48 protein-coding genes (2 of these 48 running past the window's edge) are annotated in these 57,038 nt (G+C 67.2%); 31 read left to right on the top strand and 17 right to left on the bottom strand.

Annotation, left to right across the window (positions count from 1 at the left end):
* The 3 genes from DBZ32_RS05565 to DBZ32_RS05555 form a co-directional block, all read right to left on the bottom strand.
* On the bottom strand, positions 1-258 hold the beginning of the coding sequence (locus tag DBZ32_RS05565; protein WP_119166077.1) for an efflux RND transporter periplasmic adaptor subunit. The gene continues 909 nt to the left of window position 1, outside the view; only the first 258 of its 1,167 coding nucleotides appear in the window; it begins with the start codon at positions 256-258; its stop codon lies beyond the left edge, outside the window.
* Positions 259-312: 54 nt separating this feature from the next.
* Positions 313-774: a MarR family winged helix-turn-helix transcriptional regulator gene (locus DBZ32_RS05560; RefSeq protein WP_162906581.1), complete on the bottom strand. Its 462-nt coding sequence runs from the start codon at positions 772-774 to the stop codon at positions 313-315.
* 72 nt (positions 775-846) lie between these two features.
* On the bottom strand, positions 847-2,265 hold the full coding sequence (locus tag DBZ32_RS05555; protein ID WP_119166075.1) for a helix-turn-helix domain-containing protein: 1,419 nt from the start codon (positions 2,263-2,265) through the stop codon (positions 847-849).
* 206 nt (positions 2,266-2,471) lie between these two features.
* Between DBZ32_RS05555 and DBZ32_RS05550 the strand changes: the two genes are divergently transcribed.
* The 14 genes from DBZ32_RS05550 (at position 2,472) to fghA (ending at position 19,255) form a co-directional block, all read left to right on the top strand.
* Positions 2,472-3,698: an aminotransferase class V-fold PLP-dependent enzyme gene (locus DBZ32_RS05550; protein ID WP_119166074.1), complete on the top strand. Its 1,227-nt coding sequence runs from the start codon at positions 2,472-2,474 to the stop codon at positions 3,696-3,698.
* A 283-nt stretch (positions 3,699-3,981) separates the two neighbouring features.
* Positions 3,982-4,965 (top strand): Bug family tripartite tricarboxylate transporter substrate binding protein, encoded by a 984-nt coding sequence (locus DBZ32_RS05545; protein ID WP_119166073.1) that lies wholly within the window; start codon positions 3,982-3,984, stop codon positions 4,963-4,965.
* Positions 4,966-5,151: 186 nt separating this feature from the next.
* Positions 5,152-5,649, top strand: coding sequence for a tripartite tricarboxylate transporter TctB family protein (locus DBZ32_RS05540; RefSeq protein WP_119166072.1), 498 nt, complete (start codon positions 5,152-5,154; stop codon positions 5,647-5,649).
* A gap of 97 nt (positions 5,650-5,746) precedes the next feature.
* Positions 5,747-7,279: a tripartite tricarboxylate transporter permease gene (locus DBZ32_RS05535; RefSeq protein ID WP_119166071.1), complete on the top strand. Its 1,533-nt coding sequence runs from the start codon at positions 5,747-5,749 to the stop codon at positions 7,277-7,279.
* 67 nt (positions 7,280-7,346) lie between these two features.
* Complete coding sequence (locus DBZ32_RS05530; protein ID WP_235830054.1) at positions 7,347-8,861, top strand: acyl--CoA ligase; 1,515 nt, start codon at positions 7,347-7,349, stop codon at positions 8,859-8,861.
* Positions 8,858-9,850, top strand: coding sequence for a 2-dehydropantoate 2-reductase (locus DBZ32_RS05525; RefSeq protein ID WP_119166069.1), 993 nt, complete (start codon positions 8,858-8,860; stop codon positions 9,848-9,850). The genes DBZ32_RS05530 and DBZ32_RS05525 overlap by 4 nt, the downstream gene beginning before the upstream one ends.
* A 129-nt stretch (positions 9,851-9,979) precedes the next feature.
* Positions 9,980-10,762: a dienelactone hydrolase family protein gene (locus tag DBZ32_RS05520; protein WP_119166068.1), complete on the top strand. Its 783-nt coding sequence runs from the start codon at positions 9,980-9,982 to the stop codon at positions 10,760-10,762.
* Positions 10,763-10,902: 140 nt separating this feature from the next.
* The gene (locus tag DBZ32_RS05515) at positions 10,903-12,366 is read left to right on the top strand and encodes a proton-conducting transporter transmembrane domain-containing protein (protein WP_119166067.1); all 1,464 of its coding nucleotides are present in this window, start codon (positions 10,903-10,905) and stop codon (positions 12,364-12,366) included.
* Positions 12,359-14,761 (top strand): DUF2309 domain-containing protein, encoded by a 2,403-nt coding sequence (locus DBZ32_RS05510; RefSeq protein WP_119166066.1) that lies wholly within the window; start codon positions 12,359-12,361, stop codon positions 14,759-14,761. The genes DBZ32_RS05515 and DBZ32_RS05510 overlap by 8 nt, the downstream gene beginning before the upstream one ends.
* A gap of 40 nt (positions 14,762-14,801) precedes the next feature.
* The gene (locus DBZ32_RS05505; RefSeq protein ID WP_119166065.1) at positions 14,802-15,164 is read left to right on the top strand and encodes a DUF190 domain-containing protein; all 363 of its coding nucleotides are present in this window, start codon (positions 14,802-14,804) and stop codon (positions 15,162-15,164) included.
* A 225-nt stretch (positions 15,165-15,389) separates the two neighbouring features.
* Complete coding sequence (locus DBZ32_RS05500) at positions 15,390-16,352, top strand: NAD(P)/FAD-dependent oxidoreductase (RefSeq protein ID WP_119166064.1); 963 nt, start codon at positions 15,390-15,392, stop codon at positions 16,350-16,352.
* On the top strand, positions 16,349-17,107 hold the full coding sequence (locus tag DBZ32_RS05495) for an SDR family NAD(P)-dependent oxidoreductase (RefSeq protein WP_119166063.1): 759 nt from the start codon (positions 16,349-16,351) through the stop codon (positions 17,105-17,107). The genes DBZ32_RS05500 and DBZ32_RS05495 overlap by 4 nt, the downstream gene beginning before the upstream one ends.
* Before the next feature lie 107 nt (positions 17,108-17,214).
* A complete protein-coding gene (locus DBZ32_RS05490) occupies positions 17,215-18,327 on the top strand; it encodes an S-(hydroxymethyl)glutathione dehydrogenase/class III alcohol dehydrogenase (RefSeq protein ID WP_119166062.1) in 1,113 nt (370 codons plus the stop codon).
* A 70-nt stretch (positions 18,328-18,397) separates the two neighbouring features.
* Positions 18,398-19,255, top strand: coding sequence for an S-formylglutathione hydrolase (gene fghA / locus DBZ32_RS05485; RefSeq protein WP_119166061.1), 858 nt, complete (start codon positions 18,398-18,400; stop codon positions 19,253-19,255).
* Here fghA and DBZ32_RS05480 read toward each other — a convergent pair.
* Positions 19,252-20,430 carry an aromatic ring-hydroxylating oxygenase subunit alpha gene (locus DBZ32_RS05480; protein WP_162906580.1) on the bottom strand — a complete coding sequence of 393 codons (1,179 nt, stop codon included), beginning with the start codon at positions 20,428-20,430 and terminating at the stop codon, positions 19,252-19,254. The two genes, fghA and DBZ32_RS05480, sit on opposite strands and share 4 nt — an antisense overlap.
* Positions 20,431-20,697: 267 nt before the next feature.
* On the opposite strand from DBZ32_RS05480, the gene DBZ32_RS05475 reads away from it, so the two are divergent.
* The 4 genes from DBZ32_RS05475 to rimO all read left to right on the top strand — a co-directional run bounded on the left by DBZ32_RS05475 (position 20,698) and on the right by rimO (position 30,179).
* Positions 20,698-22,554, top strand: a complete 1,857-nt coding sequence (locus DBZ32_RS05475) for an autotransporter assembly complex protein TamA (protein ID WP_119166059.1) — start codon at positions 20,698-20,700, stop codon at positions 22,552-22,554.
* Position 22,555: 1 nt separating this feature from the next.
* Positions 22,556-26,947: a translocation/assembly module TamB domain-containing protein gene (locus DBZ32_RS05470; protein ID WP_119166058.1), complete on the top strand. Its 4,392-nt coding sequence runs from the start codon at positions 22,556-22,558 to the stop codon at positions 26,945-26,947.
* Between the two features lie 167 nt (positions 26,948-27,114).
* The gene (cysS, locus tag DBZ32_RS05465; protein ID WP_119166057.1) at positions 27,115-28,641 is read left to right on the top strand and encodes a cysteine--tRNA ligase; all 1,527 of its coding nucleotides are present in this window, start codon (positions 27,115-27,117) and stop codon (positions 28,639-28,641) included.
* 137 nt (positions 28,642-28,778) lie between these two features.
* Positions 28,779-30,179 (top strand): 30S ribosomal protein S12 methylthiotransferase RimO, encoded by a 1,401-nt coding sequence (gene rimO, locus DBZ32_RS05460; RefSeq protein ID WP_119166056.1) that lies wholly within the window; start codon positions 28,779-28,781, stop codon positions 30,177-30,179.
* 221 nt (positions 30,180-30,400) lie between these two features.
* On the opposite strand, the gene rpsL is transcribed toward rimO, so the two are convergent.
* Positions 30,401-30,772: a 30S ribosomal protein S12 gene (gene rpsL, locus DBZ32_RS05455; protein WP_119166055.1), complete on the bottom strand. Its 372-nt coding sequence runs from the start codon at positions 30,770-30,772 to the stop codon at positions 30,401-30,403.
* Between the two features lie 102 nt (positions 30,773-30,874).
* Between rpsL and DBZ32_RS05450 the strand changes: the two genes are divergently transcribed.
* Positions 30,875-31,993: a DUF371 domain-containing protein gene (locus tag DBZ32_RS05450; RefSeq protein WP_162906579.1), complete on the top strand. Its 1,119-nt coding sequence runs from the start codon at positions 30,875-30,877 to the stop codon at positions 31,991-31,993.
* Between the two features lie 15 nt (positions 31,994-32,008).
* On the opposite strand, the gene DBZ32_RS05445 is transcribed toward DBZ32_RS05450, so the two are convergent.
* Entirely contained in the window at positions 32,009-32,659 is a 651-nt protein-coding gene (locus DBZ32_RS05445) for a class I SAM-dependent methyltransferase (protein WP_119166053.1), read from the bottom strand.
* A gap of 94 nt (positions 32,660-32,753) precedes the next feature.
* On the opposite strand from DBZ32_RS05445, the gene DBZ32_RS05440 reads away from it, so the two are divergent.
* Entirely contained in the window at positions 32,754-34,007 is a 1,254-nt protein-coding gene (locus DBZ32_RS05440; protein WP_119166052.1) for a Zn-dependent hydrolase, read from the top strand.
* 152 nt (positions 34,008-34,159) lie between these two features.
* Complete coding sequence (locus tag DBZ32_RS05435; protein WP_119166051.1) at positions 34,160-35,062, top strand: polyprenyl synthetase family protein; 903 nt, start codon at positions 34,160-34,162, stop codon at positions 35,060-35,062.
* A gap of 65 nt (positions 35,063-35,127) precedes the next feature.
* Here the strand turns inward: DBZ32_RS05435 and DBZ32_RS05430 are convergent, their stop codons facing one another.
* Positions 35,128-35,769: an ABC transporter substrate-binding protein gene (locus DBZ32_RS05430; protein ID WP_162906578.1), complete on the bottom strand. Its 642-nt coding sequence runs from the start codon at positions 35,767-35,769 to the stop codon at positions 35,128-35,130.
* Positions 35,770-35,895: 126 nt separating this feature from the next.
* On the opposite strand from DBZ32_RS05430, the gene DBZ32_RS05425 reads away from it, so the two are divergent.
* The 3 genes from DBZ32_RS05425 to hpnH all read left to right on the top strand — a co-directional run bounded on the left by DBZ32_RS05425 (position 35,896) and on the right by hpnH (position 41,095).
* Positions 35,896-38,520: an MMPL family transporter gene (locus DBZ32_RS05425; protein WP_119166049.1), complete on the top strand. Its 2,625-nt coding sequence runs from the start codon at positions 35,896-35,898 to the stop codon at positions 38,518-38,520.
* Positions 38,517-39,506 carry a hopanoid-associated sugar epimerase gene (hpnA, locus tag DBZ32_RS05420; protein WP_119166048.1) on the top strand — a complete coding sequence of 330 codons (990 nt, stop codon included), beginning with the start codon at positions 38,517-38,519 and terminating at the stop codon, positions 39,504-39,506. Before DBZ32_RS05425 ends, hpnA begins: the two co-directional genes overlap by 4 nt.
* Positions 39,507-39,925: 419 nt before the next feature.
* Positions 39,926-41,095, top strand: coding sequence for an adenosyl-hopene transferase HpnH (hpnH, locus tag DBZ32_RS05415; protein ID WP_119166372.1), 1,170 nt, complete (start codon positions 39,926-39,928; stop codon positions 41,093-41,095).
* On the opposite strand, the gene DBZ32_RS05410 is transcribed toward hpnH, so the two are convergent.
* The 6 genes from DBZ32_RS05410 to hpnC form a co-directional block, all read right to left on the bottom strand.
* The gene (locus DBZ32_RS05410) at positions 41,057-41,755 is read right to left on the bottom strand and encodes a phosphorylase family protein (protein WP_119166047.1); all 699 of its coding nucleotides are present in this window, start codon (positions 41,753-41,755) and stop codon (positions 41,057-41,059) included. The two genes, hpnH and DBZ32_RS05410, sit on opposite strands and share 39 nt — an antisense overlap.
* Positions 41,752-43,689 carry a squalene--hopene cyclase gene (gene shc, locus DBZ32_RS05405; RefSeq protein ID WP_208539105.1) on the bottom strand — a complete coding sequence of 646 codons (1,938 nt, stop codon included), beginning with the start codon at positions 43,687-43,689 and terminating at the stop codon, positions 41,752-41,754. Before shc ends, DBZ32_RS05410 begins: the two co-directional genes overlap by 4 nt.
* Positions 43,690-43,916: 227 nt before the next feature.
* Positions 43,917-44,825: a presqualene diphosphate synthase HpnD gene (hpnD, locus tag DBZ32_RS05400; RefSeq protein ID WP_119166046.1), complete on the bottom strand. Its 909-nt coding sequence runs from the start codon at positions 44,823-44,825 to the stop codon at positions 43,917-43,919.
* Positions 44,826-44,877: 52 nt separating this feature from the next.
* Positions 44,878-46,116, bottom strand: coding sequence for a glycosyltransferase (locus DBZ32_RS05395; RefSeq protein WP_119166045.1), 1,239 nt, complete (start codon positions 46,114-46,116; stop codon positions 44,878-44,880).
* Positions 46,110-47,396 (bottom strand): hydroxysqualene dehydroxylase HpnE, encoded by a 1,287-nt coding sequence (gene hpnE, locus DBZ32_RS05390; protein WP_119166044.1) that lies wholly within the window; start codon positions 47,394-47,396, stop codon positions 46,110-46,112. Before hpnE ends, DBZ32_RS05395 begins: the two co-directional genes overlap by 7 nt.
* A complete protein-coding gene (gene hpnC, locus DBZ32_RS05385; RefSeq protein ID WP_235830053.1) occupies positions 47,393-48,325 on the bottom strand; it encodes a squalene synthase HpnC in 933 nt (310 codons plus the stop codon). Before hpnC ends, hpnE begins: the two co-directional genes overlap by 4 nt.
* Positions 48,326-48,516: 191 nt before the next feature.
* Between hpnC and DBZ32_RS05380 the strand changes: the two genes are divergently transcribed.
* From DBZ32_RS05380 to DBZ32_RS05370, 3 genes are read left to right on the top strand one after another with little or no spacing between them, the layout of a single operon-like run.
* The gene (locus DBZ32_RS05380) at positions 48,517-49,485 is read left to right on the top strand and encodes a class I SAM-dependent methyltransferase (RefSeq protein ID WP_235830052.1); all 969 of its coding nucleotides are present in this window, start codon (positions 48,517-48,519) and stop codon (positions 49,483-49,485) included.
* Positions 49,482-50,300, top strand: a complete 819-nt coding sequence (locus DBZ32_RS05375; RefSeq protein ID WP_119166043.1) for a TrmH family RNA methyltransferase — start codon at positions 49,482-49,484, stop codon at positions 50,298-50,300. The genes DBZ32_RS05380 and DBZ32_RS05375 overlap by 4 nt, the downstream gene beginning before the upstream one ends.
* On the top strand, positions 50,297-50,737 hold the full coding sequence (locus DBZ32_RS05370) for an NUDIX hydrolase (RefSeq protein WP_119166042.1): 441 nt from the start codon (positions 50,297-50,299) through the stop codon (positions 50,735-50,737). Before DBZ32_RS05375 ends, DBZ32_RS05370 begins: the two co-directional genes overlap by 4 nt.
* A gap of 6 nt (positions 50,738-50,743) precedes the next feature.
* On the opposite strand, the gene doeA is transcribed toward DBZ32_RS05370, so the two are convergent.
* Positions 50,744-51,931 (bottom strand): ectoine hydrolase DoeA, encoded by a 1,188-nt coding sequence (doeA, locus tag DBZ32_RS05365; protein WP_119166041.1) that lies wholly within the window; start codon positions 51,929-51,931, stop codon positions 50,744-50,746.
* 138 nt (positions 51,932-52,069) lie between these two features.
* Here doeA and DBZ32_RS05360 point away from each other — a divergent pair, with 138 nt between their 5' ends.
* From DBZ32_RS05360 to DBZ32_RS22805, 4 genes are all read left to right on the top strand, one after another.
* Positions 52,070-53,326, top strand: a complete 1,257-nt coding sequence (locus tag DBZ32_RS05360) for a glycerate kinase type-2 family protein (RefSeq protein ID WP_119166040.1) — start codon at positions 52,070-52,072, stop codon at positions 53,324-53,326.
* A gap of 25 nt (positions 53,327-53,351) precedes the next feature.
* The gene (pyk, locus tag DBZ32_RS05355) at positions 53,352-54,770 is read left to right on the top strand and encodes a pyruvate kinase (protein ID WP_119166039.1); all 1,419 of its coding nucleotides are present in this window, start codon (positions 53,352-53,354) and stop codon (positions 54,768-54,770) included.
* Between the two features lie 125 nt (positions 54,771-54,895).
* Positions 54,896-55,069: an AraC family transcriptional regulator gene (locus DBZ32_RS05350; RefSeq protein WP_119166038.1), complete on the top strand. Its 174-nt coding sequence runs from the start codon at positions 54,896-54,898 to the stop codon at positions 55,067-55,069.
* Positions 55,070-55,243 carry a helix-turn-helix domain-containing protein gene (locus tag DBZ32_RS22805; protein ID WP_119166037.1) on the top strand — a complete coding sequence of 58 codons (174 nt, stop codon included), beginning with the start codon at positions 55,070-55,072 and terminating at the stop codon, positions 55,241-55,243.
* A gap of 69 nt (positions 55,244-55,312) precedes the next feature.
* On the opposite strand, the gene DBZ32_RS05340 is transcribed toward DBZ32_RS22805, so the two are convergent.
* The 3 genes from DBZ32_RS05340 to DBZ32_RS05330 all read right to left on the bottom strand — a co-directional run.
* Complete coding sequence (locus DBZ32_RS05340) at positions 55,313-55,846, bottom strand: hypothetical protein (RefSeq protein ID WP_119166036.1); 534 nt, start codon at positions 55,844-55,846, stop codon at positions 55,313-55,315.
* 72 nt (positions 55,847-55,918) lie between these two features.
* On the bottom strand, positions 55,919-56,650 hold the full coding sequence (gene gph / locus DBZ32_RS05335) for a phosphoglycolate phosphatase (RefSeq protein ID WP_119166035.1): 732 nt from the start codon (positions 56,648-56,650) through the stop codon (positions 55,919-55,921).
* 27 nt (positions 56,651-56,677) lie between these two features.
* Positions 56,678-57,038, bottom strand: the end of a protein-coding gene (locus tag DBZ32_RS05330) for an MFS transporter (RefSeq protein ID WP_119166034.1). The gene runs 1,205 nt beyond the window's last position; only the last 361 of its 1,566 coding nucleotides appear in the window; its start codon lies off the right edge, out of view; its stop codon occupies positions 56,678-56,680.

Genomic DNA, 57,038 nt, shown 5'->3' with positions numbered 1-57,038 from the left:
GAAGGCGAGGCTCGACCGGCGAGCGGGCTCCAGGCGTCCCGCAAAGCGCTCGTTGATCCGGTAGCTGTCCTGCCGGAGGACGGTCTGGACCTGCACCGGCAGCGGTACCAACGCCTCAGGTTCGTCTTCCGCCGCGGCACGTAGATGGAAGGTCGCGACGCCACCGGCGATGACCGCAAAAATCGCGGCCGCGACCGTCAGCCGCCCGACCAAGCCGACCAAGCCGCTCCGGCGTTGCACTTCGTTCGTTTGCGTCATTCCGATCGGTCCTCGCGGGCAACTGAATTCTCTACGCAGCGCGACTGGGGCGGATCACGTCTGCGTCTCGGAAAGTTTCGAAAGACGGTCTGCAAGCTCTGGCCAGGCCTGCGGCCCGAACTGTCGGGCGGCCTTCGCCTGTGCCCGCTGCCACAGAGGAAAGGCGCCGGCATAGGTTTTACGGCCCGCTTCCGTGATCTTGGCGCTGCGCCGGCGGCGCGGGCCCTCGGGCGAGAGCGTGATGTGCCCATCGCGCGCGAGCGGCCGCAGGGCGCGGGACAGGGATGTCCGCTCCATGCCCAGTCGCTCCGCCAGGTCGCTGAAGGCTATCTCCTCGTGCAACACGAGGGCGCTCAGGATCGAGAACTGTCCCGGACTGAGGCCGGCTTGCGAAAGCTCCGTCTCGAACAGTCTCGTGGTCTGCCGCGCCGCATGGCGCAGGGCGAAGCAGGCGCAGGTCTCTCGCGCCAGGTCGGCGGCCGCCTGCAGGTCGCGTTCGTCGATGTCAGGGCTCATGACGTGCATATGCACTTCATTGGATAATCGTCAAGCCTGGAGCGGCGGAATCTTCGCTCCGGCGACTTACAGCTAGCTTTCGAAGCGCGTCTGACCTCGGCGGCGTTCGTCGATGGGCAGGTCGAGATGCAGCGGCTGGTGCGCGCGCTGGGCGCAGTTTTGCCGGGGGCAGAGCCGGCAGTTGATGCCGATGGGCGTGAAGAGATCGGGGTCGTCGAGGTCGAAGCTGCTCGAGTAGATCAGCTGTCCCGCGTGCTCGATGGCGCAGCCCAGAGTTACGGCCAACCGCTGGTCCTGCGTGGTGTAGCCGAGGCTGGGACGGTCGACCGTGCGGTTGATGGTAAAGTAGCGGCTGCCGTCCGGCATCTCGACGAATTGCGGCAGGATGCGCCCGGGGGTCCGAAAGCTGAAGTGGATGTCCCAACGCGGGCAGGCGCCGCCGTACTCGGCCAAGTGAAAAGTGGTGGCGTTGAAGCGTTTGGTGACGTTGCCGGCTTTGTCGATGCGCAGGAAGAAGAAGGGTACGCCGAGCGCGCCTTCGCGCTGGAGCGTCGTCACCCGGTGGCAAGCCTGCTCGAAGGAGACGCCGAAGCGCAGGGCGACGCGATCCAGGTCGTAGCGGCAGTCCTGCGCCTCGCTCAGCACCTGCGCGTAGGGCATCAGAACGGCGGCGGCGAAGTAATTGGCCAATTCGACACGGCAGCGCGCTTGAGCCCGCGCGCCGACGATCGCGGCCGCTTCGATGATGGCATCGATTGTCGCGCGGTACTTCAGCAGGCCGGCCACGTGAGTGAGCTGGAAAACTCTGTTCTGATGATCGAGTCCCTCGGACAAGAGGATCTCGCCCAGCGTTTCGTCGTAGTAGCGCAGGGTCCGGGGCAGGGCGCCGACCGGGACGCTGCTGACCTGGATGCCCAGGTCGCGCTTCAGCCTTAGTTTCAGATAGCTGTACATCTCGTCGGCATCGATCGGCTCCCCGTGCCGGAAGTCGGCCGCCGCCTGCTCGAGCGGATCGAAGTGGTTGCGATGCTTGCGGAAAAGGTCGTGAACGACGGTCTCTGGGCTGGCCGCCGCAATCCGTTCGGCATCGCTGGCGCCGCCGCCGCCGAGCGACAGCAGCCGGTCCCCCAGGTTCCGATAGCTCTTGTGCAGATCCAGGAATCTCTCGGCGAATTTCGGCGAGTGGTCGAGCGCGGCCCGCAGTTCCTGCAGGTCCGGCACGTCGCCTCCGAACAGGGGGTCCTGCAAGGCGTTGCGCAGGTCCGCGAGCGCGGTGGCGGTATCGTCCTGCACCAGGTCGCGCCAGTCGACGCCATAGGCCTCGGACAGCCGCAACAGCACCTGCACCGAAAGGCTGCGCTGATTGTTCTCCAGCAAGTTCACATAGGCCGGACTGAGGCCCAGTTGTCGGGCCATCTCGGCTTGCGACTGCTTGCGGTCGCGGCGGAGCTGGCGCAGGCGCGGTCCGACGAAGGTCTTGCGTTGCGGCATGGCTGACCTCTGGATCCGGCGTCCTTGGATTGAATTTACAAATTCACTAAACAGAGCTTTGTTAATAACACAGCTATCACGATTACTCGAATATTCTTCGCGGTCAGAGGGTTCTCCGCCAGTTTTCTTCTAGACCGGAGGTCGCGCGAGGCTGGCAGCTCGAACCTCCCCAAAAGAAGCAGATCCAAGGGGAGAGGACCCGCCCGATGACCGACACCGTCGCGACCGCTGTCGTCAAATCCGGCATGACGCATCTTTTCATTCCCGGCCCGACGAACGTTCCCGAGCCCGTGCGCCGTGCCATGAACGTGCCAATGCAGGACATGCGCGCCGCCGATTTCGGCGCTTTGACCCTGCCGCTCTTTGCGGATCTGGCGAAGGTTTTCAAAACCTCCCGCGGCCGCGTCTTCATGTTTCCCTCGTCCGGGACCGGAGCCTGGGAGGCCGGCATCACCAACACGCTGAGCCCCGGCGACCGGGTTCTGATGTCGCGCTTCGGGCAGTTCTCCCATCTCTGGGTCGACATGGCCGAGCGCCTGGGCCTGGAGGTCGAGTGTATCGATCTGCCGTGGGGGGCGGGTGTGCCTGTCGACACCTATGCGGAGCGGCTGACGGCCGACCGCGAGGGCCGGATCAAGGCTGTCTTCGTGACCCACAACGAGACCGCCACCGGCGTCACCTCGGACCTGGCCGGCGTGCGCGCGGCGCTCGACGCTTGCGGGCATGAGGCCTTGCTCTTCGCTGACGGTGTCAGCTCGATCGCCTCGATCGACTTCCGGATGGACGACTGGGGCGTCGATCTGGCCATTGCCGGCTCGCAGAAAGGCTTTCTGATGCCGGCCGGTCTGAGTTTCGTCGGTGTCAGCGAGAAGGCGTTGCGCGCCAGGAAAACGGCCGGTCTGAGCCGCTGTTATTTCGATTTCGACGATATGGCGCGGATGAACGCGGACGGCTTCTTCCCCTACACGCCACCGACCCAGATGTTCCATGGCCTGCGCGCGGCGCTGGACCTGCTGTTCGCCGAAGGCCTGGACAACGTCTTCGCGCGGCACAGGCGCCTGGCCGAGGGCGTGCGCCGCGGCGTTTTTGCCTGGGGACTCGATCTCTGCGCGCGGAAACCGGATCTCTACTCCGACACCGTCAGCGCGATCCGGGTGCCGGAAGCGATCGACGCGCGGGAGGTGATCCGGATCGGCTACGAGCGCTACCGCACCTCCTTCGGATCGGGACTATCGCAATTGGCCGGCAAGGTCTTCCGCATCGGGCATCTGGGGGATCTCAACGAGGTCAGCTGTCTCGCGGCGCTGGCCAGCGCCGAGATGGCCCTCTGCGACGCGGGCGCCGAAATCGAACCGGGCGCCGGCGTTGCCGCGGCTCAGAGTTGGTATCGCCAGTCGATCCTGCCGCAGGCACAGGCGGTGGCAGCCGAGTAGTCGTCACGACTGCCAAGCTTTCCCCAGGCCATCCCCCAGGCCACCGAAGTGACCGCCCGTACTCCGAAAGGTCACAGCTTCGCCGGTGCTTGAAGATCTCGCAGGGAGGGAATTTGCGCTACAGTAAGTATCAATTCAGGGTTTATTCGACGTCGGTCAAAAACCACGGCGAGAGTGATTTCGGAGGCCGTAGTATCGCTCGAAAAAAATCCTGTAAAAGACTGAAAATAAAATGAGATGACAGATTGTCTGTCATCCGCAGTCGAACTGGGAGACTTAATCGATGCACGGGAAACCTTTTGTAGCTTTTGCCGCTCTGGCAAGCCTGACACTGGCGTCGACCCTCGGCACGGATGCCGCCAAGGCGGACGACTGGGAGCCGAACAAGCCGTTCGAAATGGTGATCATGGCGGGACAGGGCGGTGGCGCCGACCGCTTGGCCCGGCTGTTTCAATCGATCATTCAGAAGAACGACCTCTCGCCGATGCCGGTGCTGCCGATCAACAAGGGCGGCGGCTCCGGGGCCGAGGCGCTGCGCTACCTGCAGGACAATGCCGGCGACCCTCACAAGGTGATGGCGACGCTGAACAGCTACTACACCACGCCCCTGCGGACCGATATCGGCGTGGATATCGCCGAGTTCACGCCGCTGGCGCGCATGGCGGTCGACACCTTCGTGCTCTGGGTCAGTGCCGACAGCGACATCGAGACGCTCGAGGATTACGTCGCGGCGGTGAAGGCCGCGGGCGGTGCCTGGAAGATGGGCGGAACCGGAACGGGGCAGGAGGACTCCCTGGTCACGGCGATGCTGGAGAAGGAGTTCGGGGTCGAGATGACCTATGTGCCCTTCGCGGGCGGCGGCACGGTCGCCAAGAATCTGGTCGGTGGGCATGTCGATTCCACGGTCAACAATCCCTCCGAACAGATGGCCTTCTGGAAGGCGGGCAAGAGTCGGCCGATCGCGACCTTTACGGAAGACCGCATTCAGGTCTTCTCCGACGTGCCGACCATGCGTGAACTTGGCCATGACCTCGTCTACACCATGCAGCGCAGCTTCGTCGGTCCGCCGGACATGCCGGCCGCGGCGCAGGATTTCTACGTTCGGCTCCTGATCGACCTCAGCAAGACCGAGGAATGGCAGAGCTACGCCGCCGAGCAGGCGCTGGTGACCGACCTGCTGACCGGGGAAGAGCTGCAGGCCTATCTGCTGACGGAACGCGACCTGCACGAAAAGCTGCTGTCGGAGATGGACGAGAGCGGGTCCTAGTCGCTTCGCCGTGAGGTGCTTTCGCTCAAGGACGGCCGAGAGGACTGTCGGAAACGGCAAGCCGGAACGCTGGCCCGTCCGGTGCCGCTCGGCTGCCTCTTTGTCCTCCTCGCCTCTTTGTCCTTCGATAAGAACCGGCCCGGAAGACTCGATCGACAGGCGACCTGATCCAGAGGAGTCGAGGCGATGCGCGTTGCCGAATTGATGGTCGCGGCCCTGCTGATGGGCCTGTCCGGCTACTTCATGCTCCATGCCACCGCTCTGCCGATCGGTTGGGAGCCGGGCGCCGGACCCGGTGGCGGTGCCTTTCCCTTCTGGCTTTCGCTGATCATGCTGGCTGCGGTTGGCGGTGTCTTCCTGCGTCAGTTCGCCGGGCTGCTGGCCGACAGGGGCAGCAGCCGCCCCTTTGTCACCCGGGCGGCGCTGCGCGACCTCCTGTTCGTCGGCCTGTCCCTCGTGGCGACGATCGCGCTGATCCACGTGGTGGGAGCCTACGTCGCCATCCCGCTGTTTCTGCTCTTCTACCTGAGGGTCATGGGCAATAGGGGCTGGCGCCTGACCGCCACGCTGGCGCTGGTGACCCCGGTGGTCGTGTTTTTCTTTTTCGAGGTCGCGCTCAAGATCCTGCTGCCCAAGGGCATCACCGAACCGCTGTTCATACCGCTCTACACCCTTCTGTTCTGACGCGCGGCCGGATCCGCCGCAGGGATTAAGCCGCCGCGGATCGTGATCCGTCCGGCCCTGCCGGTTTCCTTGGCTGGGACCACCCGAGGAGTTCGCCATGGACGTCCTGCAGCACCTGGCCGACGGCTTTGCGATTTCGCTTCTTCCGCTCAACCTCGGCGTTCTCATCCTCGGCGTGACGGTCGGCCTGTTCATCGGCGCGATGCCGGGTCTGGGCTCGGTCAACGGCGTCGCGATCCTGCTCCCGATCACCTTCCTGGTGCCGCCGGCCTCGGCCATCATCTTCCTCGCGGCAATCTACTACGGCGCCATGTACGGTGGCGCCATCTCTTCGATCCTGCTGGGCATTCCGGGCGCTTCGACGGCGGTCGCCACCACCTTCGACGGCCGGCCTCTGGCCCAGAAAGGCCAAGCGGGGCTTGCGCTGATCGCGGCCGCGGTCGGCTCCTTCGTCGGCGGGACGGTGTCCGTCGTCCTCTTCACGCTCTTCGCCGCTCCCCTGGCCGACGTGGCGCTGGCCTTCGGACCGGCCGAGGAGTTCGCGCTCGTCCTGCTCGCCTTCACGACCTTCCTGGCACTCGGCGGCGACGACGTGCTTAAGACCGTGATCATGATCGTGCTCGGTCTCGTCCTCAGCACCGTCGGGCTCGATCTGATCTCCGGCCAGCCGCGCTTGATCTTCGGCGATCTGCCCGGCTTCTACAGCGGGATCTCCTTTCTCGTGCTGGCGATCGGCCTTTACGGCGTCGGCGAGATCCTCTGGACCATCGAGCAGACCCGCCACAAGCCGCAGGTCATGCCGGCGCATATCCGGTTCTCGGACCTTGTCGCCGGTTTTCGCGCGCTCAAGTCGTCGGTGATGGCCATGGCCAGCGGTTCGCTGCTCGGCTACTTCGTCGGCATGCTGCCGGCCGCCGGCGCGACCCCGGCCTCGCTGATGGCCTACGGGGTCGCAAAATCCACCTCGCGCAGACCGGAAGAGTTCGGCAAGGGCGCCGTCGAGGGCGTCGTGGCGCCGGAGACTGCCAACAACGCCGCCAGCACCGGCTCGCTGCTCCCGATGCTGACCTTGGGCATCCCCGGCTCGCCGACGACGGCCTTGCTGCTCGGCGGTATGGTGATGTGGGGCCTGATGCCGGGCCCGATGCTCTTCATCGAGCAACCGGAGTTCGTTTGGGGCCTGATCTCCAGTCTCTACACGGCGAACGTCTTCGCCGTGGTCATCAATCTTGCGCTGATCCCTCTGTTCGTCTGGTCGCTGCGCATGCCGCTGCCGGTGCTCTGCGCCCTCGTGCTGGTGCTCTGTATCGTCGGCGGCTACACGCCCAACCAGAAGATGCACGACGTCTGGCTGATTGCCGCCTTCGGCATCGCCGGCTACGTGCTGCGCAAGCTCGATTATCCCCTGGCGCCGCTGGTTCTGGCCCTGGTGCTGGGGCCTTTAATGGAGAAGTCGCTACGCCAGGCGCTGATCGCCGCCCAGGGCGACGTGACCACCTTTATCGAGCGTCCGATTTCCGGAACTTTCATCGCCATCGCGCTGCTGTTGTTCCTCTTGCCCTTGATCCGTAAGCTGCGCCACCTTCCGCTTTTCAAGCGCGCCGCCGCGTCCAGCGGCTCGTCGGCGTAACTCCGCCTTCCGGCACGACCGAATTTTTTCAAGGGAAAGCATGTCCGATACCGTCAAAGATCTTCTCATGCCTCATCCGGCCGCAGCGCCCGCGCTCGGCGCCGCCGGGCGCGACTGGTTGAGCTTCGGCCAACTGCGCGACCTGATCGAGACCACGCTGGCCAGCGTGAACGAGCTGGGCATCGGCCGCGGCGACCGCTTGGCGATCGTGCTGCCGAACGGCCCCGAGATGGCGGCCGCCTTTGTCACGCTGGCCTGCGGTACGACGACGGCGCCGCTCAATCCGGCCTACCGGGAGGAGGAGTACGACTTCTATCTCGGCGATCTGAATGCCAAGGCGCTGGTGGTGGCGGAGGACTACGACGGTCCGGCTCTGCCGGCGGCGGCCCGGCAGGGCGTGCGGGTGCTGAGGCTGTCGAGCCCGCCCGACAAACCCGCCGGTTGGTTCCAGTTGCGGGCCGAGGGAGAGAGCTCCGTCGCTACGGCTGCCTCGGGCGGCTGGGCAGAAGCCGACGATGTTGGCCTGGTGCTCCACACCTCGGGGACGACCTCGCGGCCGAAGATCGTGCCGCTGCTGCAGCGGAACCTGACCGCCTCGGCTCACCACATCGGGGCGACGCTGGCGCTGACGCCGGCGGATCGCTGCCTCAACATCATGCCGTTGTTCCATATCCACGGACTGATCGCGGCGGTGCTCTCCTCCCTGTCCGCCGGAGCCTCGGTCTGGTGCTCCCCGGGCTTCAACGCGCTGCAGGTTTTCGGCTGGTTCGAAACCGTCAAGCCCAGCTGGTACACGGCGGTGCCGACCATGCATCAGGCCATTCTGGCGCGTGCCGCGCGCAATAATGCGGTCGTTGAGACGGCCGACCTGCGGCTGATCCGCTCCTCCTCCGCCTCCTTGCCGCCGCAGGTGATGACGGCCCTGCAGGAAACTTTCGGCTGTCCGGTGATCGAGAGCTACGGCATGACGGAGGCGGCGCACCAGATGGCCTCCAACCCGCTGCCGCCGCGACCCCAGAAGGCCGGTTCGGTCGGCATCGAGGCCGGGCCGCTGGTCCGGACAGCCGACGAGGCGGCGGACCGTCTGCTGGAGCCGCAGGAGACCGGCGAGGTCGTGATCTCCGGCCCCAACGTGACGCCGGGCTACGAAGCCAATCCCGATGCCAACGCAAAGTCCTTCTTCGAGGTCGAGGGGCGCCGCTGGTTCCGGACCGGCGACCAGGGCCAGTTCGATGCCGAGGGGTACCTGCGTATCACCGGACGACTGAAGGAAATCATCAACCGGGGCGGCGAGAAGGTCTCGCCGCTCGAGGTCGACGAGGTGCTGATGGATCACCCCGCCGTGGCCCAGGTCGTCACCTTCGCCATGCCCCATCCCAAGCTGGGCGAGGAGGTGGCGGCGGCCGTGGTGCTGCGGGAAGGGCAGGAGGCCCAGGAACGGCAGCTGCGCGACTTCGCCTCCGAGCGGCTCGCCGACTTCAAGGTGCCGCGCAAGGTGGTGATTCTGCCGGACATCCCCAAGGGGGCCACCGGCAAGCTGCAGCGCATCGGCCTGGCCGAAAAGCTCGGTCTGACCTCATGAAGATCTGCGTCTTCGGCGCCGGGGCCATCGGCGGTTACATGGGGGCCAAGCTAGCGCAGGCGGGTGCGGATGTCAGCCTGGTCGCGCGCGGTCCGCACCTGGCCGCCATGCGGGACAGCGGCCTGACCCTGGTCGAGGAGGGAGAGCGCTCGACGGTCTCCGTCACCGCCTCGGACAACCCGGCCGACCTCGGTCCGCAGGACTATCTGATCGTCACCCTGAAGGCACACTCGGTTCCCGGTGTCGTGGACAGCTTTCGGCCTCTGCTGGGGTCCGAGACCACGGTGGTGATGGGGGTCAACGGCGTTCCCTGGTGGTACTTCTACAAACTGGACGGTCCTTATGAGAACCGCCGTCTCCAGACGGTGGACCCGGGCGACCGGCAGTGGCGGGGCATCGGCCCGCAGCGCGTGCTCGGCTGCGTCGTCTATCCGGCGGCGGAGGTCACCGAGCCCGGCACCATCTTGCATATCGAGGGCAATCGGTTTTCTCTCGGTGAGCCGTCGGGCGAGAAGAGCGATCGCGCGCAGGCTCTCTCGAAGGCCCTCGGCAGCGCCGGCCTGAAGGCGCCGGTGCGGCCGAAGATTCGCGACGAGATCTGGGTCAAGCTCTGGGGTAACCTCTCCTTCAACCCCATCTCGGCCCTGACCGGCGCCACCCTGGATGTGCTCTGCGAGGACGAGGGCATCGGGGGCGGCACGCGGGAGGTGGCGCGCGACATGATGCTGGAGGCCCAGGCCGTCGCGGAGAAGCTGGGCGTCAAGTTCCCCATCGACGTCGACCGGAGGATCGCCGGCGGCGCGGCCGTCGGCGCCCATAAGACCTCCATGCTGCAGGACCTGGAGCGCGGCCGGCCCATGGAGATCGACGCGCTCGTCGCCTCGGTGCGCGAGATGGGCGAACTGGTTGATGTGCCGACCCCCACCATCGACACGGTGCTCTCCCTCGTGCGGCTGCGCGCCAGGGTCGCCGGCTGCTATCCGGAGTAGCCCGCGATCGGCGCGATGCTGGACGAACTTTCGTCTTTGCGATGCTGCCGCCCGTAGAGTCTTGCGGCATAGTAGTCCTCGCGACCGAGCCTCCCGCTCGCGCAGCATCGGATGGATGGGAGAAACGTCATGGGTTCCGTTTCCAGAAGAGTCGCCGGCCTGTCTCTCGGCGCAGCCGCTTTTGCCGTCGTCCTTGCCTCGACCCCTCCGGCTCACGCACAGATCGCCGGAGAGACGGTCGCCTACGAGATCGACGGTGAGCGCTTCGAAGGCTACGTCGCCCGCAACCCGGCCCTGGCGGGCGATCTGCCGGTGGTAGTCGTGATTCACGACTGGGACGGCCTCGGCGCCTATGAAGAACGCCGGGCCGAGATGCTGGCCGAGGCCGGCTATGCGGCCATCGCGCTCGACCTCTACGGCGCCGGGATCCGCCCTGAGACGCTGGAGGAGAGGCGCGCGCGGACAGGGGCGCTCTATGCCGACCGCGAGCGCATGCGCCGACTGATGACGGGCGGCATCGAGGCTCTGCTCGGCGAGGGCATGGATGGCGAGCGTCTCGTCACCATGGGGTACTGCTTCGGCGGCGCGGCCGCGCTGGAACTGGCGCGCAGCGGAGCCGAGGCGTTGGGCTTCGTCTCTTTTCATGGTGGTCTCGGCACCCCGGACGGCCAGGACTACGGCGCCGTTACGGCCCCGGTTCTGATCCTGCACGGCTCGGCCGATCCGGTCGCGCCGATGAGCGAGGTGGCGGACTTGGCGACCCGGATGGATGAGGCCGGCGTCGTCCACAGCATGGAGATCTATGGCGGCGCCGACCACGCCTTCACGGTCTGGGACGGCGAGCGCTACGACGGGGCCGCCGATCTGGCGTCCTGGGAGACCTTTCTCCGCTTCCTCGACGAACAGCTTTAGTCGCTCCGCCATGCTAGGACGCCGCCCGGAAGACGCCGGGCGGCGTCCTTGCCATGCTTGTAAAAATTGATTTTTTCAATGTATACGATAGGTATAATTTGTTTCATTCATTGACCGCGCCTATGCCATAGAGCCAGCCAATGGCGGCTCGGCCCGTCATCGCTTGCAGTAAGATGGGTATGTCGCGGATGATTCGGGTGCTGACCTCCTTCGTGTGGCTGCTGTTTGCCGGCAGCTCCTGTGCCGCTCTCGGCCTCTGGTTCTCGGACGCCGAGGCCTGGACCGCCGGCCCGCTGCGGATCGACGCGCTGGCGCTCCTCCTGGCCATCGCCGTGACCTTCGTCAGCGGCATCGTTCACGCCTTCTCCCTGCGGTACATGGATGGCGATGGGCGGATCGGCGCCTTTTTCGCCAGGCTGACGGTCCTGACCCTGGTTGTCCTGCTGCTGATCACCGCCGATCATCTGGTGCTCTTCGCGCTGGCCTGGGCTGCGATGGGTTTGTTGCTGGCCGATCTGATCGGCCACGTCCGGACTTGGCCGCAAGCGCAGGCGGCGGCACGCCTATGTCGCCTGTGGTTCCTTGGCGGCTCCGCCGCTCTGGCGACGGGGTTGGCGGTCTTGGCGATTGCGACCGGAGAGACCTCGATCTTCGCGGTCGCGGCGGTCGCTCCCACGCTGTCGGGTCCGGTTCTGGCCTTGGCGCTGCTGCCACTGCTTCTGGCGGCCGCGATACAGTGCGGCCTCTTTCCTTTCCACGGCTGGCTGCTCTCCTCGATGACGGCGCCCACGCCGGTCTCCGCCTTCATGCATGCCGGGCTGGTCAATGCCGGTGGGATTCTGCTGGCACGCTTCGCGCCCGCTTTCACGGCGCAGGGCGAGATCATGACCCTGGTCTTCCTGCTGGGCGCGGTCAGCGCTTTGGCCGGCAGCCTCTTCGCCCTGGTCCAGTCGGACGTGAAGCGCGGGCTGGGGGCCTCCACCGTCGCGCAGATGGGCTTCATGGTCATGCAGTGCGGCCTCGGTTTCTATGCCGCCGCCATGGCTCACCTGATCTTGCACGGCCTTTTCAAGGCCAGCCTCTTCCTGAGTGCCGGCTCCGCGGTTCGCCGGGTCGCCCCCGAGACGGTCAAGCCCGGACTCGACTTGGCCGGACTCGCCATCGCGGTTCCGGCCGCCTTGGTCGCGGGCCTGCTGTTCGCGGCCGTCAGCGGCAAGGCGCTCTGGCCGGCCGATTCGGGACTGCTTCTGGTGGTCTTCGCGGTGCTTGCCGCGGCTCAGGCCGCTCTGTCCCTCAAGGGCTGGTCCCATCTGTCCCTTGCGAAGCGCCTGGTTGCCTTGCCGCTGGTACTCGGGCTGGCCGCACTGGTCTACGGCGTCACGGTCGCGCTGGCCGAGATGGCGCTGTCCGGCGTACCCGGCACCACCGCACCGCAGCTCTTGGGACTGCCGGAGCTTCTGGTGGCCTTCGTCTTCGCCGCCGCCTGGATCGCTTTCGGCGCCGGCCTGCATCGCAAGAGCGGTTGGCTCTACACGCGTATTCTCAGTGCGGGCCAACCGTCTTCCGTCACCGTGACCGCCCGTCGGGAGGCCTACCGTGCCTGATCAAGCAAGACTCTTCGCACAGCTCGAGAACGCTGCCGCCACCATCACACCCTATTGGCCGCTGCAGAGTTTCATCGCGGCGAACCCGATTCAGGGGCTCGAGCGCCTATCCTTCGAGGAAGCGGTCGAGCTGGGCACCGACCTCTTTGGCGGGCGCGGCTACCCGAACGCGGTCTCCGTCCGCCGGGCCTTGTCCGACGGCCGGATCGACCGCGATGTCCTGCAGGAGGTCGCCGAGCGTCACGACCGGCCCGACTTGGTTAAGGACGGTCCGGCCGATGCGCTAGCAACCGCTTCGACGAAGCCTGCGGCGACGCAGGTCAACCGCCTGCTGATCAAGTGGCTGGCGGCCTTTCTGGAAGAAGGCCAGGCCGGCTGGCCGATGCCGGGGCGGGAGCATGGCTTCTGGCGTGCTTGGCGAAATCTGGCCGTTCACGATCGTGACCTGCCCGAGCGTGCCGAAATCGGACGGCTACCCGAGGAGCCTCTCGCGGCCCTGGCCGAGCTGATGTCCGGCGTGCCGGAGGCGGAGCGCGAAGCGGTCCTCACGAAGCACCTGGTCGCCCTGCCGGGGTGGTCGGGTTACGTCAAGTGGCGGGCTGGGCAGCGGGCGCATCCCTGGCAGCAGGCCGCCCCGATCGCGCTGGTCGACTACCTGGCGGTGCGACTGACCCTCTCGCGCCTGTTCGGCGAGCGGGAACCGGTCCCGGCATCGAACGGCACGCTCGCCCCCGACGGGGCGGTATGGCTCGAGGCTTGGGAAGAAAGCTACCGGCGGCCCTTGCTCGAGCGGCTGCAGCGCTCGGCGGACACCAAAGATCGGCGCGAGTCGCCGCCGGCCGCACAGCTGATCTTCTGCATCGATGTGCGCTCGGAGGTCTTCCGTAGACATCTGGAGGCCGTCGGGCCCTACGACACGCTGGGTTTCGCTGGCTTCTTCGGCCTGCCGATCGCCCATCAGACCTTTGGCTCCGCCACGGCCGTGGCTTCCTGTCCCGTGCTGCTGGAGCCGAAGCACCTGGTGCAGGATACGCCCGCCGGCGGCCACGAACGACAGGCCGAACGGCATCTGCAGGGGCGCGCGCACCTGACGGGCGTCAAGACGCTGACCGCTCAACTCAAGGAGAGCGTCGCCACACCCTTCGCCTTCGTCGAGACGGCCGGCGGGCTGTTCGGGCTCGCCATGGCCGGGCGTACCCTGATGCCGAAGCGTTTCTCCGACCTGTTGGACCGGCTCCGCCGTCGGGTTAGCCCGGACGCCAAGCTGGCGCCTCAAATCGCGCTGACGGCCTGCGGACCGCGCGAGGAGGACGTGAGCGGTTTCAGCGATGCCGAGCGGATCTTCTATGCCGAAGCCTCGCTCAGCATCATGGGTCTCACCCGGGACTTCGCGCCGCTGGTGCTGCTCTGCGGGCACGGTGGCGAGACGATCAACAATCCCTTCGCCGCCGGTCTCGATTGCGGTGCCTGCGGCGGCAACCACGGCGGCCCGAACGCCCGCGTCATGGCGGCAATCCTGAACGATCCCGTTGTTCGGCGCGGACTCGTCGAGCGCGGCATCGAGGTCCCCGAGACCACGCTGTTCCTCGCTGCACAGCACAACACCACGACCGACATCGTGACGCTGTTCGACCCGGAGGTTGGGCGCGCGGCCCATCCGGAGATTTTCGCCACACTGCTCAAGGACCTGGGGCGGGCGCGTTCCGCGGCCTCGGCCGAACGCTGCCGCCATCTGCCGGGGGCTACCGGCGACAGTCTCTCGGCGGTGAGCGCGCGGGCGACCGACTGGGCGCAGGTCCGGCCCGAATGGGGGCTGGCGCGCAACGCGGCCTTCATCGTCGGTCATCGCGACCTGACCCACGGCCTGGACCTGGAGGGGCGTAGCTTCCTGCATTCCTACGACTGGCAGAGCGATGCCGAGGGGCAGGCGCTCGAGGTTATCCTGACCGCTCCCATGGTTGTGGCCGAGTGGATCAACACCCAGTACTATTTCTCGACTGTCGACAACGTCGCCTACGGTGCCGGATCGAAGATCACCCACAACGTGGTCGGCACCTTCGGTGTGATGCAAGGCAATGCCAGCGATCTCATGACCGGACTGCCGGCTCAATCCGTGATGGCCGCCGACGACCGAGGCTACCACGAGCCTCTGCGGCTGATGACCGTCGTCGAGGCCCCGCTTGCTCGGGTCGAGCAGGTGGTGCGCCGCAACGACATCCTGAAGACCCTGTTCGGCAACGGCTGGGTGGCCTTGGCTGTGCTCGACCCCGAGACGGGTCTGCTGTCCCGTCGCGGTCGCAACGGGACCTGGGCGGCCGCGTTCCAGACATCCTCCGAGCGGCAAGGCGCCCCGGCTTCCCAGACGGCCGCCGCACCGACGCCGCAAGTCGCCTGACGTCCTTCGAATTGCCCAACGCATAACAGAGACGGACACCATGACATTCGAAAACACCGACCCCGATCTGGTTTTTCACCCGCTCAAGAAGATCGAGATCATCGTCAAGGGCGATAAGAAGCAGTTCGTCTCCGACCTGCTCGACCGCTCCGGTGCCAAGGGCTACACCCTGGTGCGCGACGTCGCTGGCATGGGCGAGCACGGCTTTCACGAAGGCCGCTTGCTGTTCAACGACCAGGCCAGCCTGGTGATGTTCATGGCGGTCGCGAGCGACGAGACCATCCGCCGCGTCGCCGCCGGTCTCAAGCCCCTGTTCGAGAAGAATACCGGCGTGATGTTCATCTCCGACGCCAGGGTCGTCCGGCTCGAACACTTCCTGAAGAAGGAACAGGCTCTGGGGTGACGCCGTCGCGTTTCTGAGTGTTTCGGACTGGGCGAAACGTGGTTCGGCCATATCTTCGGGTCCATGGCGGATTTCGGCAACGGCTCTCACGATCTTCGGCTCCACGAGGCGGCCTCTTGTGCCGGTTCCTCCGGGACGCTCTCAGCCCAGGTCTTTCCGGATCGAAAGGCGGTTGAAGAGGCGACGCGGGCAGAGATCGACCCGTCGGCGCGGATCGTCTAGTCCATGACCCTGTCCGTTGCCGTTGTTGGCGCCGGCCTCGCCGGCCTCATCTGCGCCCGCCATTTGGCCGCCGGCGGTTCAGCCGTCACCCTGTTCGAAAAAAGCCGTGGTCTCGGCGGCCGGCTTGCCACGCGCCGGGTGGGCCAAAGCCTGAGTTTCGATCACGGCGCTCAATTCATCACGGCGCGCGGCGCGGCCTTCCGGGCGTTGCTGCAGGACCTCGAGGCGGCCGGCGCCCTTGCGGTCTGGCGGCCGCAGATCGTTGGGGCGAAGGCCGGGCGGCGCAATACGACCTGGTGGGTCGGCACCCCTGGTATGACGGCCTTGTTCCGTCCGCTCGCCGAAGGTCTCGAGCTGCGGCTCGCGACACGCGTCCTCGCGGTGACCGAAGGCGCGGAAGGCCTTCGGCTTGGCCTGGAGGGGGACGAAGCGGCGGGCCCCTTCGATCGTTTGGTGCTTGCGATCCCTCAGATCCAGGCGGCGGAGCTGCTGGCCGGCAGACCGGAAGCCGACGCGCTGGCGTCCGTCCGGGTCGCGCCTTGCTGGACCGCCATGCTGGCCTTCGCCGAGCCTTTGAAGACTGGCTTCGACGTCCGGCAAGCGGACGACGGCTTGCTCTCCTGGATAGCCCGGAACGCGTCGAAGCCAGGGCGCGATCCCGCAGCGGAGACCTGGGTCCTGCAGGCCGACCCCGACTGGTCGGCCGCGCACCTGGAGCAAGAGGGCTCGGAGGTTCTGGCGGAACTGACGTCCACTTTCGCGGCTGTTGCCGGACCTCTTCCGGCGGCGATCCATGCGACGGCGCACCGTTGGCGCTATGCCAGGACGGTTACGCCGCTCGGCCGCCCCTTCCTGGGTGAGGATCGGATTCTCGTCGGCGGGGACTGGTGCCTGGGCGCTCGCGCCGAGGCGGCCTACGACAGCGGTCTCGCGATGGCCGAGGCCATTCTCGGGAAGGGACCATGACCGGCGAACATCTCCCCAGCTACGGCGATGGTCTCGAGGTCGCGGTCTTTGGCGCGACCGGTGGACTCGGCACCGCCTTCGTGCAGGCTCTTGGGGCCGATCCAGCCGTGGCGCGAGTCCATGCCCTGTCGCGCCATGTGCCGGTCGAGCTGCCGGAAAAGGCGGTCTGGCACCGCTGCGATCTGACAGATGAAGACAGCGTCGAAGCGGCGGCGCAGTCGGTGAAGGACGGGGCCGGCGCGCTCCAGGTGGTTCTGGTCGCCGTCGGTCTGCTGCAGGACGAGGGTCTGGGCGTATCGCCGGAGAAGACCTGGCGGCAGGTCGACCCCCAGGCGATGCTCGAGGTCTATCGCATCAACACGGTGGCGCCCGCCCTGGCCGCGAAGCACTTCCTGCCGCTGCTCGACCGGACCCGGCGGGCGACCTTCGCGGCGCTCTCGGCGCGGGTCGGCTCGATCGAGGATAACCGCTTCGGCGGCTGGCACAGCTACCGGGCGTCGAAGGCGGCGCTCAACCAGCTGTTGCGAACCTTCGCCATCGAGTTGGCGCGGCGCTGCCCGACGGCCTTCTGCATCGGCCTGCACCCCGGCACGGTGGATACCGGCCTGTCCAAGCCCTTCCAACGCAACGTTCCCGACGGTCAGCTTTTCTCACCGGCCTATTCGGCCGGCAAGCTGCTCGCGGTGCTGGACGCGCTGGGTGAGGGCGACAGCGGCGGGCTCTTCGCCTGGGACGGGACGCGAATTCCTTACTAGAGGACGCTCTGGGGCATCGACGCGACGCGGTTCTGTCGGCACACTCTCGATCAAGCAAAAAGCCGACAGCGATGTGGGCCAGCAGTGATTTGGGGAGGTCGAAGCCCGTGAAGACAGTTGCCGCCGTGGCCTACGAGGCCGGAAAGCCGCTCGAGATCGAAGAGGTGGATTTGGAGGGACCGCGCGCCGGCGAGGTCCTGGTGGAGATCAAGGCGACCGGTGTCTGCCACACAGATGCCTACACCTTGTCGGGCGCCGATCCCGAGGGCGCCTTCCCAACCATACTGGGCCATGAGGGCGCCGGTATCGTGCAGGAGGTCGGACCTGGCGTGACCTCGCTGAAGCCCGGCGACCACGTTATCCCGCTCTACACCCCGGAGTGCCGGGAGTGCGAATACTGCCTCAATCCCAAGACCAACCTGTGCCAGAAGATCCGTTCCACCCAGGGCCAGGGCGTGATGCCCGACGGCTCCAGCCGTTTTTCCAAGAACGGCAAGTCCCTGCTGCACTACATGGGGTGCTCGACCTTCGCGAACCACACGGTGCTGCCGGAGATCTCGTTGGCCAAGATCCGCTCGGACGCGCCCTTCGAGAAGGTCTGCTACATCGGCTGCGGCGTGACCACCGGCATCGGCGCGGTGATTTTCACGGCGAAGGTCGAGGCGGGGGCCAACGTCGTGGTCTTCGGGCTGGGCGGCATCGGCCTCAACGTGATCCAGGGCGCCAAGCTGGTCGGTGCCAACATGATCGTGGGCGTCGACGTCAACCCTGCCAAGCAGGAGATCGCCCGCCAGTTCGGTATGACCCATTTCGTCAATCCGAAGGAAATCGAGGGCGATATCGTGGGCCATCTGGTGGAGCTGACCGGCGGCGGGGCCGACTACAGCTTCGAATGCATCGGCAATGTCGAGTTGATGCGCCAGGCGCTGGAGTGCTGCCACAAGGGCTGGGGCCAGTCGATCATCATCGGCGTGGCCGGCGCCGGGCAGGAAATCGCGACGCGGCCTTTCCAGCTGGTCACCGGACGCGTCTGGAAGGGCACGGCCTTCGGCGGCGCCCGCGGCCGGACGGACGTGCCGCGGATCGTCGACTGGTACATGGACAACAAGATCAATATCGACGACCTCATCACCCATGTGCTGCCCCATGCCGAGATCAACGAGGCCTTCGAGTTGATGCATCGCGGCGAGTCGATTCGCAGCGTCCTGACCTACGACTGAGTGAAGCTTCTCGACTGCGGGCCTACCTACCGCTGACTGACCGGAAATCCACAAAAGGAGATCGGCCGCGATGGCTGTGACGCTGCGTAGCGAACATGCCTGCTTCGGCGGGACGGTGGGCTTTTACAGCCACGAGTCGGCGGTGACGGGAACGGAGATGAATTTCTCCGTCTTCCTGCCGCCCCATGCCCGGTCCGGGGCCCAGCCGGCGGCGCTGCCGACGCTGACCTACCTGGCCGGGCTTACCTGCACGGAAGAAACCTTCATGATCAAGGCGGGCGCGCAGCGTCTCGCCGCCGACTACGGTTTGATGCTGGTCTGTCCGGACACCTCGCCGCGCAGAGTCGCGCCGGCCGAGCAGGACGGCGACTGGGACTTCGGTTCGGGCGCCGGCTTCTACCTCGACGCTACGGTCGAACCCTGGTCCCGGCACTTCCGCATGTACAGCTACGTCACCCAGGAACTGCCGGCCCTGATCGCGGCGGAATTCCCGGCCGATCCCGCGCGCCAGTCGATCTTCGGGCACTCCATGGGCGGACACGGCGCGTTGATCTCCGCCCTGAAAAATCCCGGCACCTACCGGTCTGTTTCCGCCTTCGCGCCGATCGCGGCACCCCTGCGGTGTCCCTGGGGCGAGAAGGCCTTCACCGGGTATCTGGGCGAGGATCGAAGCGCCTGGACGGCCTACGACGCCAGCGAACTGGTCAAGCAGGCCGAAGAGCGCTTGCCGCTGCTGATCGATCAGGGCAGCGACGACCAGTTTCTGGAAACGCAGCTCAATCCGGAGCTCTTCGAGGCGGCCTGCGCCGAGGCGGGGCATCCGCTGGAGCTGCGCCGACAGCCGGGTTACGATCACGGCTACTATTTCATCTCCACTTTCATGGCGGACCACTTGGCCCACCACGCCAAGGCTCTCGGCCTGATCTAACCCCCGGCCTCAACCGAAACCGTCTGCGGCTCGCGAGGCTCCGCGAGCCGTTCGGCGACCATGCGCTGGAAGGCCTGGCTGGTCTTCTCGAAGACCGGCGAGAAAACCGCACCCATCATGGCCGGCGAGGCGCAACCGCGGTGCAGGCGGCTGACGATATCCATATCCTCGCGGTTGATATCGGCGAAGACCTTGTGCAGCGCCGCCTTGGCCTCGGCGTAGCGCGGCTCCAGCGACTCCTCGCCGACGCTGAAGAAGTAGAGCCGCTCCTTCGTCTCGTTCGGTCCCTGAGGCGTCATCACGTAGGCGAAGAGAGAGTCGCAGTGCAAGCCGAGCAGCACGTTGGGAAAGAGCGCGGGGTACTCGCCACGCTCGGCCAGTTCCGCCGGCAAGCCCGGGAAGGTGGGCAACGGTCCGTGCGGGCGCGGCGGCGTGACCTTGCGACTGCCGACTCCCACGAAGAGGTCGCCGAAGAGTTCGAAGGAATGGTCGATCCCGGAAAAGCCGTTCAGGCTCGGATGCACCCAAGGCAGATGATAGCGTTCGACGAAATTCTCGATGGCCAGCTTCCAGTTGGCCGGCAGCAGGAAGTCCTCGGCGCTGCTGAAGCGCAGGAGCGAGAAGTCGTAAGCGGCCCAGCGCTCGGCCAAGGGTGCCAGCTCCTCGTCCAAGGAGGGCGCCAGCGGATCGAGGTTGACGAAGACCAGCCGGGCCCAGGTGGCGCAGCGCACCGGCTTCAGACCGTGCAGCGATTTGTCCAGCGTCGGCGAATCGTGGACGCCCTGGCCGCAGATGTGCGGTGTCTTCTTGAGCGTTCCGTCCAGTTCGTAGGTCCAGGCGTGATAGGGACAGGCGATGATCTTCCGCCGTCCCGGATCGGTGACGAGCAGGGCGCCGCGATGGCTGCAAATGTTGTGAAAGCAGCGGAGATATCCGGTTTGGTCGCGTACCACGAACAAGGGCCGGCCGGCGACTTCGACGGGCATGACGTCGCCGACGCGCGGCAGGTCGTCTTCGGCGCCGACACAAACCCAGGAGCCGGCGAAGATCCGTTCCTGCTCGAGGGCGTAGACGTCGGGATCGCCGAACATCCATCCCGGCAGGCCGCGGGCCTGCTCGACGGGCGCCGAAACACCGCTTAGCACGTTCACGAGGCTGTCCTGGGTCACTGGCACACCTGGAACTCCCGCAGTCATAGGGGCGTTTATCACGATCTGGAGGACAAACATGCCGTTCCGGCGCTGCAAGCCCTTGGCCGCACGCGACTTCTTCAACAATCTTTGCGACGTTTCATGCGGCTGACGACGGCAACTTGGCGGAGGTTCGGGCATTACGAAGGCGACCGCAGATTTGTTGGATTTCAGCCGCCGGTCCCGTACCGTCGCGCCATGGGTCTTTGGGGTTTGGTATCAGGGGGCGGCGGTCGGCGGCGCGCGCAGGGCATGCCGCTTTTGCTCGCCTTTGTTTGCGGGCTGACGGTTCTCGGTTTCGCGCGGACGGCGCCGGCTGCCGATACGGATCCGCGGCCCGAGCTGGGCAGTCAGCGGCAGACGGAGCAGGCGGCGCCGGCGCAGTCGGGCATCGATTACCGCTTCGCACTGGTCGGCGAGTTGCCGCCGGAGCTGCGCCAACTCTTCGACGAGGTCTCGCAGTTGGAGGATTTGCGCGAGCGCCGGCCTGCGACTCCGGCCGCATTGCGCGGTCGCGTCGATGCCGAAATTCGGCGCTTCGAGGCGGCGCTCAAGTCGGAGGGGTACTATGCCTTCACCCTCTCGAGCGAGATCGACACGGAGCGAAGCCCTACGGAGGTCAAGATTGCGGTCGCGCCCGGCGAGCAGTTCGTCCTGGCCGATTATGTCATCGTCTATCGGCCGTCCGAGCCGCTGCCGCCCGGCGACGAACGCCGCATTCCAAGGATGCCGGCGGATCTGGACCTGGAACTCGGCATGCCGGCGCGCGCGGCGCCACTGCAGGCCGCCGAAGGCCGGCTGCTGTGGCTGCTCCCGCGGTCCGGCTATCCCTATGCGACCATCGCGCAGACGCGCTACCAGGCCGATCACGCGCGCAGCGAACTGACGGCAACGGTCACGGTCGAGCCCGGTCCCCGCGTCTTTTTCGGAGCCTTGAGCGTCGAAGGTCTGGATGAGGTCGAGGAGGATTACATCCGCGAGCTTTCGGCCTGGAGGGAGGGTGAGCTCTGGGACGCCAGGACCTTGAGGGAGCTGCGCAACCGCGTGGCCGCCACGGATCTCTTCGAGACCGTGCTGCTCGACTACCCGGACACGCCGCCGGATGCCGAAGGCCCCGTGCCGGTGACTCTGACCTTACGCGAACGCCCGCACCGGACCATCGGCGTGGGTGCGGCCGTGACCTCGGGCGAGGAGATCGCGCGCGCCAAGGTCAGTTGGGAGCACCGTAACTTTCTGGGGAACGGGGAGTCGCTTCGGCTGGAGGCCATCGGCTCCTTTCTGCGGCAGGAAGCGCGCGCGACCCTTCGCCGGCCCAAATTCCTGCGGCTGGACCAGGCGCTGATCGCCCGGACGTCCTTCCTGCGCGAGGAAAGCGACGCTTTCGACGAAACCACCGCCGCCGCGTCTCTCGGCATCGAACGCTCGATCGGGGAGAATTGGACCGTGGCCCTCGACACCGCCATCGAGTTCAGCGAGCAGACCGACAGCTTCGGCACCGACCGCTTCACGCTTGTAGGCCTGCCCGGCAGCGTCGCTTACGATACCCGTGACGATCTGCTGGACCCGACCCGCGGCGTGCATATCACCTTCGGCGCCGCGCCCTGGATCAGTGTGGGCGAACGCGAAAGCCAGTTCCTGGTCGGGGAGACCAGCGCGGCGACCTACTGGAGCCCCTTCGAGAGTAACTGGGTCACCTTCGCCGGTCGTGCGCGGCTCGGGGCGCTTTTCCTAGAGGAGACCTCCTCCGTGCCGGCCAGCCGCCGCTTCTATTCTGGCGGCGGCGGTTCGGTGCGCGGTTACGAATTCCGCGCCATCGGTCCCCAGGACGAGGATGGCGATCCTGAGGGCGGCCGGTCGGTGGCCGAGATTGGCATCGAGGCGCGGTTGCGCCTGACCGATACCATCGGCATCGTCCCGTTTCTCGACGGTGGACAGGTCTACGAAGATGCCTTGCCGGATTCCGATTTCGATTGGCAATGGGCGGCCGGTCTCGGTCTCCGCTACGACCTCGGCATCGGTCCCTTGCGTCTCGATGTGGCGGTTCCTCTGAATCCACGGAACGACGACGACTCTTTCGAGTTCTACCTCTCCATTGGGCAGGCCTTCTGAAATGGCGGAGGGCGATTTGAGAGCCGGGCCACGCCCCTCCCAGCCGCCGGGCGGCCGACGCCGCCGGCGCTGGCTTTGGTGGATCCCCGCAGCCTTGGTGGGGCTGCCGCTGCTGCTGCTTCTCCTGGCGCTGGCGGCTCTTCAAACCGGACCTGGGCGTGGCCTCGTGATCGACCTCGCCGAAAGCGCGGTGCCGGGATTGGAGATCGGTCGCCTTGAAGGTGCGCCGCCTTTCGAGACGATCGTGTCCGAGGTGACCTTGACCGACGCGGATGGGGTCTGGCTGTCCCTGGACCGAGGGCGAGTCGCTTGGGATGCCTTGGGACTGTTCCAGGGAACCCTCGCCGTCGAGGCGCTGGACCTGGGAACCCTGGAGGTGGTCCGCGCACCCCTGGCCGGCCCGCCGGTCGAAGATGCGGTGGCCGAGCCGGAGGGCGGACTTGTTCTGCCGCAAGCGCCTCCCGTCGGGTTGCGCCTGGACCGGTTCGCGGTGGATCGTCTGCTCTTGGGCGCCTCATTGCTGGGCGAGCGTCTTGAGCTCGCCGTGGAAGGTCGCGCGGCGGCGGGCGATGCAAGCCGTGTGGAGTCTCAATTGCGCGTTCGCCGCCTCGACGGCGAGGGGGCCATCATGGCCAGTGCGGTCTACTTCCCGCCGAGCGGGCGCTTGGAAGCGGACCTGGAGGCGACGGCACCGGCCGGCGGATTGGCCACGCGACTGCTTGACCTGCCGGGTGAACCGCCGCTCGCCGTGCGGCTCACTGGCGCCGGACCTCTGGAGGGATGGCGCGGCGACTGGTCGGTCGAAGCCGGCGAGGCCGCCCAGGCTTCCGGCGTTCTGACGGTCGAGAGTCTTGAGCCGCCGAGTCTTCGTTTGACCGGACAGGCGCAGCTCGCCGCCTTGCTGCCGCCGAACCTGCGCGTTCTGCTGGAACCGCAACTCGACTTCGCGATGTCGGCAAGCTACGGGGACTCTCTTGGCCTGGTCGTCGAGCGGTTCGAGACCGGCGCGGCCGCACTCGAAGGTTTCGCGGATCTGAACCTGGACAGCGAAGATCTCTCGGGACAGATCGAGTTGATTCTCGCCGACCCGGCCGGTTTGGCGGATCTCATTGCGCCGGCCAACCTGTCGGGCGGCCGTCTGTCCGTGATCGCAAGCGGGTCTCTCTCCGAACCCGATCTGCTGCTCTCCGGCGAGTTGGAGAGACTGGAGGCGTCCGGCTTCGAGACCCGGCGTTTGCGTGTGAACGGGCAGGTGATCGGGACCCAGCCGGCGACCTTCACCTTGGAAGCCGAGGCGGCCGGCCTCTCCGGACCGCCGGCCTTGGCGGAGGCGCTCGGCGACCGTCTGTCGCTCAGCGCGCGGGGGCAGGCCTCCGACGCCTGGATCTCTCTCGAACGCTTGATTGCGACGACCCCGGCGGCCTCCGTGACCGGCGACGGCACGCTCGATTTGACCGACTTCACAGCTGACGGCGCCCTGGCGCTGACCTACAACGACCTCGGCCGTCTGGCAGCGCTCACCGGTCTCGATCTCGCCGGTGCCTGGCAGGGCGAAGCCTATCTCGATCTGGCGGACAGCGGGTCGATCTCCGCGGTTTTGAGCGGCCAGGCGGAGGCGCTGCGGATCGGGCTCCCGGCGCTCGAGGCGCTGCTGGGGCCGAGCCCGATGCTCTGGGCCGAAGCGGAGCTGGGAGCGGATGGCGCTCTGATCCTCGAGAGTCTGCATCTCGACGGCGCGGCCTTGACCGTGGCGGGCCAAGGTCGCAGCGACGCCCAGGGACGGACTCTGGCGGCCGATCTGACAGCGAGCTTTCCGGACCTTGCTCGATTGCAGGCGGCGGAGCTTCCTCTGGCCGGGCAGGCGCGCATCGATCTTGCCGCCACCGGGAGCCTTGCCCGCCCGGACCTAACTCTCGAGGCGGCGGCACCAGAGCTTGTCTTCGACGGTCGCGAACTGCGCGACCTCGCCTTGACCGGGCGGATGGTCGGGCTGCCCCCGGAGCTGACCGGGCGGCTCGACCTGGAGGTCGGGACCCCGGCGGGTCCGGTTGCATTGGGCAGTGACGTCGCGATCGACGGCGAGCGCCTGCGGCTGGACGATCTGCGGCTTGCGCGAGGCGGCGACAGCCTGAGCGGGCGCTTGGCCATGCCTCTGGCTGGCCCACCGGCAGAGGGGAGCCTCGCGCTGAGAGTCGCCGATCTCGCCGCCTATGCTCCGCTCGTTCCGGAGTTGGCCGGCGGGAGTCTGGAGGGGACTCTCGACTTGATCTCCCGCACCGGCGATCAGGCCGCCGAGCTGGCGGTGCAAGCGCAGGGTCTCAGTCTCAGCGATGGCCTGGGGATCGCGACGGCCGAGGTGACCGCCTCCCTCGATGGGCTGTTGGCAACCCACTCGCTCCGCGCTGCCGTGCGGGCCACCGACCTGCGGGCCGGCGATGCGACCTTGACGGCAGTCGCGATCCAGGCCGAGGGCGGCCTCGCCGACCTGGCGATCTCGCTCGAGGCCGAAGGTGCGACGGCCGGACCTGAGCCGCGTGCCTTGGCACTGGCGGCGCAGGCGCGCGCGGTTCTCGAAGAACCTCAACAGCTCGATCTGGCACGCCTGGAGGCTCGCTACGGGGATCTGGAAACGCGGCTGCGTCAGCCGGCTAGCCTGACATTCGGCGCCGGGCGCCTTGGTGTCGAGGGCTTGCGCCTCGGCTTCGACGAAGGCGAACTGGACCTGGACGCCCAGGTCGAGAACGGGTGGATCGAGGCGGGGCTCGCGGTCCGCGACCTGCCTCTCTCGCTGGCGGCGGCAGCGGGCGCGGATCTGCCGCTGGAGGGCCTTCTGCATGCCGAAGCCAATCTGTCCGGCGCTCTTCCGCGCCCCGAGGGTCAACTCCGGCTGCGCACCGATGGGCTGCGGTTCGCGGAGCGGGTGGCCGAGGAAACTCTACCCTTGGCTCTGGAGGTCGACGGTCGCTTGACCCGAGGCCGTTTCAGTACGACGGCGCGGCTGTCCGGTTTCGCCGAGGAGTCGCTCGACGCGCAGGCGGAGCTGCCGCTGCTGATCACCGATGCGCCGCTCGGTCTGGTCTTTCCGCAAGATGAACCGGTCTCGGCCTCGGTCCGTTGGTTGGGGAACCTGGCGCCCGTCGTCGGTCTCTTTCCGATCGACGTCGTGCGCATCGAGGGGCAGGGCGAACTCGACATGACCCTGCGCGGCAGCTTGGGCAACCCCCAGGCCAGCGGTGCTTTGACCGTGACCGACGGGATCTACGAGAACTTTACGCTCGGGACTCTTCTGCGGCCGTTCGATCTGAGCGTGGAGGGGGAGGGCAGCCGTCTGGTTCTGCGCGGCTTCAACGCGCGAGACGGCGATGGCGGCAGCTTGCGCGCCGCCGGCTGGCTCGACCTGGCCGGCGACGTGCCGCGTTTCGAGGTCGAGGCCGAAACGAATGCGGCCATTCTGGTGCGCCGCGACGACCTGAGTGCCGAGATCAACTCGCAAATCTCCCTGTCCGGCGACCTCGAGGCCGCAAGCCTGACCGGCGATATCGAGCCGCAACGCATCGAAGTGAGCTTGGCTGGAGAACTGCCGCCTAGTGTCGCGACGCTCGACGTCGAGGAGATCAACACCGGCCGGCCCGAGCCGGCGGAGACGGAGGCGCAAGCCGGACCCGACCCGGGGCTTGCCTTTCTCGGGCTCGATGTCGGGATCTCGATTCCGGGCCGGCTGTTCGTTCGCGGCCGGGGATTGGACTCCGAGTGGCGGGGCACCTTCCGCCTGAAAGGGACGGCCGCCGCGCCGCAGTTGCGTGGCGATCTGCGGCCCGTGCGCGGCTTCTTCGACCTTGCCGGACGGCGCTTCGAACTTGAGCGGGGCAGCATCACGTTCGCCGGCGGCACCGACCTCGATCCGCAGTTGGACCTGACCACGGTCTACCGCGCCGACGGTTTCACCGGACGGATCGCGGTGACGGGACCGGCATCGGCGCCGGTCCTCTCGCTGTCCAGCGAGCCGGAATTGCCCAACGACGAGATTCTCTCGCGTATTCTGTTCGGTGAGGGCACGGCGCGCCTGTCGGCGGCTCAGGCGGTTCAGGTGGCCCAGGCCGCGGCGACGCTGACGGGCGGCGGCGGCGGCGGCCTGCTGGACGTCGCGCGCCAGACTTTGGGGGTCGATGTGCTGACCCTGGCGCCCGGCGCCGGCGAAGACGACCTGGGTCAGATCGAAGCCGGCCGCTATCTTGCCGACGACGTTTTCGTCGGCGTGCGCCAGGGCGCCACGCCCGGCAGTTCCAGCGCGGTCGTGGAGTGGGAGGTCACCCCCAATCTCACGTTGGAGAGCGAGGTCGGCGGAGCGACACGGGAAAGCAACGTCGGTTTCAGCTGGGAATGGGACTATTGATCCAAAAGGCTCCGGTCGAGCCAGCGACCGGTTTTACGGTTGGACTTCGCTTCCGCTTGTGACGATCACGCTCCAACTTTATGAAAGCGCGGGAGTTTCGCTGTGATGCTCTGTCGGAGCCAGTCCATCCGAAGCGATCCTGTTCTTGGCGAGGACCCGAATTCAGCATGACCGACCGCCCTTTGCAGCTCTTCAACAGTCTGACGCGCGAGCTCGAAACCTTCGAGCCGCTCGACCCGAGCAATGTGCGGATCTACTCCTGCGGACCGACGGTCTACAACTACGCTCACCTGGGCAACCTGCGGGCCTACCTTTTCGTCGACACGCTGCGCCGGTCGCTGATGTGGAAGGGCTACGGCCTGACCCACGTCATGAACATCACCGACGTGGGGCATCTGACCTCCGACGCCGACGAAGGCGAGGACAAGATGGAGCGGGCGGCCGAGCGTGAGAGCAAGACCGTCTGGGATATCGCGGCCCACTACACCGAGGCCTTCGAGCGGGATCTCGCGCGGCTCTCCGTTCTGGAGCCCTCGATCTGGTGCAAGGCGACCGACCACATTCAGGAGATGATCGACTTCACCCGCGACATCGAGGGCGGCGGCTACACCTACGCCTTGGAGGACGGACTCTACTTCGATACCGCCAAGGTGCCCGACTACGGCTATCTCGGCCGCCTCGATCTCGAGGGCCTCGAGGAGGGCAAGCGGGTCGCAGGACCCGGCGGCAAGCGCCAGCCCAGCGACTTCGCCGTTTGGCGCCGCTCGCCCGGCGATGCCCAACGTCTGATGGAGTGGCACTCGCCATGGGGCGTCGGTGCGCCCGGTTGGCATCTCGAATGCTCGGTCATGTCTATCAAGTACCTGGGCCGCCAGTTCGATATCCACACCGGCGGCGTCGACCACCGGCAGGTCCACCATTGCAACGAAATCGCTCAGAACCAGGCCTACACCCGCAGCGAGGCGACCGGCGCGCGCTACTGGATGCACAACGAGTTCCTCGTGGTGCGCGACCGCAAGATGGCGAAGTCCGAGGGCGGCTTCCTGACGCTCTCGACCGTTCTGGACAACGGCCTTCATCCGCTGGCCTACCGGCTCTTCGCGCTGACCGCGTCCTACCGCTCGCAGCTGGAGTTTTCCTGGGATGCCCTGGTGGCGGCCCGGGCGCAACTCCGCCGTCTGCTGCTGCGCGTCGCCGAGCTCAAGGCTAAGGCCGGGCCGGCCGATTGGCTGCGTACCCTCGGCGAAGCCAAGTACTCCAAGGGGGCCTCCTTGAGCTATCTGCGCGAGGAGATCGAAGCGCCGCTGGGTGAGGCGGCCCGAAGCTGGGTCGACAAGCTGGATGCGGCGATCGGCGACGATCTGGCGACGCCCCGCGCCCTGGCCGATCTGGGGGAACTCGTGGAGAGCAAGCAGCTCTCGCCGGACGAACGCCTGCGGCTTGTCGCGACCTACGATCTGGTCCTTGGCCTCGACCTGCTGACCCTGGAGGCCACCGACCTCTCGCTCAAGCCAAAGGCCGCGACCATCGCCGAGGCCGAGATCGAGGCCGCTATCGCCGAGCGAACGGCGGCGCGCAAGGCCAAGGACTTCGCCGCCGCCGATGCTCTCCGCGACGCGCTGCTGACCAAAGGCGTGGCCCTCATGGACGGTCCGGAGGGTACGGCTTGGGCCTGGGAGCCCCTGATCGCCTAGAGATGGCCCTCGAGGTCCGACGCGACCGGTCGCGTCCGGCCGCAAGCTCGGGCCGACGGCCGGGCGGTTGAAACCTTGCGGATTGGCGCCCATAACTCCCGCCACGCCTGCATGAATCCTCAGAAAGTCCGATTTCTATGACCAGCCAGACGGCCGACCGCGTGACCCCGAGCTTCACCCCCGGCGGCGGCTCCGACTCGACGCTCGGGCGAGACGGCGGCAAGGTCGGCTTCATCTCTCTGGGCTGCGGCAAGGCGCTGGTGGATTCCGAGCGGATTCTGACCCGCCTGCGCGCCGAGGGGTACGAGATCGTGGCCGACGTGCCCGGCGCCGATCTGGTGGTGGTCAACACTTGCGGCTTCCTGACCTCCGCCAAGGAAGAGTCCCTGGGGGCCATTGGACAGGCTGTGGCGGAGAACGGGCGTGTGGTCGTGACCGGTTGCCTGGGGGTCGAGCCGGAGCGGATCATGGCCGCGCATCCGGAGGTGCTGGCGATCACCGGGCCGCAGCAGTACGAGCAGGTGGTCTCGGCCGTGCGCGAGGCGCTGCCGCTGAAGCAGGATGCCTTCACCTCCCTGGTTCCGCCTTCCGCCGTGCAGCTCACGCCGCGCCACTACGCCTATCTGAAGATCTCTGAAGGCTGCAACAACCGCTGTTCCTTCTGCATCATCCCGTCGATCCGCGGCGATCTGGTCAGTCGGCCCGTCGACGAGGTCCTGAGCGAGGCGGAGCGGCTGGTGCGGACGGGGGTGCGCGAGCTGCTGGTGGTCAGCCAGGATACCTCCGCCTACGGGCTCGACACCAAGTACGATCCGCGCAGCTGGCACGGCGTCGACTATCGGACGCGAATCAAGGATCTCTGCGAGGGGCTTGGCCGGATCAGCGAACTGGGCGCCTGGGTGCGGCTGCACTACGTCTATCCCTATCCCCACGTCGATCAGCTCATTCCGCTGATGGCTGAGGGTAAGATCCTGCCCTACCTGGACATTCCCTTTCAGCATGCCAGTCCCAACGTGCTCAAGACCATGCGCCGCCCGGCCAACCAGGAAAAGGTGCTGGACCGCATCAAGGGCTGGCGGCAGGTCTGCCCCGACATCGCCATCCGCTCGACCTTCATTGTCGGTTTTCCCGGCGAGACCGACGCGGATTTCGAGTTTCTGCTCGACTGGCTGGAGGAGGCGGAGATCGAGCGCGTCGGTTGCTTCCGCTACGAGCCGGTGGAGGGCGCCCGTGCCAACGACCTGCCGGACGCGGTGCCGGAAGAGGTCAAGCAGCAGCGCTACGAGCGGCTGATGCTGAAGCAGCAGGAGATCTCCACCCGCGCGCTGGCCAAGCGCGTCGGCCGCACGACAAGTCTGATCGTCGACGAAGTGGATGAGGAGGGCGCCATCGGCCGCACCGAATGGGATGCCCCGCAGGTCGACGGGATCACCTTCCTGCAGGGCGAGACCGATCTGAAGCCGGGCGACATCGTCCCGGTGCGCATCGATCACGCCGACGAGTACGATTTCTGGGCGACGCGTCTTCCGGTGGGGTGAGGGCTGCGAGACGCTGCCCAGTCGGTTGCCCGTTCCGGCTTGGTTTGATTTCCGGAGCCTAGAGATCGTCACCCTGAGCCTGTCGAAGGGCATCGCTTTTCGACAGGCATGGTCGGTGCGGCCCGCCGAGCAGATACCCACGAAAAAACACTGCGCCGGCTGTGAGGCCGGCGCAGTGTCGAAAATTCGAATCGGCGAGCCCTGACGCCCGCCGGAACCGCTTACTTCGGGCGCGTGGCGCCGTAGCGGGAACGCTTCTGCTTGCGGTCCTTGACGCCCTGGGTGTCCAGCGCGCCGCGCACCACGCGGAAGTAGACGCCGGGCAGGTCGTTCGGGCCGCCGCCCTGCACCAGCACCACGGAGTGCTCCTGCAGGTTATGGCCCTCGCCGGGGATATAGGCGGTGATCTCGTGACCGTTGGTCATGCGCACGCGCGCGACCTTGCGCAGCGCCGAGTTCGGCTTACGCGGCGTCACGGTGTAGACGCGCGTGCAGACGCCGCGGAGCTGCGGGTTGTTTTCCAGGCCGAGGCTGCGACCCGCGCCGGTCTTGTCTTTACGCGGCTTGCGGATCAACTGATTAATCGTGGGCATAAGCGCTCTATGGCTGACGTGTTTCGAGAGAGCGCGCCATGTAGCCGATCCAGGGCGCCAGATCAAGTGCAGCCGCCGCTTTTTCTCGGGTATCCTAGTGCGATGCACGCACCCTCCGGCCCGATTCTGACCGCCCGCGGCCATCCCAACGTCAGGGCCAGCCATTCCAAGACTCTCGAACTGGTTCCCGAGGCGGATCTGAGCCCGCGCGGCACCTGTGTCCTGGGTGTCGCCCTGGAGGGCGATATGGACGCCGTGGCGGGTCTGCGGGGGGCGGTCGAGCTGACTTTGACCTGCCAAGGGATGACGCAGCACCTGCGGGCGACCCTCAATCCGGCTTGGCTGCCGGGTGAGCCCTTGATCTTACGCCGCCGGACCTTGCCGCTCACCCGCCGCACCTTCGGCTTCGCCGCCGATAAAGGGGCGGCGGACCTCGACCGGAACTTCATCGCCGGGCTGAGCGACTCGACCGCGCGGTTGGAGATGGAGATCTCTCCGACCGGCGCGCACGCGCCGGCGGGTGCGCTGTTTCTTGCGGGGCCGGCCGGGCGGGAGGATGCACGGCTGGCTGCCGCCCGGCGTTTGGCCGATCTGCGACTGACGCGCGGGCTGGAGGGCTTGCTGCGGGAAATAGCGGCGGGCGGTCGCGTGCTTCTGGAAAGCGACGATCTCGGCCTCCAGGCCGAGGCGGTGAGGCTCACGGCGGAGGCCGGCGGTCAGGCAACCTTGGTAGGCGGCTGGAGTGCGGCGGAGGGAGCCCGGGCGCTCTCGGGCCTCGCGGCCGAAACCTGGAGCCGTCTGCGTCGCTGGCCGAACGGCAAGCCGGCCCGGCGCGATCTTCTGGCGCGCCTGGCCGACTCCGGCGCAGGCCTGCTGCTGCCCCTTCCCGCCGGGCAGGGTGAAGGACTCCTCTCGTTGGTCGCCAAAACCGTCGGCGACCGCGAAGCAGTCCTGATCGTCGCGCCGAACGATCCGCAGGAAGAGTCGCGCCGCGGCAGCTTGATCGCGTTGGCGGAGGCACCGCTTCCTCAAGGCGAGGTCTGGCTGGTCGTGGCGGAGTGCGAGCCGGGCGAGGCCGGCCAGCTCGACTCCAAGCTCGCTGCCCTGGCCAGACGCCTGCAAGCGGCCGGCGTTGCAACCAAGACCCTGGCCGCTGCTCTGGCCGAAACCACCCATCTGTCGAAGCGCGATGCCTTCAATGCTCTCATAAAAGATGAATAAAACTGAATAACCAATTTAAATATATGATTTTTGACTTTTGATTTCGAGTGTTTTGCGCCGACTTCCGACAACCAGTCTGCGGCCCCACGAGGTCCGTTCGGGCAACTCGCCGAGATGGAGGTCGATCTTTCCGATCTTCAGGCCGGCGGCCAGGTAAGCCGGCCCGAGTCTTTGTTCCGCCAGCTCCGCGTCCAGTTCGTTGAGGCCCAGACGGTCGCGTTGGTCCGGGTCCTCGAAGGGCGCGAGGTTGATGAGCAGCGTGACCCGCGCGCCGGGTTTGGCACAGGCGGCAATCCCCGCCAGGACCTCCTGCTGCGGTTCGCTCACCGCCTTCAGCAGCGATCCCCAAGGGTAGTTGATCGTAATCGCATCGCAGCGCCCGGCCAGCTCCGACGGCAGATCTTCGGCCCGAGCGACGACGTAGAGGGCATTCGCCGCGCCGCCCTTGGCCGGTTTGGCCCGCGCCCGGCGGGCGCTCTCCGCCATGGCCTCCGCAACCGCGTCCAGCCCGATGCAGAGCACGCCCGGTTCCGTCCTTGCCCGGCGCAGGACGAAGCTCCCGTCGCCGGTGCCGAGGTCCAGGGCGATCCCTGCAAAGCCGCTTGCCAAGTCGGCGAAGGCCTCCGGCGAGAGGTCGCGCTGTTTCTTGCCTTCGACGATGCGCATGGATACCAAATCGTATGCAGATTGCTGGCCTGAGCGGTTCGCTCGGGGTTAGTTTGTGCCGGAGAGGACACCAGCGAAGGAAACCGAGAGGCTCATGGAGAAGAATCTGCGCGTCGATGGCAAGCGTCTCTGGGACAGCCTGATGGAGATGGCGCGGATCGGCGCCACGGCGAAGGGGGGTGTTTGCCGACTGGCGCTGACCGACCTGGACCGCGAAAGCCGGGATCTCTTCGTGCGCTGGTGCGAGGAGGCGGGCTGCAGCGTCACGGTGGACGGCATCGGCAACATCTTCGCGCGCCGCCCCGGACGCAACGACGCGCTGAAGCCGATCGTGACGGGCAGCCATCTGGACAGCCAGCCGACCGGCGGCAAGTTCGACGGCGTCTATGGGGTTCTGGCCGGACTCGAGGTGATGCGAAGCCTGAACGATGCCGGCTACGAGACTGAAGCACCAATGGAAGTCGCGGTTTGGACGAACGAAGAGGGTTCGCGCTTTCCGCCGGCCACCTTCGGGTCCGGGGCCTTCGTCGGCGACTTCGATCTGGAGGCCTGCCTGGAAACCAAGGATATCGACGGCAAGAGCGTGCGCCAGGAGTTGGAGCGCATCGGCTACCGCGGTCCGGAGCCGGTGGGCCAGCATCCGATTGGGGCTTACTTCGAGGCGCATATCGAGCAGGGCCCGATCCTGGAGGCCGAGGGCAAGACAATCGGTGTGGTCACCGGCGGCCAAGGGCAGCGCTGGTACGAAATCACCGTGACTGGGCAGGAGGCCCATGCCGGCCCGACGCCCATGGCCCGACGCCGCAACGCACTGGTCGGGGCGGCCCGCATGGTGGAACTGGTCAACCGGATCGGATTCGACTTCCAGCCGGATGCCTGTGCCACTGTCGGTATGCTGGTGAACCGCCCGAACTCGCGCAACGTCATTCCCGGTCAGGTCTGGTTCACGGTCGATTTGCGCCATCCCGAGGAGGCGCGTCTGGATGGCATGAACGCGGCCTTGCGCGAGGGCTGTCGGGACATCGCGGAGACGGCGAAGCTGGAGCTCGAGATCGAAGAGATCTGGACCTTGCCGCCGATGCCCTTCGATCCGGCCTGCGTCGACGCCGTGGAGCGCGGCGCGCAGGCCGCCGGCTATTCCCATCGCCGCATGGTCTCCGGTGCCGGCCACGACGCCATCTACCTTTCCAAGGTGACGCCCACCGGGATGATCTTCGTGCCCTGCGAAGACGGCATCAGCCACAACGAGATCGAGAACGCCACGCCGGACGACTTGGAGGCCGGCTGCAACGTCCTGCTCGCTGCGATGCTGGAGCGCGCCAACGCGACGGCGGACGAGACCGGCTGACGAAGCGGTTCGCCACGTGAAACGGTCGTCAGCGATCGGTCGGCCGGTTGCGCGTGACCGTTAGCGGGCAATCCGTTACGGGCTTGCGGCAGCTTGCCGCGGCTGTGCTAGAACCCCCTCAGGAGCAATCGAGAAACCATCGGCGGGGACTTATGGACGGGGGAGACGGCGACGCCCTGATGCAGCGCCTGCAAGCCGGGGCGGCGCGTGTGGAGGCGACGTTGGAGGCACTCTTGCCGGCCTCTTCGGCGCCCTACGCCAAGGTCATCGAGGCGATGCGCTATAGCAGCCTGGACGGCGGCAAGCGCCTGCGGCCTTTCCTGGCCGTGGAGAGCGCGGCCCTGTTCGATGTGCCGGAGGCGCGCGCCTTGCGCGCCGGCGCGGCGGTCGAGATGGTGCACTGCTACAGTCTGGTGCACGACGACCTTCCGGCCATGGACGACAGCGACCTGCGGCGGGGGCGGCTGACGGCGCACAAGCGGTTCGACGAGGCAATTGCGATTCTGGCCGGTGACGGCTTGCTGACCGAAGCTTTTGCCGTGCTGGCGGATTCAGCGACTCACCCTTCGGCGGACGTTCGGATCGCCTTGGTGGCGGCTTTGGCGCAAGCGGGCGGCAAGGACGGCATGGTCGGGGGGCAAATGGTCGATATCTCTCCGGACCGCCACGACCTCGATCTAGATGGCATCAAAACCCTGCAGGCCCTGAAAACCGGAGCTCTCATCGGGTTTTCCTGCCAGGCAGGTGCGATCCTGGGCCAAGCCTCGGCGGAGGATCGCGCCCGCTTGACCGGCTATGCGGCCGACCTGGGCCTCTGCTTTCAGATTGTCGACGACCTGTTGGACGTCACCTCGACCGCCGAGGATCTCGGTAAGCCCGCGGGCCAGGATATCGAGATGGGCAAGGCCACCTTCGTCGGCATGCTCGGCGTGGAGGGCGCGCGGGCGGAAGCCGAGCGTCTGGCCGAGTCGGCGGCGGAGCGGCTGGCCTCCTTCGGACCTCGCGCCCAAACCTTGCGGCAGCTCACGCGCTTCGTCCTCGAGCGCTCCAACTGAGATCGACTCCCAAGCTGGCGGCCTGCCTATCGGCAGGTCTCGGTGAAGCCTGTTCGGGGTCCGGTCTAGTTGGTCTGCATGGGCTGACTCGACAGCCGGTCGACCTGCTGGGCGATCTGTTCGAACAGGTGACGCACGCCGCCGTTCCGCAAGACGGAGTTGAATTCGCTTCGCCGGAGCGCCAGTTCGCTGATGTTGCCGTCGAGGTAGACGTCGATGATCCGCCAGTCTCCGGCCTCTGTCTGATGCATCAGGTAGTTGATCGCAATCACCCTGCCTTTGCCTGTGATTAAACGATTCTCTACGATGGTGCCGCCGCGGGGCGCCTCTGTTGTGCCTTCGATTTTCCAGGTTTCACCGGAATAGCCATCGAAGCGGGCGGCGAAGGTCGAAACGCTGAGGTCAGTGAAGTGAGTGACGAGTTCGCGCTTTTCCTCGCCGCTGAAGCGTCCCCAGTAGCGTCCGGCAGCCAAGCGTGCCATCGCGGGAAACTCGAAGGTCTGCATCAACACCGGTGTCAGATAGTCTTGCCGGCCCTGAAAACCCAATGCTTCCGCATTCTCCATCACGTGCAGCAAAGCATCGTTCACGGTCTGCACGGTCTCGATTGGCGTGTCGCCCGCCTGCGCCGGAGCTGAGGAAGGCAACGAGGCGGTGAACAGCACAGCGACAAGGCCGGCCGCCGCCAGCGACCCGCCGAACAGCATGCGAAGATTGACGGCCGCTCGGGCCAAGGCTTTGTTTGCGGAAGGAAACACTTGGAGACTCCAGATGACGGTCGCGGTGGTTCTACATACGGCAGATCCCCGAGCCGACCAAACATCGGGGCAAGGATGACCGCCGTCAATCCGCGACCGGATTGGTTGGTCGGATGGCTCGACCGACTGCAGCGTCGGGCCTGGCCGCTTCTGCTCTTGGCCAGTCTCTTCACGGCAGCCTGTCTATGGTACGTTGCTCAAGGCCTCGGCATCGACACTGGGACGACCGATATGATTGCCGAGGAGGTTCCCTTTCGGCAGAACGACAGTCGGTTCGACGCCCTTTTCCCTCAATTTTCCGACACGATTGTGGCCGTCGTAGAGGCGCCGACGCCAGAAGACGCCTCGAATGCGGCTGACGCGTTGGCCGCAGCTCTGTCGGCGGAGCCGGGGTTTTTTCGTGACATCTACCAGCCTGGCAGCGAGCCGATCTTTGCAGAGTCGGGTCTGCTGTATCTCGAGCTCGACGATCTCTATGCCCTCTCGGACCGGCTGGTCTCCGCGCAGCCGCTGCTTGGACAGCTTGCGGACCGGCCGGACCTAGGCGGATTCTCGCAGGTCCTTGGACAGGCGATCGGGCAGCCGCAGCTGCTGGCGGAGGGGGAGGCGGCGGCCGCCCTGGCCGGCTTGCTGGGCCGCGCGGCAGCCGTTGCCGAGGCTCAGACGGTCGGTCAGCCGCTCGCGCTGTCCTGGCAAGCGCTGATCGCCGGTGAGACCGACCTGCTGACTTCGAACCGACGGTTTCTGATCATCCAGCCTGAGTTGAGCGACGGCGTCCTGAAACCGGCCGCCGCGGCAATCGACCGGCTGCGTGCTGAGATCGAGACTCTGGGCCTGACCTCCGCCAATGGCATCGCCGTTCGGCTGACGGGAACGGTGGCCTTGAATCACGAGGAACTCAAGGCGGTGGAGCTGGGCGGCTCGACGGCGGGCCTGCTCTCGCTCCTGCTGGTCGCTCTCCTGCTCGGGATCGGACTGCGATCCGGTCGTCTGGTCTTTGCGATGGTGGTGACACTCTTGCTGGGTCTGATCTGGACCGCCGCCTTCGCGACGCTGACGGTGGGCAGCCTGAACCTGATCTCCGTCGCCTTCGCCGTTCTCTTCATCGGTTTGGGTGTCGACTTCGGCATTCACGCCTGTCTGCGTTATCGGGAGGAGGCGCGGACTCGAAGTGCCGCGCCGCTCTCCTCGGCTTTCTGCGCCACGGGACCCGGAATCCTGCTCTCCGCCATCTGCGCCGCAGCCGGCTTTTTCGCGTTCCTGCCGACCGACTACAAGGGGCTGGCCGAACTGGGCTTGATCGCCGGCGGCGGGATGATCATCGCGCTGATCGCCACCTTCACCGTCCTGCCGGCTCTTTTGACGGTGCTGCCGCTGCGCCAGACCGCCACGCGACCCGAGGGCGGGCGTGAAGGGGGCGGGGGCGAACGGGGCGGTCGTTTGCCGCACGGCGCGGTCTTGGCCGTGGCTGTCCTCATCACGCTCGGGGCGGTAGCGAAGGCGCCCAGCGGCGAGTTCGATTTCGACCCGATCAACCTGAAAGACCCGGTCTTCGAATCCGTCAGAACCTTCTTCGAGCTGGCCGAGTCGGTCGAGACCACACCCTATCTGATCCAGGTGGTGACGAACGAGCCCGCGCGCGTGGCCGAGCTCGCCGGCGAGCTTGCGGCCTTACCGGAGGTCGGCAGTGTCCGGCACCTCTCCAACTTCGTCCCGACCGGCCAGGACGAAAAGCTCTTTGCCCTCGACGATCTGGCCTTCGTGCTGCAACCCTTGCTGCTGGCGGAGCCGAGCCGGGCGGCTTCGGATCCGGCAGCTCTCGCAAACGACTATCGCCGATTGCGCGAGACAGCTGCGGCCGCGACGCGCCTGCCCGCACCGGTTGGGCCGGCCGCCGCGCGGCTGAATTCGGCTCTGGAGCGGCTTTCTCAGCAGCAAGAGACCCCGGCCGCCGAGCTGGACGACCGCCTGATGCGCCACTTCCCCGCGGCTCTGCAGCGACTGCAGACTTCGTTGTCCGTGACGGAGCCGATCACGCGGCAGGCGCTTCCCCCCGAACTGGTGCGCCGTTGGCAAGCGCCGAACGGTAGCGAGCGGTTGGAGCTGCGCCCGGTTGCGCCGCTGCAGGACAATGCCGGCTTGCAAAGCTTCGCGTCCGCCGTGCTGGCCGTGGCCCCGCAAGCGACCGGCGCGCCGGTGATCATCAGCGGTGCGGCGGAGGCTATTCTGACCGCTTTCATCACTGCCAGCGGACTCGCTTTCCTGGCCGTTCTGGTGATTCTCGCCGTCGTCCTGCGTCGACCGGTCGAAATCGCGCTGGTTGCCCTGACGCTGCTGCTGGCTGCGCTTTGGACCGCGGGCGCCGCCGCGCTCTTGGGGGTGTCCTTCAACTTCGCCAACATCATCGCGCTGCCGCTGCTCTTCGGTCTGGGGGTTGCCAGCGCCATCCATTTCGTCCTGCGACTGCGCGAGGAAGGCAATGGCGCGGCGGTGCTGCGAAGCTCTACCTGCTCGGGCGTGTTGTTCTCGGCCTTCACCACGATGGCGGCCTTCGGGAGTCTGGCGATCTCCGGACATCGCGGCATGGCCTCCATGGGGGAGCTCCTGACCCTGGCCATTACCGCGACGCTGATCGCGACGCTGGTCGTCTTGCCGGCCATGATCGACCTGTTGGACCGCCGGAGGAGCGCACGACGATGACGGTCCTGGTCACCGGGGCGAGCGGCTTCGTCGGAGCGGCCGTGGCGCGCAACCTGCTGGGGCGGGGCCATCGGGTGCGGGCCCTCCTGCGCAGCGGCAGTCCGCGGCTGAACCTCAAGGACCTGGATGTCGAGACGGTCATCGGTGATCTGCGAGAGCCCGGTTCGCTTGAGGCGGCACTCCAGGGCTGCTCCGGCCTCGTCCACGCGGCGGCCGACTACCGGCTCTGGACCCGCGATCCCTCCGAGCTCTATGCCACCAACGTCGAGGGGACCAAGACGCTGCTACGGCTGGCAGCGAAGGCCGGTGTCGAACGGATCGTCTACACGTCGAGCGTTGCCACCCTGCGGCTCACGGAGACGGGCCAGCCGTCCGACGAGACCTGCGAAGCCACGCTCGCGGATATGACGGGCGACTACAAGCGCAGCAAGTTCCTGGCCGAGCAGGCCGTTCGCGACTTGGTGCGCGACGAGGGTCTGCCAGCCGTGATCGTCAGCCCAAGCGCACCGATCGGCCCCGGGGACGTGAGGCCCACGCCCACTGGCCGGATCATTCTCGAAGCCGCCATGGGGAAGATGCCAGCCTATGTCGACACGGGTTTGAATGTCGTGCATGTCGATGACGTTGCCGAGGGACATCGTCTGGCTTTCGAGAACGGAAACGTCGGCGAGGTCTACATTTTAGGCGGTGAAAACAAGACGCTAAAGAGCATTCTTGATATTGTAGATAAAAATAGGGGCAAGCATCAGCGCCGCCTCCGGCTTTCGCATCGCTTGGTGCTGCCCTTAGCGCGCGGTGCCGAGGCCTGGGCCCGGCGGTTCGGCGGCCAACCCTTCGCCACCGTGGATGGGGTCAAGATGGCTGAGCATCTCATGTTCTATTCCTCCGCCAAGGCGGAGACGGCGCTCGGGTACAGCCATCGTTCGGCTGACGAGGCGATTTCCGATGCATTGGCTTGGTTCCGGACTCACGGCTACCTTCACTGACGTCTGACTCCGGCTCGGTTCGAGACCTCAAACTTGTCATTGCCCCAAGGGAGCGCTTCCCAAAGCCGCCTGCTGGGCAGGGATCTCTTCGCGACCCAGCGGCTCCGGACAGAGGCTTTGGATGCCGCAGAAGACGCCGCAGACCGTTCGACCGATGGGATCGTGGCCGCTCTCCCGGGGCAGGAGTCCCGGCCTCAGTTCCGGAGGCCCGGAGCGACGATTGGACCGCCCGCTTGCCTGCGCCCTATACCCTTACGATCCGCAGGGTGGACGGCGTAGCCGAGAACGTTCATTTTCGCTTGCCGCAAGAGGTTGAAATCCGGTCGATTCGAGCCGCAGGCGCGAAATGGCAGGAATGGAGATCTCATAATCGGGTCGACCTTCGCGGCCGGCCAGACTTCGCCGATGGAGAGTCCTACGTGGCAGTTCCCTTGCGTCAGCACCTTGCCATTGGTTGGTATATCTTCAAGCAGAGACTGCGGGGCAACGAGCGCTACCCGCTGGTGCTCATGTTGGAGCCGCTGTTCCAGTGCAATCTCGCTTGCGCGGGCTGTGGCAAGATCGACTATCCGAAGCAGATCCTGCATCGCCGCCTGTCGGTTGAGGACTGCCTCGCCTCCGTGGACGAGTGCGGCGCGCCCATGGTCGCGATCCCCGGTGGCGAACCTCTGCTGCACAAGGAGATCGGCGAGATCGTCGCCGGCATCGTGCAGCGGCGGAAGTTCGTCTCGCTCTGCACCAACGCGTTGCTGCTCGAGAAGAAGCTGCATCTCTTCAAGCCCTCGCCCTATCTCTTCTTCTCCGTGCATCTTGATGGATTGAAGGAGGAGCACGACGCGTCCGTCTGTCAGGACGGCGTCTTCGACCGCGCGGTGAAGGCGATCAAGGTGGCTCAGAGCAAGGGCTTCCAGGTCAACGTCAATGCGACCATCTTCGACGGCATGAAGCCGGAGCGAGTCGCCGCCTTCCTGGATTACACGCGGGACATGGGGGTCAACGGCGTCACCATCTCGCCGGGCTTCGCCTATGAGCGTGCGCCGGACACTGAGCACTTCCTGAGCCGTCAGAAGACCAAGCAGCTCTTTCGCGATATCCTGGCACGCGGCAAGGGCAAGAAGTGGCAGCTCAGCCATTCTTCCCTCTACCTCGACTTCCTGACCGGCAACCAGGACTATCGCTGTACGCCCTGGGGGATGCCGACCCGCAATATCTTCGGCTGGCAGAAGCCCTGTTACCTGCTGAACGAGGGCTATGCGCCGACCTTCAAGTCCTTGATGGAAGACACCGATTGGGACACCTACGGCACCGGCCGCTATGAAAAGTGCGCCGACTGCATGGCCCACTGCGGCTACGAGCCGACGGCGGCCATGGACGCCGTTAAGAACCCTTTCAAGGCACTGAAGGTAGCTCTGCGCGGCCCACGCACCGACGGCCCCATGGCGCCCGAGATTCCCTTGGATCAGCAACGGCCGGCGGAATACGTTTTCGAGGATCTGGTCGCCGAAGCCATGACCAACTCCGACCGGCGCGCCGCCGAGGAGAGGGCACGCTCAGGCGGTAAGGGGGCGAACCAGCAGGCGGCGCAGTGAGGCCTGCGCGGCGGCGCGTGCCCGTCCCAGCCTGACCAGCGCCGGCAGGTCGCCCGGACTGCGCAGCAGCCCGAGCAGCAGGCGCGTCATACGGGGACGGCCACTGGTCTCGTCGACCGCTGCGATCGCGAAGGGTGGGAGCGTCGTTCCCAGGTCGTCCAGCACGGCGCGTATCACTGCGAAGGGCAGGTTGGCCTCGACGGCCACCTCTGCCAGTGCAGCACTCTCGAGATCGACGGCCAGTGCACCCGTTGTGTCCGCCAGACGCCGTTTCGCCGCCGGCGTCGCAGCCGCCTCGGCGGGCGTTGCCAGGGTGCCGCTGCGAACGGTCAGCTCTAAGGCTTCCGCGCTTTCGACGAGACCCCGGCTCAAAGCGGGATCGCAGGAGAAGCGCCTGTCGCTTTGGCCGATGACCTCGGTCGCAACCACCAGATCGCCGGGTTTGAGGTCGCTCGAGAGGCCGCCGCAATAGCCGAAGGACAGCAGGCTTGTCGGATGTTCGGTCAGCAGGCCGGGTGCGCGTCGTTCCGCGGCTGCGGTCGTGCCGCCGCCGACAAGAATGTGCGGCGGCTTCGGCCAGGATCGGCTCGCGTCGCGAAGCAGCTCGGCCTCTTCGGCGAGACCGACCAGGACGGTCAGCGACGTCTCGCCGCCGGTCACATCCCGACGTCGATTTCGCCGGAGTTACTGCGCTGCAGGTTGGCGTAGCGGGCCAGGGCCCAGAGCGGGAAGTAGGCGGCGTAGCCGTGGTACTTCAAATAGAAGACCTTGGGGAAACCCGTGCCGGTCCAGAAGGGTTCGTCCCAGCGTTCGCCGTCGCGCGGCGCCTCCACGAGGTTCGCCACGCCCTTCTCGACCGTCTCGCTCTCGACCTCGCCGGCGGCCATCAGGCCGAGCAGGGCCCAGGCCGTCTGCGAGGCCGTGGATCCTTGGCAGGCGTCCTTGCGGTCCGAGTGGTAGCTATCGAGACTTTCGCCCCAGCCGCCATCCGGCAACTGCTTGGACTTCAGCCACGAGACGGCCTTGCCGATCTCGGGGCGGGTCATGTCGAAGCCGACGGCGTTGAGGGCGCAGAGAACAGACCAGGTGCCGTAGATGTAGTTGGAGCCCCAGCGTCCGAACCAGGAGCCGTCCTCTTCCTGCTCGCGCAGGAGGTACTGCACGCCCTTGGCGACGGCGGGGTGGTCCAGGCCGTAGCCGAGCTGGCCGAGCATCGAGAGGCAGCGCGCGCTCACGTCCGCCGTCGGCGGGTCCAGCAGGGCGCCATGGTCCGCGAAGGGAATATGGTTCAGGTAATAGTGCGTGTTGTCGGCATCGAAGGAGCCCCAGCCGCCGTTCGCCGACTGCATCCCAAGAATCCAGCGGGTCGCCCGCTCGATCGCCGGCTTGTAGGCCTCCGGATCGGCGCGGTGGAGCGCCATGACCACCACGGCGGTGTCGTCGAGGTCCGGATAGTGGGCGTTGTTGTACTGAAAGGCCCAGCCGGAGGGGGCGAGGTGCGGCCGTTCCACCGCCCAGTCGCCCTTGACCTCGGTGACCTCGCGCTCGAGCAGCCACTCGGCGGCCTTGCGCAGCGACTCGTCGCGACCGGGGACGCCGGCCTCCTGGACCGCGTGCATGGCCAGGACGGTGTCCCAGATCGGCGATACGCAGGGCTGGCAGTAAAGGGTATCGCCGCGGTCGTGCAGCAGGTTCTTGATCGATTTCTTGGCCACCGCGAAGTTCGGGTCGTCTTTGGCGTAGCCTAGCGCATCCAGCATCATCACGGAGTTGGCCATGGCGGGGAAAATGGCGCCCAGCCCATCCTCGCCGTTCAGCCGCTCCAGCGTCCAGTCGACGGCCTTGTCGATGGCCCGCTGGCGTGCGCCCGCCGGCATCAGCGGTTCGACGCTGCGCAGCACCCGGTCCAGGTTCACGAAGGCGGCGCCCAGCACGGTTCCGTCGACGTTGGCGATGTAATCGCGCTCTTCCTCCGGCGGGGTGATGAAGAGTTCCCGGATATCGACGCCGCGCGGATTGCGGGCCTGCGGTTTCAGGGCCATCAGCACCAGCAGCGGCACGATGACCGTGCGCGACCAGTAGGAAACCTTGCTGAGGTGAAAGGGAGACCAGCGCGGAAGATGCATGATCTCGACCGGCATGACCGGGACGGCACGCCAGGGCACCTGCCCGAACAGGGCCAGTGCGATGCGGGTGAAAACGTTGGCCTTGGCCGCGCCGCCGACCTCCAGAAGGCGCTGTCGCGCTGCCGCCATATGCGGCGCTTCTATGTCTTCCCCGGTCAACTTGAGGGCGTAGTAGGCCTTGACCGTCGCCGAGATGTTCATCTCGCCGCCGTGGAACAGGGGCCAGCTCCCGTCCGGATTCTGGATTTCCCGCAGATGCCGGGCGATCTTGGCCTCTTCGGCCGGATCAACCTCTCCGAGATAGTGCTGCAGGAAGATGTACTCGGCCGGAATGGTCGCGTCGGGCTCCAACTCGTAGAGCCAGTGGCCATCGTGGCGCTGGCGTCCGAGCAGGCCGTCACGCACTTCGGAAATCGTGGAATCCAAAAGGTCCAACGAAGGTTTATCGTCGAACGCCGGCATCGCCATCTAAACGAACCTTCCCCTACGTCAGTGCCTGGAGAGCCCGCGCCTGCTTGAGATCCGCATCGCCGGGCGCCGTTGGAAAAGCCGAACCTTCTGGGCGGCCGGGCGCAATCTCTATGTGAACGCCGACTCCGACCTCGACTCTGTTGCGTCGCAACACAAAGTATCGGGACTATGCCTTCTCATAGGCTCGAAAACAACCTTCCATCACAACCCCTTAGTGATCTCCCTCATAGGAGCCCATAGCGCAGCGCGACCCACAGCTTGCTGCCTTTGGAGAGCTTCACGGAGTCGCCGCCGACCTGCCATCCGGCCGCCTGCATGCGCAGCAACTGGCGCCAATAGACCTCCATCATCACGATGGCCGTCTTGGGTTTCCGGCGGCAGCGGCGGATCAGCTCGCGGCTGCGTGCAAAGCGGGCCAACGCCAGCGCGGCCAGGCTGTCGCAAACTTTGTGCAGGTCGGGGTGACGCAGAACCGCAGCCGCGCTGCGGTCCTCGATTCCGGCCTCCTGCAGAAGATTCGCGGGTAAGTAGAGACGTCCGCGTGCCGCGTCTTCCGTGCGGTCACGCAGAATGTTGGTGAGCTGCAGCGCCTCGCCTAGGGTGACCGCCAGCTCCCGCGCATTGGCGTCGCGCTCGTCCAAGACCTCCAGAGTCAGCACTCCGACGGCCCCCGCGACCCGGCGGCAGTAGAGTTCCAGGGTCGGCCAGTCGGGCCCCTGCAGAGCGTCCAGCAGGTCCATCTCCATGCCGTCGATCAATGCCAGGAACTCGCTCTGCGACAGCGAGAAGTCGCGGATCGGTTCCGCCAGGGCGAGGGCGATCGGATGAGTCACCGCTTTTCCGGCGTAGAGCCGGGCAATTTCGGCCCGCCACTCGGCCAGTGCCGCGCGGCGCGCATCCAGAGGACCCGGCTCGTCGGCGATATCGTCGATCTCGCGGCAGAAGGCATAGACCGCAAACATGGCTTGCCGTCTGGGGGCGGACAGCAACTTGAGGCCCCAGACGAAAGAGGTGCCGGCGGCCTGCACACGGGCTCGCACCCAGGCCTCGGCTTGATCGCGCGGCATGGCCGGCGCAGCGAAGTGGGCGCCGAAGTCGATGACGGGATTCGGGGGGGTGTCGTTTGCGGTCATGAATAGAGAAATCCAGCATAGGCGGATAATCTGTCTGAGCGGCGCGCTCTGCTCAATGGCTCTCGGGCGAGTCTTGACGACTTGCTGAACTTTGTCCCGTTCCAGCCGCTTGGTTGCGGCCCTTCCAGCCGCCTCCACGACCGCTGTGATAACGCCGCGCGGAGTCCAGGGTCATTCCGGTATAGAGCACCGCCGCCAGCGGCAGAAGCAGAGCCAGCCAGAGCGGCTGGCGATACTGTCTGAGAGTCGGCATCAGAGCCAGTGCCATTGCCAGCCAAACCGTGAGCGCCGTGAGCCCGGCAAGGGCAGTGCCGTGTAGCGGCCAGGTCAGGGCGATGGCGGGTGGAACCAGGTAGATCAGCATCATGCCAAGCAGCGTGCCGGCAAGCAGCCAGGGCGAGTGATGAAGCTGGGTATAGGCGCTGCGCGTCACCATGCGCCAGATTTCGCCCAGACTTTCGTAAGCCCGGGCCGAGCGGGCGTGGCCGCTGGTGCCCAGCCAGAGTCGCCCGGCCCGGCCCTTAGCGTCGGCCGGCCGGCCGTGCCGCTTGATCTGCTGGCCGATGGCGCAGTCGTCGATGATCCGGTCGCGCACGGGGGCCAGGCCGCCGGCGCGTGCGAAGGCCTTGCAACGAAGCAGCAGACAGCCGCCCGCCGCCGCCGCCGTGCGCGTGCTCGGATCGTTGACCCAGCCGAAGGGGTAGAGCTTGGCGAAGAAGAAGACGAAGGCCGGGACCAGCAGCCGGTCCCAGAAGGAGACGCAAGCCAACTCGACCATCTGGGAGGTCAGGTCCAGATCCTCCGTTTCGGCCTTGGCGATCAGGCAGCGCAGATTGTCGGGGTCGTGAAGGATGTCGGCGTCGGTGAACCAGAGATACCTGGCCTCGGGCGAGACGCGCTCAGCTTCCGCCACGGCCGCGTTGAGAGCCCAGAGCTTCCCCGTCCAGCCCTCGGGCAGCGGCGGCGGTGCGATCACGGTCAAGCGGTCCTCGGCTCCAAGAGCGACGGCAAGTCTGCGGGCGAGATCTCCGGTTCCATCGGTGCTGGCGTCGTCGGCCAGAACGACGTGAAAGGGCCCGGCATAGTCTTGGGTCAGAACGGACCGCAGGGTTTGCGACAGGACATCGGCTTCGTTGCGCGCCGGAATACAGACGGCGGCGGCGGGCCAAGATCGGTTTTCGTCTGCTTCGGGCGGACAGACGAAACGTTCCCGCCCGCGCCAGAACCCGCCCCGGAACAGCAGCAGGACGATCCAGATCAGCAGCGAAGCTGCGGCGAGACCCGTCAGCACGCCGCCCGATCCGGCAGGCGTTGCAGGATCAGACCGGCGGCTGTCTGACCCGAGGTGACGGCGCCCTCGATGGTCGCGGGGAGGCCGGTGTCGGTGTAATCGCCGGCCAGCAGCAGGTTCGACAGGCCGACGGTCGGCTTGGGCCGCAGGCGCAGGTTGTCCGGCGTTTGGCTGAAGGTCGCCCGCTTTTCCTTGACGATCCGGATCGGCGGAGCCGGCTCCAGGGGCAGCGACAGCGCCTTGGCGACATCGGGCCAGAGTCGCGCCGCCAGATCCTCGGCCGGCCGATCGACCCAGCGGTCCGCCGCGCTCACCGTGACGGAGGCGAGGCCGGGGCGCAGGAAGATCCATTCGGCGACGCCGCCCACCAGACCCAGGATACCGGCCCCCTCCGGCAAGCGCGCCGTTTCGGGCACGGCGACATGGGCGTTGACGATGGGGTCGTTGCCCTCCGGCAGCCGCAGTTCCGGCAGCAGTTCGGCCGTCACCGCGGGCGGGGTTGCCAGGATGACGCGCTCGTCCGCCGCCAACTCCATGCGATCGGCGCCGAAGTCCAGGCCGGCGATCCGCTGGCCGTCCCGAACCAGCCCGCGCAGCCTCTGGCCGTGGTGCAACGTGCAGCCGCGGGCCTCCAGGACTCGTACGGCCGGTTCGACCAGGCTGGCGTCGAGGCTGTCGCGCGCGATCAGCGGCTTGCAGTGGGCCGCGCCCTTCAGGAAGGTCTCGGCCAGCACGGTCCAAAGCAGGCGCGCCGAGGCCCGCTCCGGCGTCGCATTCAGCACAGCGACCGTCAAGGGGCGCCAGAAGCGCGTATCGGCGGGTTCGGCCCGTCCGACGGCCTCGGCCACCGTGGTGTCGGGACCCGCCAGACGCAGGTTGACGGCCTTCAGGAAGTCGAACGCCCGCGTGCCGGGAATGCGTTTCGAGGGCTGGAAAACCCACCAGGCGATCGGACCCTCGCTTGGCTCCAACCGCCAGGTTTCGCCGCTGGTCAGGTCGAGGAAAGGCAAGGGGCCCTCGGTCGGAGCAATCAGGCCGTCGCGCGCGCCGATCTCCTCCAGATAGGAGAGAGCTGCCCGGTTGGCCGAGAGCAGCAGATGATTGCCGTTGTCGATCGTGCGGCCGATCACGGGGTCGTGGTAGCTGCGGCAGCGGCCGCCGGCGCGGGGCGCCGCCTCATAAAGCGTGACCGGAACGCCGCTGCCGCTGAGACGTACGGCGGCGGCCAGCCCCGCCATGCCGGCGCCCACGACATGAACCCTGGCGGCCTTCCGAGTCATGGCGCGCGGCGGCTCTCGCCGGCCGGGGCCGGGCGGTGACTGCCCGGCAGACTCCGGCGCAGCAGCTCCCGAGCGGCTCCGGCGACGGCCTGACCCGCCAGGGCGGGACGGCTCAGTTCGACCCGCTGGGCGATGGGGTCCTGCCGCCACAGCCGCGCGGAGAGTTTCCAGGCCAGTCGGGTAATTGAAGCCGATTCAAGAGCTAAGCGCGTGTCTTTCAAGTTCGGTGCCAGTTGATCGGCGCGCCGCAGCAGGGCATCCGTGGCCTCCAGGCAGCGGTCGAGCACCCGCCGCAGGCCGGGCGTTGCCTCGGCCTTGGTCAGGTCGTCGAGGGAGGCGCCCTCGGCCGCCAGCCAGTCGGCCGGCAGGTAGACCCGGTCGAGTTGGCGGTAGTCCTTCGCGCAGTCCTGGAGATGATTGAGCACCTGCAGCGCGGAGCAGAGGGCGTCGCTCGCGGGCCAGCCGGCGCGATCCTCGCCGTGCAGATCCAGCAGGTAGCGGCCCACCGGATTGGCCGAGACCTCGCAGTAGCTCATCAGGTCGGCCCAGTCGGCCGTGCGCGGTTTGACCGCGTCGCGCGAGAAGGCCTCCAGCAGGTCGAGGCCGTGTTGGATCGGTACGTTGGTTTCGGCCAGACTGCGACGCAGGCGCTCGGCCTTGGCGACCTTGCCGTCCGGCGGTGTCTCGCCTTTCAGGGTCGTGGCGAAGGCCGCCAGTCGGCGTAGTTTGTCCTCCGGCTCCAGGGCCGGGTTGTCGGCGATGTCGTCAGCGGCCCGGGCGAAGGCATAGAAGGTCGCCACATGGGGGCGCAGCCGCCGCGCGATCAGGATCGACCCGACGGGAAAGTTCTCCGCGTCGGATCCCTTACCCGAGGGAGTCTCGACGGAAGACCGCCCGGCGGCCATCTTGTTGGAAGTCTCGGCGTCCATGGCGGGCAGACTAGAGGGCGATCGTAATCAGCGGAAGCGGGTTCGCGTTCGTTGAAGACGTGAATCGCGTTCCAACTCGACGGGGACTCGGGAGGAGGGTGCGGCAGCGCCGAGGCAAAGCACGCCGGCTGTGGACTTTCGCCGGCGGCTGCGCGAGAGATGAACGCCTTCGTGACGCCCGCCTTGGGAGATTGATCATTTCCGCCGATCCCGCCCGCATCGAGACTGTGACCGTGGCAAGCGGTGCCGGCCTGCCGGCTGCGCGGCTGCTCGTGACCGAAGGTTGGGACGGCTACGCTCTGCTGGACAGCGGGGCGGGCCGGAAGCTGGAGCGCTTCGGCCGCTACCGGGTCGACAGGCCGGAGCCTCAAGCCATGTGGACGCGCCGCCTGCCGGAGAGGGATTGGGCTTCGGCCGATGCCGTCTTCGTCGGCGACAGCGAGGAGGGCGACGGCCGCTGGCGCTTCAAGGACGAACCCTTGGAAAGCTGGAAGAGCGGCTATGGCGAGGTCGCCTTTCATGGCCGCTTCACGCCCTTCCGCCACGTCGGCTTCTTCCCGGAACAGGCGCCCCATTGGGACTGGATGCTGGAGCGCCTGAAAGACCGGGCGTCGGAGGCTTCCGAGCCGCCCAGGCTGCTCAACCTCTTCGGCTACACGGGTGTTGCCTCGCTGCTCGCCGCCGCCGCCGGTACGGAGGTGACTCATGTCGACGCGTCCAAGAAGGCCATCGGCTTCGCGCGGGAAAACCAAGTCCTGGCTGGGCTGGAGGAGCGGCCGATCCGCTGGATCTGCGACGACGCCCTGAAGTTCGCGGCGCGCGAAGGCCGGCGCGGCCGGCGCTACGACGCGATCCTGGTCGATCCGCCGAAGTTCGGCCGGGGCCCGAAGAACGAGACCTGGCAGCTCTTCGAGAACCTGCCGGAGATGCTGCGGCTCTGCCGCGATATCCTGGCGCCGGAACGCTCTTTTCTGATTCTGACGGCCTATGCGGTGCGTGCCTCCTTCCTCTCGCTGCATGAACTCTGCGCCGAGACCTTTCCCGAAGCGGCCCTGGAGACGGGCGAGTTGGCGCTGCGCGAGCAGGGCGGTGGGCGGCTGCTCTCCACCTCTCTCTTCACGCGGTTGCGCCGTGGGGTGGGCCCCGGGGCCAGGCCGTGACCAGGCCGGCCGAAGCCCGGGTCGTCACCAGCCCCGCCAATCCCGAGATCAAGCGCATCCGGGGACTGGCGCTGCGCAAGAAGCGCGAAGAGGAAAAGCTCTTCGTCGCCGAGGGTCTGCGCCACGTGATGGAGGCGCTGGAGGCCGGCTGGCCGCTGGAAACGCTGGTCTACCAGGCCGAGGCGGCCAAACGTCCGAAACTGGCCGAGGCGCTCGCGGCGACCCGGGCGGCCGGCGGACTCTGCCTGGAGGTGACCGAGGCGGTGCTTGCCAAGATGACCAAGCGGGACAATCCGCAGATGGTCGTCGGCGTCCTGCCGCAGCGCTGGCAGACGCTCGAAAGCCTGAGGCCGGGCAAGCTCTGGATCGCGCTGGAGACGGTGCGCGATCCCGGCAACCTCGGCACCATCCTGCGCACCGCCGATGCCGTCGCCGCCGACGGTGTGATCCTGATCGGCGAGACCTGCGACCCCTACAGTCCGGAGGCGGTGCGCGCCTCCATGGGATCTATCGTGCGGGTACCGCTGGTGCGGGCGACGCCGGAGCGCTTCCTGGCTTGGCGCGCCGGCTGGCCGGGCCTGGTCGTCGGCACCCATCTCTCGGGCGAGGCCGACTACCGAGAGGTCGCCTACGATCCGCCGGTCCTGCTGCTGATGGGCAACGAGCAGGCGGGCCTGACCGAGGCCGCCGCCGCGGCCTGCGACCGCCTGGTTCGAATCCCCATGGCCGGCGGCGCCGATTCCCTCAACCTCTCGGTCGCGACCGCCGTGATGCTCTTCGAGATCGCGCGGGAGCGGCTCCGGCTTTCGCCGTGACGCGCCCGCCCGACAGGCCTGTTCTCGCCGCCCTGGCCGTCGCCATCCGTGGCCCTTCGGTCGTTCTCATCAAACGCCGCAATCCGCCGGACGCCGGTCTCTGGGGCTTCGCCGGAGGCAAGGTGGATCTGGGCGAGACGGTCGCCGCCGCCGCCGAACGGGAGCTGCGGGAGGAAACGGGCGTCGAGGCCGAGGCTCTGGAGAGCCTCGGCGCGCTCGACATCATCGGACGCAGCGACGAAGGAACCCTGACCCATCACTTCGTCCTGGTGCCGGTGCTCTGCCGTTACCGCAACGGCGAGCCGCGCGCGGCCGACGACGCGTTGGAGGCGAAGTGGTTCGAGATCGCGTCGCTCGATCCCGCCGCCTTGCCCATGAGCAGGGACGTGGTCCCGGTCGCGCGGGAGGCCGCGCGCCGCCTGGCGCACCAGGGCTGACGCCTCTCAGTTTTTCACGAAGAGCTGTCTCGGGACCTTGGCCAGGCACTCGGCGCCCGCCTCGGTGACCAGGAAGGACTCGGTGATCTCGATCCCCCAGTCGTCGAACCAGAGTGCGGGAATGAAGTGGAAGCACATGCCGGGCCGAAGCTCCGAGTGATCGCCGGCGCGCAGGCTCATGGTGCGCTCGCCCCAGTCGGGCGGGTAGGAGAGGCCGAAGGAGTAGCCGCAGCGGCTGTCCTTCTCGATGCCGTGGCGGGCGATGGCCTTGCGGAAGGCCGCCTCCACCTCGGCGCAGGTCGCCCCCGGTTTCGCGGCCTGCAAGCCGGCTTCCAGGCCCTCCAGCACGGCCTTCTCCGCGTCCAGGAACTTGACCGGCGGCTGCCCGAGATAGACGGTCCGCGACAGGGGGCAATGGTAGCGTTTGTGGCAGCCGGCCACTTCGAAAAAGGTGCCCGCGCCGTCGGCGAAGGGGCGTTCGTCCCAGGTGAGGTGCGCCGCGGCGGCGTCGCGGCCGGTCGGCAGCATCGGCGCGATGGCCGGGTAATCGCCGCCGTGGCCGTCGACGCCGGCGATACCGGCTCGATAGATTTCGGCGACCAGCTGGTTCTTGGGCAGGCCGGGTTCGACCAGTTCCAGAATGCGGGCGTGAATGGCCTCGACGATGCGGGCGGCGATCCGAACGTAGGCGATCTCCTGCGGCGACTTCACGGCGCGCTGCCAGTTGACCAGACCGGTCGCGTCGACCCTCCGGGCGTTCGGCAGATGCTCCGCGAGCGCGGCATGGGCGGCTGCGGTGAAGTAGTAGTTGTCCATCTCCAGCCCCAGGACCTTGCGGTCCCAGCCCCGGTCCTGCAGCAGTGCGGCCAGATGTTCCATCGGGTGCTTGGCGACGTTCTGCACGTAGTCGTCGGGATAGGAGAGGACGTTCTCCGCCGCCATGAAGACGGTGCGCAGGGCGCCGTTGGCGTCCTGGCCGCGGCCGTACCAGAGAGGCTCGCCCTCCTGAGCCAGCAGTACGCCCTGATGAACGTAGAAGGACCAGCCGTCGTAGCCGGTCAGCCAATGCATGTTGGAGGGGTCGGTGACGAGCAGCAGCTCGATCTCCTTCGCCTCCATCGCCTTGCGCACTTTGGCCAAGCGTTGCCGATATTCCTCAAGCGTGAAGTTCAGGGTCACGTCCGGCATCGTCATTTCCCCCTCTCGCGGTTCGTCGCCGGCAGGCGGCTTCCGAACGACCTTCGCTTTCCGCGCTGGCGTCGTCCCGCGCGCCTGCTATTCTGCTTGTAAATCAAGGTGAAGCGAAGCCGACTGACCTCTTTCGAGTCTCCGATGAACCCCAGAACCTTCCTGAACGATCTCTTCGCCGCCGCTCTGGCGGTGGCCGATCCGGCGCGCAGCCTCGCGGCGCATCTGCCGGCGCGGCCGGCCGGGCGGACCGTCGTGGTCGGCGCCGGCAAGGCGGCTGCCTCCATGGCGGCTGCCGTCGAGGCGGCTTGGGAGGGGCCCGTCGAAGGGTTGGTGGTGACGCGTTACGGCCATGGCGCGGCGACCCGCAGCATCGAGGTGGTGGAGGCGGCGCATCCGGTGCCCGACGCCGCCGGTCGGGATGCGGCTAAGCGCATCCTGGCCTTGGCCGAAGGCCTGGGCGAGGGCGACCTGCTGCTGGCGTTGATTTCCGGCGGTGGGTCCGCCCTGCTGTCCCTGCCGGCCGAGGGGATCACGCTGGAGGACAAGCAGGCGGTCAATGCGGCCTTGCTGCGCTGCGGTGCGCCCATCGGGGAGATGAACTGCTTGCGCAAGCACCTCTCGGCCATCAAGGGCGGGCGTCTCGCGGCGGCGGCCCATCCGGCCAAGGTGGTGACCCTGGCGATCTCCGACGTGCCCGACGACGACACGGCGGCCATCGCCTCCGGCCCGACAGTTGCCGATCCGACGAGCTATGCCGATGCCCGCGCCATCGTCGCCAAGTACGGGCTGGCGCTACCGGACTCGGTGGGCCGCCTGCTGGAGGCCGCCGCCGACGAGACGCCCAAGCCCGGCGATCCGCGTCTGGCGGGCGCAGAGTACCGCCTGATCGCCACGCCGCAGATGGCGCTGGAGGCCGCCGCCGCCGTGGCCGGCAAGGCCGGGGTGACACCGCTGATCCTGGGCGATTCCCTGGAGGGGGAGGCGCGCGAGGTGGCTCAGGTCATGGCCGGCATCGCCAAGCAGGTGCGCCGTCACGGTCAGCCGCTGCCGGCGCCCTGCGTGCTGCTGTCGGGTGGCGAGACCACGGTGACCCTGCGCGGCCAGGGGCGCGGCGGGCGCAATGCCGAGTTCCTGCTGGCCCTGGCCGTGGCGCTCGACGGCCTGCCCGGCGTGTCGGCGATTGCCGGCGACACCGACGGGATCGACGGCAGCGAGGACAACGCCGGCGCGCTGGTCCTGCCGGACACTTTGGCGCGCGCCGGCGCGGAAGGGATCGACGCCAAGGCGAGTCTGGCGGATAACGACGGTTACGGGGTCTTCGAGTCCCTCGGCGACCTGATCGTCACGGGGCCGACCCTCACCAACGTCAACGATTTCCGCGCCATCCTGATTGTGTAACCGCAACCAAGTAGGTTTCCGTCCCATGCGCCGACTCCGCAATGCCAAGATCGTGGCCACGCTTGGGCCCGCCAGTCACGAGGAAGACACCCTGCGCGCGATGTTCGAGGCGGGTGCCGACGTCTTTCGGCTGAACTTCAGCCATGGAACTCACAAGGATCATGCCGCGCGCTACGAGACGATCCGCAAGATCGAACGCAAGGCGGGGCGGCCCATCGCCATCCTGCAGGATCTGCAGGGCCCGAAGCTGCGGGTCGGGCAGATCGAGGGCGGCAAGGTGCGACTGGAGCGCGGCGACACCTACCGCCTCGATCTCGATCCGGCGCCCGGCGATGCCAAGCGGGCGCCGCTGCCGCATCCGGAGATCTTCGCGGCTCTGGAGGTCGGCGCCACCATCCTGATCGACGACGGGCGTATGCGCCTGACCGCGCAGAAGGTGCACAAGAATCATGCGGTCTTCGAAGTGGAGACCGGTGGCGTCCTGTCCGACCGCAAGGGCGTCAACGTACCCGGCGTCGTCATGCCGCTGTCGCCCCTGACCGACAAGGACCGCAAGGACCTGGCCTTCGGCATGAAGCTGGGGGTCGACTGGGTCGCGCTGAGTTTTGTGCAGCGCCCGGAAGACCTGGCCGAGGCGCGCCGGCTGATCGACGGCCGCGCCGCGTTGATGGCCAAGATCGAGAAACCCCAGGCCCTGGAGCAGCTCGACGAGCTGGTCGAGCTGTCGGATGCCTTGATGGTGGCGCGCGGCGATCTGGGGGTTGAGATCCCGCCGGAAGAGGTGCCGGGCCGGCAGAAGGAGATCGTGCGGGCTTGCCGTCTGGCCGGCAAGCCGGTCGTGGTGGCGACGCAGATGCTCGATTCCATGGTTCACTCGCCGGCGCCGACGCGGGCCGAGGCCTCGGACGTGGCCACCGGCATCTACGACGGTGCCGATGCCGTGATGCTCTCCGCCGAAACGGCGGCCGGTCACTATCCGGTCGAGTCGGTGGCGATGATGGATCGCATCATCAGCAAGACGGAGCAGGACGCCAGCTACCGGCCGATCATCGAGGCGCTGCACCCGGCGCCCGAGCCCACGGCGGCGGACGCCATCTCGGCGGCGGCGGCACAGGTGGCGCAGACCATCTCCGCGGCGGCCATCGTGACCTACACCACCAGCGGCTCGACCGCCCTGCGCGCGGCGCGCGAGCGGCCCGGCGTTCCCATCCTCACCTTGACCTCGAAGCTTTCGACGGCGCGCCGGCTGGCGGTGATCTGGGGCGCCCAGTGCGTCCATACGGCGGACGTCAGAAGCTTTCCGGAGATGGTGCAGAAGGCCTGCCGGATCGCCAAGGACCGTGAGTTCGCCGAGCCCGGGGACAAGCTGGCCATCACCGCCGGCGTTCCCTTCGGCACGCCGGGTGCCACCAACGTCCTGCGCATCGCCTGGATCGACGAGTAGCGCTCCGGCCCGCCGGAGGCGACGGGCAGCTACCACCTGACGAGGGCGGTCGTTTCTCTAATGCCTTCCTCCTGCTGAGCCTGTCGCAGCAGGCGGCTTGCAGGGAACCGCGTCCTCCGAACTTGATGCGCCCGACCTCCGGCGCGCTGCCCTATCACGTGAAGCGGGCCCGGGACTACATCCATCGGCATGCCGGCGAGAAGATCGCCCTGGCAGATCTGGCGGCGGAGGCCGGGTGCGGCTACCGGAACCTCCAGCTCGCCTTCGAGGAGGCCTTCGGTCCGTCGCCGATGGACTAGCTGAAGAGAGTCCGCCTCCAGCGCGTTCGGAAGGAGTTGCTCGACGCGGAAGAAACCGGGGTTGTCGCAAAGATCGCGGCGAAATGGGGATTCACGCAGATGGGACGCTTCACCCAAGTCTACCGCCGCGAGTTCGGAGTGACTCCCTCGGAGACCTTCCGCATGAAGAGGTAGCGTCGCCCGGCTGGCTGCAGTTCTGTTTCACCTGTTCCGGATATGGCCGCGTTCGACGAGCGCCGCCGCTCAGCCCCGGCTCGGGGGGGCGCGCTTGAGATCCATGCGGCTGCGGCAGAGGCCGGCGTCGTAGGCCGTCGCCAGTTCCCAGCGGGCGCCCCAGTTGAAGACCAGCGCCGCCTGGCTGGCGTCCCGGCCGGCGACCGGGCGCTCGCTCACCGCGCCGTGGAGGCGGTCGAGCGCGCGCAGCCAGTCGTCGAGACGGGCGGCGCAGGCCTCCGGCGCCATCGCCCGTTCCTCGTGCTCCAGGCCGATGGCGGCGAGCCGCCCGCGCCGCAGCAGGAAGTCGACCTCCCACTCGCGGCCGGCGAAGGGGGCGGTGGAGGCGGCAATCAGCTTGAGGTCCCGCCCGTCGGCGGCGGTCTGCGGGGTGAATGCCTCGGCGATGTCGTAGAAGAAGCGGACCTCGACTTCAGACATCCAGAAGAGCGCCTTGTGGTAGCCGATCAGCCAGCGGCTCGGAGGCTCGCCGACGGCGGCGGCCGGCGCCGCCGCGAGCGTGGCGGTCAGCAAGAGGACGGTAAAACGCGCAAGGGGCGGCACGGCGACCTTCCGGACAGGCGGACTCCGGTCCAGCGTAAAGCGCCGACCCCGAGGCCGCAATCGGCCGCGGTGTCAGACAGATGAGAAGAGCTTCGCCAGCTCCGCAAGGGTCTCGGCGGAAAGATCGCTTTCGGCCAGGGTTACCGGCTCCATGCCGTAGCCCGAGGGCAGCAGCGCGATGGGCAGGCCGGCCGCCCGCGCCGTCTCAAGATCCGTGCGGGAGTCGCCGACGTAGAGGGTCCGGTCGGGGGGGACGCCCAGGCGCTCCACCACGGTCAGCAGGGGCAGGGGATGCGGCTTCAGCTCCGCCGTGTCGCCGCCGCCGACGACCGCCTGGAAGTGGTCGGTCAGCTCCAGCCGCGCGAGCAGTTGCCGGGTCGGAACCGACGGCTTGTTGGTGCAGAGGCCGAGCTTGAGGCCCTGCTCGGCGAGCTGGTCGAGGAAGGCGCGGGCGCCGGGATAGAGCGCGGAGGAGTCGGACAGCTCGGTCTCGTAGATCTCGAGGAAGCGGGCGAAAGCGACCTCGAAGTCCTCCGGCGGCAGCGTCTGCCCTGCCTGCCGCAGTCCCCGCGTCAGCAAGAGCCGCGCGCCGTCGCCGACCATTCGCTTGGTGGCCTCGACCCCGGCGGGCGGCAGGCCGTACTCGGCGAGCAGGCGGTCGAGGGCGCCGGCCAGTTCGGCGGCCGAGTCCACCAGCGTGCCGTCCAGGTCGAAGACCACGGCCTCGAAGCGGGTCGTCAGATCGGCGGTCGGGGTGGCAGGGCGATCAAGGGGACGGTCCATCAGGTCTCCGGTGTAGAGCATGTTGTGATCGTATGGAATCGCTTCAGGCTATCCTGCTCTGGGGGAAATGGTGAGATGCGCGACCAGGGCGGCGAGCAGCGCCATGCCCGCGATGGCCAGCATGGAGACGCGGAAGGCCTGGAGGAAAGCGCCGTGGACCGCCGCTTCGACCGCTGCACCCTCTGCGGACGAGAGACCTGCGGGAGGCGACAGTCCGGCCAGTTCGCCGGCTCTGCCCAGCAGTCCGGCCTCGATGTCGGGCGGCAGGGCGAGGGCGGAGAGGTCGGCCTGCAGCGCCGGCTCGAACAGGATCACCGCGACCGCCCCGACGATGGCGACGGCCAGCAGGCTGGCGACGCGCGCGGCGGCGTTGTTGATCCCCGAGGCGAGGCCGGCGTGGCGGTCCTCC

Origin of the sequence: Algihabitans albus (genome assembly GCF_003572205.1) — a bacterium.
Taxonomy (GTDB): Bacteria; Pseudomonadota; Alphaproteobacteria; order Kiloniellales; family DSM-21159; genus Algihabitans; species Algihabitans albus.
This window is presented reverse-complemented; position numbering and strand designations above follow the sequence as displayed.

What these genes read in the sequence shown, in the direction of transcription:
- DBZ32_RS05560 (WP_162906581.1), bottom strand. Translation starts at nt 774, where the DNA reads ATGAGCCCTGACATCGACGAACGCGACCTGCAGGCGGCCGCCGACCTG.
- DBZ32_RS05555 (WP_119166075.1), bottom strand. Translation starts at nt 2,265, where the DNA reads ATGCCGCAACGCAAGACCTTCGTCGGACCGCGCCTGCGCCAGCTCCGC.
- DBZ32_RS05550 (WP_119166074.1), top strand. Translation starts at nt 2,472, where the DNA reads ATGACCGACACCGTCGCGACCGCTGTCGTCAAATCCGGCATGACGCAT.
- DBZ32_RS05545 (WP_119166073.1), top strand. Translation starts at nt 3,982, where the DNA reads ATGCACGGGAAACCTTTTGTAGCTTTTGCCGCTCTGGCAAGCCTGACA.
- DBZ32_RS05540 (WP_119166072.1), top strand. Translation starts at nt 5,152, where the DNA reads ATGCGCGTTGCCGAATTGATGGTCGCGGCCCTGCTGATGGGCCTGTCC.
- DBZ32_RS05535 (WP_119166071.1), top strand. Translation starts at nt 5,747, where the DNA reads ATGGACGTCCTGCAGCACCTGGCCGACGGCTTTGCGATTTCGCTTCTT.
- DBZ32_RS05530 (WP_235830054.1), top strand. Translation starts at nt 7,347, where the DNA reads ATGCCTCATCCGGCCGCAGCGCCCGCGCTCGGCGCCGCCGGGCGCGAC.
- DBZ32_RS05525 (WP_119166069.1), top strand. Translation starts at nt 8,858, where the DNA reads ATGAAGATCTGCGTCTTCGGCGCCGGGGCCATCGGCGGTTACATGGGG.
- DBZ32_RS05520 (WP_119166068.1), top strand. Translation starts at nt 9,980, where the DNA reads ATGGGTTCCGTTTCCAGAAGAGTCGCCGGCCTGTCTCTCGGCGCAGCC.
- DBZ32_RS05515 (WP_119166067.1), top strand. Translation starts at nt 10,903, where the DNA reads ATGGCGGCTCGGCCCGTCATCGCTTGCAGTAAGATGGGTATGTCGCGG.
- DBZ32_RS05505 (WP_119166065.1), top strand. Translation starts at nt 14,802, where the DNA reads ATGACATTCGAAAACACCGACCCCGATCTGGTTTTTCACCCGCTCAAG.
- DBZ32_RS05500 (WP_119166064.1), top strand. Translation starts at nt 15,390, where the DNA reads ATGACCCTGTCCGTTGCCGTTGTTGGCGCCGGCCTCGCCGGCCTCATC.
- DBZ32_RS05495 (WP_119166063.1), top strand. Translation starts at nt 16,349, where the DNA reads ATGACCGGCGAACATCTCCCCAGCTACGGCGATGGTCTCGAGGTCGCG.
- fghA (WP_119166061.1), top strand. Translation starts at nt 18,398, where the DNA reads ATGGCTGTGACGCTGCGTAGCGAACATGCCTGCTTCGGCGGGACGGTG.
- DBZ32_RS05475 (WP_119166059.1), top strand. Translation starts at nt 20,698, where the DNA reads ATGCCGCTTTTGCTCGCCTTTGTTTGCGGGCTGACGGTTCTCGGTTTC.
- DBZ32_RS05470 (WP_119166058.1), top strand. Translation starts at nt 22,556, where the DNA reads ATGGCGGAGGGCGATTTGAGAGCCGGGCCACGCCCCTCCCAGCCGCCG.
- cysS (WP_119166057.1), top strand. Translation starts at nt 27,115, where the DNA reads ATGACCGACCGCCCTTTGCAGCTCTTCAACAGTCTGACGCGCGAGCTC.
- rimO (WP_119166056.1), top strand. Translation starts at nt 28,779, where the DNA reads ATGACCAGCCAGACGGCCGACCGCGTGACCCCGAGCTTCACCCCCGGC.
- rpsL (WP_119166055.1), bottom strand. Translation starts at nt 30,772, where the DNA reads ATGCCCACGATTAATCAGTTGATCCGCAAGCCGCGTAAAGACAAGACC.
- DBZ32_RS05450 (WP_162906579.1), top strand. Translation starts at nt 30,875, where the DNA reads ATGCACGCACCCTCCGGCCCGATTCTGACCGCCCGCGGCCATCCCAAC.
- DBZ32_RS05445 (WP_119166053.1), bottom strand. Translation starts at nt 32,659, where the DNA reads ATGCGCATCGTCGAAGGCAAGAAACAGCGCGACCTCTCGCCGGAGGCC.
- DBZ32_RS05440 (WP_119166052.1), top strand. Translation starts at nt 32,754, where the DNA reads ATGGAGAAGAATCTGCGCGTCGATGGCAAGCGTCTCTGGGACAGCCTG.
- DBZ32_RS05435 (WP_119166051.1), top strand. Translation starts at nt 34,160, where the DNA reads ATGGACGGGGGAGACGGCGACGCCCTGATGCAGCGCCTGCAAGCCGGG.
- DBZ32_RS05430 (WP_162906578.1), bottom strand. Translation starts at nt 35,769, where the DNA reads ATGCTGTTCGGCGGGTCGCTGGCGGCGGCCGGCCTTGTCGCTGTGCTG.
- DBZ32_RS05425 (WP_119166049.1), top strand. Translation starts at nt 35,896, where the DNA reads ATGACCGCCGTCAATCCGCGACCGGATTGGTTGGTCGGATGGCTCGAC.
- hpnA (WP_119166048.1), top strand. Translation starts at nt 38,517, where the DNA reads ATGACGGTCCTGGTCACCGGGGCGAGCGGCTTCGTCGGAGCGGCCGTG.
- shc (WP_208539105.1), bottom strand. Translation starts at nt 43,689, where the DNA reads ATGGCGATGCCGGCGTTCGACGATAAACCTTCGTTGGACCTTTTGGAT.
- hpnD (WP_119166046.1), bottom strand. Translation starts at nt 44,825, where the DNA reads ATGACCGCAAACGACACCCCCCCGAATCCCGTCATCGACTTCGGCGCC.
- hpnE (WP_119166044.1), bottom strand. Translation starts at nt 47,396, where the DNA reads ATGACTCGGAAGGCCGCCAGGGTTCATGTCGTGGGCGCCGGCATGGCG.
- hpnC (WP_235830053.1), bottom strand. Translation starts at nt 48,325, where the DNA reads ATGGACGCCGAGACTTCCAACAAGATGGCCGCCGGGCGGTCTTCCGTC.
- doeA (WP_119166041.1), bottom strand. Translation starts at nt 51,931, where the DNA reads ATGACGATGCCGGACGTGACCCTGAACTTCACGCTTGAGGAATATCGG.
- DBZ32_RS05360 (WP_119166040.1), top strand. Translation starts at nt 52,070, where the DNA reads ATGAACCCCAGAACCTTCCTGAACGATCTCTTCGCCGCCGCTCTGGCG.
- pyk (WP_119166039.1), top strand. Translation starts at nt 53,352, where the DNA reads ATGCGCCGACTCCGCAATGCCAAGATCGTGGCCACGCTTGGGCCCGCC.
- DBZ32_RS05350 (WP_119166038.1), top strand. Translation starts at nt 54,896, where the DNA reads ATGCGCCCGACCTCCGGCGCGCTGCCCTATCACGTGAAGCGGGCCCGG.
- gph (WP_119166035.1), bottom strand. Translation starts at nt 56,650, where the DNA reads ATGCTCTACACCGGAGACCTGATGGACCGTCCCCTTGATCGCCCTGCC.